This window comes from Nocardia sp. A7, from assembly GCF_046549215.1.
Classification (GTDB): Bacteria; Actinomycetota; Actinomycetes; order Mycobacteriales; family Mycobacteriaceae; genus Nocardia.
This window is the reverse complement of sequence record NZ_JAJPWE010000001.1, coordinates 1,717,619-1,772,941: the sequence shown is the minus strand read 5'-3', so window position 1 is coordinate 1,772,941 and position 55,323 is coordinate 1,717,619. Positions and strand designations below refer to the sequence as shown.

Genomic DNA, 55,323 nt, shown 5'->3' with positions numbered 1-55,323 from the left:
ACCGCCATCGCCAAGGGACTCACCGCGGGCACCTGGACCATCGACCCCGCCCACTCCACCGTCGGCTTCTCCGTTCGCCACCTGATGGTGAGCAAGGTCCGCGGCCGCTTCACCGACTTCGACGGCGCCCTCGTGATCGCCGAGGACGGCACCGCCACCGCGCACGCCGAGATCCGCGTCGACTCCCTCACCACCGACAACGCCCAGCGCGACGGCCACCTGCGCACCGCCGACTTCTTCCACGCCGAGCAGTTCCCGGTGATGACCTTCAAGTCCACCGGATTCCGCGGTGAGGGCAGCGATTTCGTCGTCGACGGCGAGTTCACCGTGCGCGGCAACACCAAGCCGGTCACCCTCGAGGTCGAGTTCGTCGGCGTCAGCCCGGGCATGGGTAACGGTGCCGTCGCCGGCTTCGAAGCCAAGACCGTGGTCTCGCGCCGCGACTTCGGCCTCGACATCGACATGCCGCTGCCCGACGGCGGCGCCGTGATCGGCGACAAGATCACCCTCACCCTCGAGATCGAGGCCGTGCTCCAGAGCTGAGCCTCGCACCGATTCGACGCCCCCATCACCGCATCCGGTGGTGGGGGCGTTTCGCGGTCAGTCGTCCTCGGTGATGGTGGCGAGGGCCGTGGACAGCCTGGTCAGCGCCGCGACGGTGGCCACGAACTCCTGCTGGCCCAGTTCCTCGGCGAGTCGATGGGCGATCGCCGCGTGCTGCGGATCGATGCGCTGCACGGCCTCGCGACCGGACTCCGTGGCGACCACCAGTTTGGCGCGGCGATGCGCCGGATTCGGCCGGTATGCACAGAGGCCGTCCCCGACCAGCAGGTCGGCGATGCGCTGCACGCTCTGGCGAGTGATGCCCATCGCCCGGGCGATTCCCGCGACCGGCAGCGGTTCGGTGAGTACCGCGCCGAGCACTTGCCAGCGGGCCGCCGTCAACCCGGCCGGGGCGGCCAATTCCTCGGCGATGGCGAGGAATTGGCCGTTGAGACGGAACGAGGTGATCGCCACGGTGGAGAACAGTTCCTGTTCGCCTGCCGTCATGTGGTCGCCTCGTAGCCGGCGAGCACCGCGTACCCGGCCGGATCCCTCTGCGCGAACAGTGCGTACCACGCTTCGAGAACGTGCGGTTCGTAGAGATCGAGGCGGGCGAAGATCTCTCTGGCGAATTCGAAGGGGGACATGGAGTCCGCGGTGATCACGTCGCGATCGGTGACGGCAGGCGCCTCGACGTAGTGTTGCGCGCCCGCGTAGCCGCTGTAGGCGAGGTATTCCGCGACATTGCTGGTGTGCGCACGGTCGTCGAGCAGGCCTTCCTTGGCGAGACCGAAGGTGGCGCCGCATATGCCGGCAACCGGTACTCCGGCCTCGACGAACTGTGTCGCCTTGTGCGCGAACGCGTTCAGATCATCGCCGTCCCACAGCTCCGCGCCGGGCAGGATCAGCATGGCGCTGTCGGCGGGGTCGAGATCGGCGAGTGCCATGTCCGGGGTGATGCGCATTCGGCCGATCGTGGTGATCGGATCGGCGGTCAGGCCGACCGTCCTGACCTCGAACGTTCCCGGCTCCCGATGCCAGGCGCCGTTGGCGATATGCGCGGTGGCGGCACCGACCTCCCAGTCGGCGAGGGTGTTGTAGACGGCCACATGAACTGTTTTCGTAGTCATGACAGTATCCTGTCATATTTGACAGGATACTGTCAATAAGAATTTTGCTACCCGCTTGTAGCCGAGCCTCCGTACGCTGACGGCATCCGGTGCGAGACAAGGAGGTTCACCCTCGATGACCGACCCTGTACACGGCATGACGGGCACCATCACGTCACCGATTCGGGAGGCGGGCGCGCTGGGTGAGGTGCTGGTCTCGATTCGTGGGGGCACCGAGCTCTACCTCGCCCGAGCCGACGAGCCGATCGCCGCCTTGACCACCGTGTTGATCGTCGCGGTCCATCCGGGGCGCGTCGTCGACGTGGTCACCTGGATTCCACTTCCCACTGAATGAAAGGCCCCATGATGCTGGGCTATCACGTTCCCGATCCCGACGAGGCCATGCTGGTCAGCGGCGCCAAGACCAAGGACGACACCCCGTTCAAGGTGGTCATCGGGCGCGGCACCTGGGTGGTGCCACTGTTCCGTAAGGTCCGCTACCTGTCGCTGGCCATGTTCGAATCCGAGATCCGCGAGCGCTGCGTCACCAAGCAGGCCATCCAGCTCGATGTGCGTGCGGTGATCGCGTTCAAGGTCGCCAACGACACGCAGTCGATCGTCAATGCGGCACAGCGCTTTCTGTCCGAACAGGAGCAGGAGATGTCGGTGCTGACCGGCCGTATCTTCTCCGGCCACCTGCGTTCGATCATCGGCTCGATGACTGTCGAGGAGATCATCCGCGAACGTCAGAAGCTGGCCGACGAGGTGCTCATCGCGTCCAAGGTGGAGATGGGCAATATCGGCCTGTGGGTCGACTCGTTCCAGATCCAGTCCATCGACGACGGCAATCTCGGCTACATCAATGCCCTTGCCGCCCCGCACAATGCGGCGGTCCAGCGCGATGCCCAGATCGCCCAGGCGCAAGCCGCCCAGCGCTCCGCCGAAGCCGAACAGGAGTCGTTGCGCCGTCGCGCCGAATACGAACGCGAGACCGCGCTCCTCAGGGCCCAGTATCAGCGTGACATCGACAAGGCCAATGCCGAAGCGGCACAGGCGGGCCCGCTCGCCGACGCCATCGCCAGGCAGGCGGTCCTGCAGGCGCAGGCCGAGCAGGCCCGCAAGAACGCCGAACTCCGCGAACAGCAGCTCCAAGCCGAAGTGGTGAAACCCGCTGAGGCGGAGGCGGAACGAGTCCGCATCCTCGCGGTGGCCGAAGCCGACCGCACCCGCATCCAGGCCGAAGCGGCGGCATCCAACAACCGCATCGCGTTGGACCAGATGCTGATCGAGCAACTCCCCGAAATCGTCAAGCAGGCCTCGCACGGCCTGGCCGGCGCCAACCTCACCGTCCTCAACGGCCCCGACGGTGTCGGCGAGCTGCTCAACGGCATGGTCGGCCAGGGCTTGACGGTCTTCAACTCCCTGCAGAAGGCGCTGTCGAACGGCGAGGTCGACAAGGTCTGACAGTCGACTCAGTCCTGCCGGCCAACCACGGCGGTCACACGGATCTCGACGCGCATGCCGGGCGCACCGAGGGCGGCGACACCGATCTGGGTCCAGATCGGTGCTCGGTCACCCATCCGCTTGCGGAACTGGTCGGCCATGACGCGGGTCTGCTCGTCGCCGATCGTGTCGTCGGCCGTGGGGATGTGGTAGCTGTCCACGGCGATGACGTCGGTCCAGGTCGCGCCGACGGTGGCGAGGGTCCGCTCGACATTCTCGAACGCCTGGACGATCTCCTCCTCGAGGGATTCGGGGAAGGTGATGTCGTCGTCCCAGCCGCCCTGGCCCGAGATGTCGACCCGGTCGCCGACGCGGACTGCCTGTCGGTAGTGGAGCAGGTCGAACAGCTTCTGGCCGTATCCGGGGGTGCTGGTGAAGGTGGCGGTGCTCATCGGTGCGAACCTTTCGTTTGACTTCATGTTTGAAGTCAACCTAGCACGGAATGACTTCACGTGTGAACCTGATAGGGCTCGCTATGATTGCCCGATGAGTGCGGCGACCCCAGGATCCGACGGCGCGGAGGCCCCGGCATGGCTGAACGCGGAAGAAAAGGAAGCCTGGACCGGGCTGGTCTCGCTCATCCTGCTGCTGCCGGGCCGGTTGGAGGCGCCGCTGCAAGCCGAGGCCGGACTGACACTCTTCGAGTACCTCGTGCTCAGCCACCTGTCCGAGGCCCCAGAGCGTCGGATCCGGATGAGTGAGCTCGCCTTCCTGGCGAATGGATCGCTGTCGCGGCTCTCGAACGTCGTCAAGCGCTTCGAGCAGCGCGGCTGGGTAACCAGGGCACCCGATCCCGAGGACGGGCGCTACACCGTCGCCTCGCTCACCGACTCCGGGTACGCGGTGGTCGTGGCGGCGGCGCCGACGCACGTGCGCGCGGTCCGCGAGTGCTTTCTCGACCAGGTGAGTGCCGCCGACGGGCGAGCGCTGGCCCGGGTCGCCGCGAAGCTGCGCGTGCGCCCGGCCGACCTTGCCTGAAACCTGTTACGCCCGGCGCAACGCGAACATGCGCAGGTCGCGGGTGGTGCGGTCGCGGTAGGCCGCGTAGGCGCCGGTGATCTCGATGAAGCGGGCGAAGATCGCGTCCTTGTCCGCGTCGGGGACGGTGGTCGCGGTGACCGGGATGCGTTCGCCCGCGATAGCCACGGTGGCCGACGGGTCGGCCAGCAGGTTGCCGGTCCATGCCGGGTGGTGCTCCTGGCCGAAGTTGGAACCGACCACGTACAGGGTGTCGCCGTCGTGGACGTAGAGCAGCGGCTGGGTGCGGGCGAGGCCGGACTTGCGGCCGGTGGTGGTGAGCAGGATCACCGGGGCGCCGATCGGGCCGAGCACGGTGTACTTGGCGTCGGTGCGCTCGAGCAGGGCGCGGTCCAGCGGGGTGATCGTGCGGATCAGCCAGGATCCCGGCTTGGTCGCGGCGAAACGGTTGGCTGCGCGCGAGAGCGGATTGGTGCGCGAACCCCACTGCCGGTCCGGGAACTGCGATGTCATGGGGCGGACTATATCGGCGGGATTCACTAAGCTCGCGAACATGGTCGAACAAGCGCCGTCCACCGTGTACATCGCCTCACCCGAGGGGGACACCGGAAAATCGACGGTGGCCTTGGGGGTTCTCGGCATGCTGTGCGCCACCACCGCACGTGTCGGTGTGTTCCGGCCGATCACCCGCTCCGCTGACGAACCCGACTACATCCTCGAACTGCTGCTCGAGCACAGCACCGCCGATATCAGCTATGAGCAGGCCGTCGGCGTCACCTACGAGGACGTGCACCGCGACCCCACCGCCGCGATCAGCGACATCGTGATGCGGTTCCACGACGTCGCCAAGGCGTGCGACGCGGTGGTGATCGTCGGCAGTGACTACACCGACGTCGCCAGCCCGAGCGAGCTTCGTTTCAATGCCCGCATCGCGGTGAACCTGGGTGCGCCGGTGTTACTGGTCGTTCGCGGCGCGGATCGCACGCCCGGCGAGGTCAAGCAACTGGTCGAACTGTGCACTACCGAGCTCACCGCCGAGCACGCTCATCTGGTGGCGATCGTGGCCAATCGCTGCGCTCCCGACGAACTCGACGAGGTCGCCACCGCGCTGGAAAGTTTCGAGGTCCCGTCCTGGACGTTGCCGGAGGTGCCGCTGCTGATGGCGCCGACCATGGGCGAACTGTGCGAGGCGATCGACGGCGAAATCTACAGCGGTGACCCGGAATTGCTGCAGCGTGAAGCCCTGCGCATCATGGTCGGTGGCATGACCGCCGAACACATTCTGGAGCGCCTCTCCGACGGTGTGGTGGTGATCGCACCCGGCGACCGTTCCGATGTGCTGCTCAGTCTGGTGAATGCCCATGAGGCGGCGGGCTTTCCGTCGCTGGCCGGGGTCATCATGAACGGGGGCCTTCGCCCGCATCCGGCGATCGCGCGCCTGATGGAGGGCCTGCATCTCAAGCTGCCGATCCTCACCACCGAGCTGGGCACCTACGACACCGCCAGTGCCGTGCACGGCGCCCGCGGTCGCATGTGGGCGGGCAGCCCGGGCAAGGTCGATACCGCGCTCGCGCTGATGGAACAGCGGGTCGACGCACCGGAACTGCTTCGGCGCGTTCAGGTTCAGTCCTCGACTGTGGTGACACCGCAGATGTTCGAATACCGCTTGATCGAACGCGCCCGTGCCGATCGCAAGCGCATCGTGCTGCCCGAGGGCGACGACGACCGCATCCTGCGCGCCGCCGGGCGGGTGCTGCAGCGCAAGATCGCCGACCTCACCATCCTCGGCGACGAGACCTCGATCCGCGCGCGTGCCGCCGAACTCGGGGTCGACATCGCCGCTGCCCAGGTGATGGACCCACGCACCTCGGGCCACCTCGACGAATTCGCCGCCGAATACACCGAATTACGCAAGCACAAGGGCATGACGCTCGAGCGTGCGCGTGAAACCATGGCCGACATCTCGTATTTCGGCACCATGATGGTCTACAAGGGAATCGCCGACGGCATGGTCTCCGGTGCCGCGCACACCACCGCGCACACGATCCGGCCCTCGTTCGAGATCATCAAGACGGTGCCCGGCGTCTCAACGGTGTCGAGCGTTTTCCTGATGTGCCTGGCCGATCGTGTTCTCGCCTATGGCGATTGCGCGGTGGTGCCCGATCCCACCTCGGAGCAGCTGGCCGACATCGCGGTGTCCTCGGCGGGCACGGCGGCGCGGTTCGGGATCGAACCGCGGGTGGCGATGCTGTCGTACTCGACCGGCGCGTCCGGCACCGGCGCCGATGTCGACAAGGTGCGCGCGGCCACCGAACTCGTGCGTGAACGGGCGCCGGAGCTGCCGGTGGAAGGACCGATCCAGTACGACGCGGCGATCGAGCCAACCGTCGCCAGCACCAAACTCCCCGATTCCGAAGTGGCTGGCAAGGCAACGGTTTTCGTCTTCCCCGACCTCAACACCGGCAACAACACCTACAAGGCGGTGCAGCGGAGTGCGGGCGCGGTCGCGATCGGTCCGGTGCTACAGGGCCTGCGCAAGCCGGTGAACGATCTTTCGCGCGGCGCGCTGGTCGCCGACATCGTCAACACGGTGGCGATCACCGCCATCCAGGCGCAGGGAGACGACAAGTGAGCGACCTCGTCCTGGTCCTGAACAGCGGCTCCTCGTCGATCAAATACCAACTGCTACACCCGGTCTCGGGCGAAGTACTGGCCTCGGGTCTGGTCGAGAAGATCGGCGAGACGCACGGCGGCCGGATCGTGCACGAGGCGGGCCCGGCCGAACTCGAGTACGACGGGGCGATCCCGGACCACAAGGCCGGTCTGCTGCGGGCATTCGAGATGTTCCGCGAGACCGGCCTCGATCTGACCACGATCGGGATCGGCGCGGTCGGACACCGGGTGGTCCACGGCGGCGAGGTGTTCTGGGAACCGACCCTGATCACCGACGACGTGCTGCACGCGATCGACCGACTGTCAGTGCTCGCGCCGCTGCACAATCCCGCGAATGTGGTCGGCATCGAGTCGACGCGAGAGCTGCTGCCCGATGTTCCCGAGGTCGCGGTCTTCGACACGGCGTTCTTCCACACCATGCCCGATGCCGCCAAGACCTACGCGATCGACGCGAAACTGGCTGCGGCCCACGGTATTCGCAAGTACGGCTTCCACGGCACCTCGCACCAGTACGTGTCGGAGAAGGCCGCGGAGTACCTGGGCAGGCCGAACGACGAGCTGAACCAGATCGTCTTCCACCTGGGCAACGGCGCGTCCGCTTCGTCGATCCAGGGTGGGATCGCGATCGACACCACCATGGGCATGACCCCGCTGGAAGGTCTCGTGATGGGCACCAGGCCGGGCGATCTCGACCCCGGTGTCACGCCGTATCTCATGCGGGCGGCCGAGCTGGACGGGAGCCAGGTGGAGCAACTGCTCAACCGCAGCTCCGGTCTCAAAGGCATGAGCGGGGTCAACGACTTCCGCGAATTGCAGCAGCTCATCGATGGCGGCGACACGCAGGCCAAGCTCGCGTATGACGTCTACATCCACCGCCTGCGCCGCTACCTCGGCGCCTACCTGGTGCAACTCGGCACCGTCGACACCGTCATCTTCACCGCGGGTGTGGGGGAGAACAGCCCGGCGGTGCGCGCCGACGCGCTGGCGGGGTTGCAGAATCTGGGCATCGAGATCGACCCGGCCCGCAACGAGACAAGAACCTCCGGCATCCGCCGCATCTCCCCGGACTTCGCCCCGGTGACGGTGCTGGTCGTGCCGACCAACGAGGAACTCGCCATCGCCCGAGCGGCCCACAAGCTGGTCGGCGCGACCTAGAACCAGGACTTGGGCCGCAGGGAGTTGGCGAGGTCGACCAAGGCGTAGCGGTGGTCGCGGTCAGGGGCGTTGCGGGCCAGTGCGCGCAGGCCGGATTCGGTGCCGTCGCGCAGGTCGCGTTCGGTGAATCCGCGGCCGAACAGCTTGGCGTCCTTGCGTTTCGGGGTGTTGCCTGCCTGCAGCCAGGCCAATGCGGTGCCCTGCACCAGGGTGCGCATGAGGGTGGCGCGGTGCTCGCCCGGTGGAATGGACTGGGCACGCGAGGCGGCCAGCCGCAGGACCTGTTCGTCGAGTTCGGCGACAGGGGAGCTGGTGAGCAGCAGCAGGATCGCCGTGGTCTGGGCGGTCGTGAAGTGGCGTGACGCGGCGGGTACGTCGTCGAGGGCGTGCACCGCTTCGCCCACTCGCCCCGCCACCGCCAGCTGCCTGGCGAGGCCGAATGCCGCGCTCACCACGGCGCGGTCGGTGCGCCAGACGGTGTCGTAATAGCGTTCGGCGAAGCTGCGCCACTGTTCGGGGGCGTCGGAATCCCAGTGCTGCAGAATGAGTTCCGCGGTGGCGGCGAGCGCCAGTTTGGGGGCGATCTCACCCGGCAGTACCCGCAGCACCGCCTCGAACGAGGCGAAGGCGGCCTCGTAGTCGAGCTCGAGCAGATACGCCTGACCGGTGAACCAGTCCGTGCGCCAATCGGATTCGTTGGGCACCCGATCGAGCAGATGCAGTACCGCCGCCGACTCGCCCAGCTCGAGCCGGGCCCGCGCCTCGGCGAAGAGCAGTTCACCCGCCAGGGTCTGTGGCGCGTTGTCGGGGTCGGCCTCGGCCCGTTCGCGGGAATCGTGCAACGCCTCGAGCACCCGCTCCGGCTCCGGGTTGGTGGTCGCGGCCAGCAGCGGCGCCGACGGGTCGGCGGGGTCGATCAGCGGAATCGGCAGTGCGCCGACCACATCGCGGGAATCGAGCAGTGGGGAGCGACCGACGCCGTCGAGATAGGCGTCGGTCTGACTGATCAGTTCCTCGGTGCCGAAGCTGGTGCGCTGTGGACTGAACACTGTGGACAGCTGGGGATGTTCGGTGCCGGTGTCATAGGCGAGGATCTCGCGCAGCACACCGGCCAGCTGCGCCATCATCGCGCGCGCCGAGGGAAACCGCTGTGCCGGATCGGGATCGGTGGCCGTGAGCAGGAAGCGGTGGAAGAACTCGTAGCGAGCCAGCAGCGGTTCGTCGGCCGGATCGGGGATGCCGTCGAGGTAGCGGCCGTGCTCGCTGGGCAGTGCCAGGGTGAGCGCGGCGAGGGTGCGGCCGACGGTGTAGACATCGGAGGCGGGAGTCGGTCCGGTTCGAGCGATCTCGGGTGCCTGGAAACCCTTGGTGCCGTACAGGTTTCCGTAGGCGTCGATGGTGGCGACCGCGCCGAGGTCGATCAGCTTCACCTGGTCCTCGGTGACCATCACGTTGTCGGGCTTGAGATCGTTGTAGGTGAGGCCGATCGAATGCAGATGTTCCAGCGCGGGCAGGATCTCCAGCACATACGCGATGGCCTCGGCCAGTGGCATCCGCTCGCCATGGGGCCTGGCGTCGAGGATGTCACGCAGCGAATGGCCGCCCACGTACTCCATCACGATGTAGCCGATGGACCCGTCACCCGCGGTGTGCTCGACGAAGTTGTGGATCTTGACGATGCTCGGGTGGGCCACTTCGGCCAGGAACTGCCGCTCGGCCACCGCCACGGCCTGCGCCTCGGCGTCACCGGTGTGCAGCAGTCCCTTGAGCACCACCCACCGATCGCTCACATTGCGGTCGATGGCCAGATAGATCCAGCCGAGCCCACCGTGCGCGATGCAACCCTGGATCTCGTACTGCCCGGCGACCATATCGCCTTCGTGCAACGACGGCCGGAAATCATAAGCGGCCCCGCAGGTTTCGCATTCACCGCTCGATGACGCGGCCTGCGCGGGCGTCGAACGCCCGACCGGGTTGCCACAGCGCCAGCAGAACCGCCGCCCTTCCGACACCATCGGATCCGCCAGTACGGCGTCGCGCGGGTCGGCGGGGGTGACCGTCGGAATCGGCACCAGCCCGGCCCCGAGCCTGCGCGTCGGCCGCGACCGCGCCGTGCGCACACTGCGCCCCGACCGCGAGGTACTCACCCCACCGGTCTGCGGCGCGGAAGGCCAGGATTCGGAATTCGACTGTGCGTCGGGTTCGGAGCGCGGGGCTGCCTCTGTCGCCGCGTGCGGTGCGTTGGCCGGAAACCGTTGTGCTGCTTCGGTCGCGGCGTAGGGCGCGGTTCCAGAGGGTCGCTGTGCAGCCTCGGTCGCTGCGTAGGGCGCGGATTCGGGGGGACGCTGTGCCGCTTCGGTCGCGGCGTAGGGAGCGGATTCGGGGGTGTGCTGTTCAGCCACGTCCGGGGCGATCTCGAAGATGCGTTGTGCGGCTTCGGTCGGCGCATACGTCGCGGGCTCGTTCGCAGTCGGCGCGGGACGGCTCGCTCGCTGCGTAGCGAGGGGATCATCCGCGTGCTGCGAGGTTCCCGAGTCGGCCGCGGAACCGCCGCTCGATCGTTGGACGCCGCCGGACTCTTCGGTGCGCTTGGTGGCGTCGGTCGCCGGGGTCAGGTCGCGGCTGGTCGCCTGTTTCCGGGCGAACTCCGCGGCCGCCTCGGCGGTGAGCTTCGGCAGCGGCCGGGTCTCGTCGTCTTCGGGCAGTGTCCACCCGCCGGGCAGTGTGCCGGGCCGCTCACGCTGGATCAGCTGGGTGGGCTCGCGCCGTTCCGGGTCGTCCTGTGCTGGGTTGGGGGGTGTTGGCGGTGGGGTGTGTGGCGCTGGCGGTGGGCTGTGGAGCGCCGATTCTGGGGCGTGGGGTGTCGAGTCGGAGCGCGCCTGATCCTCCGGGTCTGAGCCACGTTGCCCCGGTTCGTCATTGGCCGATTTCGTGCTCATGGCCGTCAGTCCTGGTACTTCGGCGCGGGTGGGCTCGGTGTCTCGCCGAGGGTCGCGAGCCAGCGGCGGTGGATGCGAGTCCAGGTGCCGTCGTTGCGGATGCGGTCCAGGGTGGCGTTGACGAAACGCACCAGGTCGTCGTCGCCCTTGGGGATGCCGATGCCGTACGGTTCCGGGCTGATGCTGTCGCCGACCACCTCGGTATAGGGGTCCTGGGCGGCCAGGCCGGCCAGGATCGAGTCGTCGGTGCTCACCGCGTCGACCTGGCGCTGTTGCAGGACCACCAGGCAGTCGGCCCAGGTCGGCACCGTCAGAATCGTGGCGGCCGGTTGGTCGCGGCGGATGTGATCGAGCGAGGTGGTGCCGCGCACCACGCACACCCGCTTGCCCGCCAGATCGGCGATGCCGTCGATGCCGGAACCCTTCACCGCGAGCACCCGCTGATCGGCGCGCAGATACACCGTCGAGAACGCCACCCGCTGACGTCGCTCGCAGGTGATCGTCATTGTCTTCGCGATCAGATCGACGGTGTGATCCTGCAGCGCCCGCTCGCGCTCTTCCGAAGCGAGACTGCGGTATTCGATCAAGTCGGGGTTACCGAGCAGGTCGCGGGCGATCTCGCGGGCGATGTCGGCGTCGAAGCCGACGATGCGACCGGAGAGCGGATCGCGGAAGCTGAACAGGTTGCTGCCCGCGTCGAGGCCGACGACCAGCCTGCCGCGTGCGCGAATAGCCTCGATCGTCGGGCCGGATGCGGTGCTCGGTCGCAGGCTCGCGGTCGGATCGCCGCATTGCTCGCCACCGGTGGCGGGCACCGGGGTGTCGGTGCCGATCGGAATCGCCTTGGCGGGCAACGGCGGTTCGGAATAGACGCCGCGTTGGTCGGGCGCGGGTGTGCTGTCGGAACAACCGGCGAGCAGCCCGACCAGCATCAGCGCCGCGAGGACGCGCCCGCGCCTCACCGGTACTCCCGCAGCCGTGGCCACAACCCCAGCGCTACACACGCCGCCGCCGCGATCCCGAGCACGAACGCACCAGGGGCCAGGAAGGACAGCACGTCGATCGCTTGGGAAACCTTGGCGCGCAATGTCTCCCGTGTCGCGGCACCGGCCTTGTCCAGCGCTCGGTCGAGCGCCTCGACCTGCGCGGCCGAATCGGCGGCGCTCGGACCGGTCGCGACGGCGGCCGCGCCGAGGAAATCGCCCCGCTCGAGGGTGTCGTTCATTCGCTGGTGGGCCGACTGCCAGCGGGTCAGCGCGGCCTGTGCGTGCGCCACTTCGTCGCGGGCGGGCGCGTTGTCGGGATAGCCGGCGAGCAGCTCGGTGAGTCGCGCGGCATTGGCATCGAAGGTGCGGTCGTAGTCGCCGGTCGCGTCGCGGCGAACCAGCTTCACCATTTCCGCTGATCTGGCCTGCTGCACCAGGATTCGGCTCTCGGCCAACCGCGCCGACGGCACCGCGCCTTCGTCCCGGCAGCGAATCATCGCCACCGCGGAGACCGAGCCCGCCGCCACCGTCCACAGCAGCGTCAGCGCCAGCGCGCCGGTGCCGATCAGCAGACCCATATTGAAGAACCGGCGCGAGCGCCGCGCCAGCTCGACCTGCACCCAGACGAGGGCGCCGAGCGCCACCACCAGCACCGTGATCGCCGTCCACGGTGGCTGCACATGCCGGTGCTGGGCGGCGGTCACCGCGTCGAACCGGTGGTCCTCCAGCTCCTCGGCCATCGGCAGCAGGCCGGTCTGCATCTGATGCGAGGCCTCGCTCAGATACGCGGCGCCGACGGGGTAGCCGTTGCGGTTGTTCACCCGCGCGGTCTCGATCAGCCCGCTGTAAACGGGCAGCCCGGTCGCGATGCCGGTGCGCAGGCGGCGATCGGCGCCCGACGGGTCGGCCGCCTCCTCGTCGGAGACGTGCCCGGCCTGGGTCACCAGCTCGGCGGCGGCTTCACCGACGGCCTGGGTGTAGCGGTCGCGGACCGCTTGCGGTTCGAGTCCGCCCGCGATGAAGGCGGTGCCCGCGGCGGCGTCGGCGATCGAGAGCGAGGTGTAGAGGTGGTTGGCCGAATGCGCGTCGGGTTCGGTGTCGTCGAGCAGCACGCCGAGAGCTTGCTGGCGCTCACTCACGGTCGTCGAAGTCACCGCCCCCGCGGTCACACACAGCACCATCAGGACCAGTCCGGCGGCGACCAGCCGACCCGGCGACGAATGCGCGAAACTGCGCAATCGGGCGGGCTGGAACTGTGCGCGCAACGCTCGGACATCGGGTGCGCGCGGTCGGTCGACGGGCACAGTCGGTCGGCGCATCGGCGCCCAGCGCGGTGTCACCGGCGCCGCCGCAGCCGTCTCGGTGTGCGTCACACCGGCCTTGGCCTGCGGCGATGGGGGCAGACGGACGGCCGCCACCTCCGTCGAGGCATTGCGATCCCCCGGTTCGACCATCGTTCACCTCCCGGCGATGTCCGTGCACCACTACTGATGCGGAGTTTATTGTTGTCGTACGGGTAGCGCAGCCCCTCACACACCCCCGAAGCGGTTGCTGTTCGGCTGCTCAGAGGAAAGAGTATGGGATGCGCGGCGACGGAGACGGCTGGTACAAGAGCACCGACGGGATCAAGCACTGGGGCAAGTTCGGTGCGGCGGGACTGCTGCTGCGTGCGCCGCTGCCCGGTGGCGGGTCGGCGGTGCTGTTGCAGCACCGGGCGCCGTGGAGTCATCAGGGCGGCACCTGGGCGTTGCCCGGTGGGGCGCGCGATTCGCACGAGTCACCCGAGCACGCCGCCGTCAGGGAGGCGGAGGAAGAAGCGGGGATCACCGCCGATGACCTCCGGGTTCGGGCCGAGCGTCTGACGATGACCGCCCCGAGCGGCTGGACCTACATCACGGTCATCGCCGACGCCGACAAACCGCTGCCAACGGTCGCCAACAGGGAAAGCGCCGAACTGGCCTGGGTCCCCGAGGCCGAGGTCGCCGACCTGCCGTTGCACCCTGGGTTCGCCACCGCCTGGACCGAACTGCGCGCGGTGCCGTTGCGCGTGCGCGTCGAGTCCGACGCCGAACTCACCGATGCGCTACCCCGCACGATCGAACTGCCTGAACAGGGCTTCTTCTGGCTGCACGCGTGTGTCGACGGCCCCGGCATCGAGATCGTTCTCGACGTGAACGCTCCCGACGGCCCCGTCCTCACCAGAGCCGACATCCTCACCTGATCGCAGCGGGGGGCTTTGCTCAGTTCGCGGTGAGCAGGGCCTGCTTGAGCTCCCGGGCGGCGGCCTCGGGGTCGGCGGCTTCGGTGATCGCGCGCACAACCACAACGCGCCGCGCACCGCCCGCGAGCACCTCGGGGAGTCGCTGCGCGTCGATCCCACCGATCGCGAACCAAGGGAGCGTCGGGTGCGAGTCGGCGGTCGTGCGAAGGAAATCGACGCCCGCGGCCTGGCGGCCGGGCTTGGTCGGGGTGGTCCAGATCGGGCCGGTGCAGAAGTAGTCGAGGTGGCCGTCGATGGCGGCCAGGCCCGCCTGGTTGCGATTGTGGGTGGAGCGGCCGATCACCACATCCGGTCCGACGACACGTCGCGCGTACGCGGGCGGCAGATCCCCCTGACCGAGGTGCAGCACATCGGCGCCCGCGGCCAGCGCGATATCGGCACGGTCGTTCACCGCGAGCAAGGCGCCGTGTCGGCGGGCCGCGGCCTTGATCTCGGCGAGCGCGCCCAGCTCGGCCTTCGCCTCGAGCGGCCCGAATTCGGCCTCGCCCGGCGACCCCTTGTCCCGCAGCTGCACGATGTCGACGCCGCCCGCGAGCGCCGCGTCGACGAACCGGGCAAGATCGCCCTTCTCCCGGCGTGCGTCGGTGCACAGATACAGCAGCGCACTCGACAGGCGCTCCCTGGGCGGGACAGAACGGTTCGGATGGGAGGGCTGCACGTTAGCGACGGTAGTCGCGCTACCGTTGAGACGCGAGCACGGTGCGGAGAACTCCGGTGCACCGCGCTCGGTGGATTCTGGTTTCGGCCGCCTTGATCTGGACCGACCGAAGGGTGCGACGAAGGAGTAGGAACGTGATGCGAACACTGGCGGTCGTCGGCGGCGGCGCCGTCGGACTCGCTGTCGCATGGCGGGCCGCGGCGGCCGGTTGGACGGTCACCGTCTTCGATCCGGAACCCGCGCGTGGCGCCTCCTACGTGGCCGGTGGAATGCTCGCGCCGCTGTCGGAAGGGTGGCCCGGTGAGGATCGCGTGCTCGCCTTCGGGGCGTTCGCACTGTCCGAGTGGACAGCCTTCGCCGCGAGCCTGCGGGAAATCTCGGGTGAATCGATGTTCGTCGCCGACGAGACGCTGACCGTCGCACTCGACGGTGCCGACGCCACCGACTTGCGCACCGTCTCGGACTGGCTGACGGATTTCGGCCATGACCTGCCGGTACTGGATCGCGCCGGAGTCCGTGCACTCGAACCCGCACTCGCGCGCACGGTCCGAGCGGGACTGCACTCGAAAACCGAACCGGCCATCGACAACCGGCGCGTGCTGCGGGCGCTGCGAAAGGCGTGCGCGGGCATCGAGATCCGCACGGAAGCTGTTGTCGCACTCGATGATCTACCGCACGACCGCGTCGTCCTCGCGGCAGGTGCCCGTTCCGCCGAGCTGTGGCCCGGCCTGCCGGTGCGCCCGGTGAAAGGCGAAATCCTCCGGTTGCGTCGCAGGCCCGGCGTCAGCCCGCCACCGACCAGGGTGATCCGCGCCCGCGTCCACGGACGACAGGTCTACCTCGTTCCGCGCGAAGACGGAATCGTCGTCGGCGCGACACAATACGAGGCGGGTTTCGACACCACTGTCACCGTCGGTGGGGTCCGTGACCTGATCGCCGACGCCGAAACCATCCTGCCCGGCATCGCGGAATACGAACTGGCCGAAGCGAATGCGGGATCACGGCCGGGAACCCCCGACAACCTGCCGTTACTCGGCCACCTCGACGACCGGGTCGTCGCCGCCACCGGGCACGGCCGCAACGGCATGCTCACCCTCGCGCTCACCGCGGCGGTCGTGCCTGCCCTGCTCGACGGTGAGACCCCTGAGGCCGCCGAAGTCGCCGCACCCCAACGTTTTCCAGCACTGTCGCAAGGAGGAGTTCGATGACCTCGACCATCCCGATCGGTGTCACCGTCAATGGTGTCGACCACGAGTTCGCCGAGCCGCTCAGCGTCCGCGAACTCCTGGCAAAGCTCGAATTGCCCTGCCAGGGTGTGGCATTGGCGGTCGACGGTGCGGTCTTCTCGAAATCTCGCTGGGACGAACCGGTCGGCCGCGGCTGGACGATCGAGGTGCTCACGGCGGTGCAGGGTGGCTGAGCCGCTGCGCATCGCCGACAAAGAATTCGGTTCGCGCCTGATCATGGGCACCGGCGGCGCCGAGAACCTCGCCGTGCTCGAGCAGGCACTGATCGCGTCCGGCACCGAGCTCACCACCGTCGCGATGCGCCGCGTCGACGCCGCGGGCGGCACCGGCGTCCTCGACCTCCTCAAACGCCTCGACATCACCCTGCTGCCCAACACCGCGGGCTGTCGCACCGCCGCCGAAGCCGTACTCACCGCCCAACTGGCCCGCGAGGCCCTCGACACCAATTGGGTCAAGCTCGAGGTGGTCGCCGACGACCGCACCCTCCTGCCCGACCCCTTCGAACTCCTCGACGCCGCCGAAAAGCTGGTCGACGACGGTTTCGTAGTCCTGCCGTACACCACCGACGACCCCATCCTCGCCCGCCGCCTCGAGGAAGCGGGCTGTGCCGCCGTGATGCCGCTCGGCTCGCCGATCGGCACCGGTTTGGGCATCGGTAACCCCCACAACATCGAGATGATCGTCGCCGCCGCGGGGGTTCCCGTCATCCTCGACGCGGGCATCGGCACCGCCAGCGACGCCGCCCTCGCCATGGAACTCGGCTGCTCGGCAGTCCTGCTCGCCACCGCCGTGACCAGGGCACGAGAGCCCGAACTCATGGCATCGGCCATGTCGGCCGCCGTCCAGGCCGGCTACCTGGCCAGGCGGGCGGGCCGCATCCCCAAGCGTTTCTGGGCTCAGGCTTCTTCCCCATCCGTCTAAGGGTCGAAGATCATCCTCGAGGATGACCCGACTCGCTACTTCTCGGCGACGCGTGGCACGGGTTCATCGGGCAAGCTGGGGCACATGATCGAGCTGAAGGGCCTGACGAAGCAATTCGGCCAGACCGTCGCGGTGCAGGACCTCACGTTCACCGTCCAACCAGGACTGGTGACCGGGTTCCTCGGACCCAACGGCGCTGGCAAATCGACGACCATGCGGATGATCCTCGGGCTGGACAAGCCCACCTCGGGGACCGCGCTCATCAACGGCAAGCTCTACCAGGAGCTGGAACGCCCGCTCACGCAGGTCGGCGCGCTGCTCGATGCCAAGTGGGTGCATCCGAACCGCTCGGCGCGCGCTCACCTGGAGTGGCTGGCCGCCTCCAACGACATCCCGAAGTCGCGGGTCGAGGAGGTACTGCGGCTGGTCGGCCTCTCCGAGGTGGCGAGCAAGAACGCGGGCGGCTTCTCACTCGGCATGTCCCAGCGCCTCGGCCTGGCGGGCGCGCTGCTCGGTGACCCGAAGGTGCTGCTGTTCGACGAGCCGGTCAACGGCCTCGACCCGGAGGGCATCCTGTGGATCCGCCGGTTCATGCAGCGACTGGCCGGCGAAGGACGCACGGTGCTCGTCTCGAGCCACCTGCTCTCGGAGATGGCCCAGACCGCCGAGCAACTCGTCGTGATCGGCCGTGGTCAGCTGATGTTCGACGGCTCCACCAAGGAGTTCATCGACCGCGCCTCCGAGCAGTCGGTGCGCGTGCGCAGCCCCCAACTGGATCAGCTGCGCAGCCTGCTCACCTCGCACGGCATGACTGTGAAGGAAGACGGCGACGCCGCGCTGATCGTCGCGGGCGTCACCTCCGACGAGGTCGGCAAGCTGGCCGGCACGAACAACGTCACGCTCTACGAGTTGGCGCCCAAGCAGGCCTCGCTCGAGGAAGCGTTCATGCGGATGACCGGTGGCGCCGTGGAGTACCACGGTGAAAGCTTCGACCAGGCGATGGGAGGTGCGCTCTGATGGGCGTGCTCGCAGCGGAACGAATCAAACTCACCTCTACCCGTTCACCCTGGTGGTGCTCGGCGGCCGTGGTGGTCCTCGGCATCGGCCTCGCTTTGCTGATCGCGCTGGTCACCAATGCCGACAGCACGGGCAACGCGAGCGAGGGCCCGCCGTTGCTCACCCCCACTGTCGCGGTGTCGGGCGTCTCGAGCTTCGGCGTCATGGTGCTGATGATCATGGCCGCGTTGACGGTGACCAGCGAATATCGCTTCGGCGTGATCCGCTCCAGCTTCCTCGCGGTCCCGAACCGATCCAAGGTCGTGCTGTCGAAGACCGCGCTGGTCGGTATGTACTCGGCCGTGCTGACCGGTGTGCTCGCGCTCATCGCGTTCGTCGTGGCAAAACTGATCACCGGTGACGAGGCTCCCGGTCTCGTGCTCGACGGCAACTGGCGGGCCATCTACAGCGTCCCGATCTACGCGTTCCTGTGCGTGATGCTCGCCGTCGGTGTCGGTGTGCTGGTGCGCCAGTCCGCCGCGGCGATCTCGCTGATCGTGCTGTGGTCGCTGCTGCTGGAGAACCTGCTCGGCGCGTTCGGCAGCTTCGGCCGCACCGTCAAACCGTTCCTGCCGTTCCAGAACGCGAACCGTTTCCTGAGCGTGGAGGAGTACGCGGGCGACTGGCACTGGGGCGTGTGGGGCAGCCTGATCTACTTCGCCGTCTTCACGGCGATCGTGTTCGCCGGTGCGCTCGTGGTGGTCAACCGCCGCGACGCCTGACAAGCCAACCCGGGCCGCCCTCGTAATGGCCCGGGTCGCGAGGGCCGCGACCTTGTCGGGAGGTCGTGCGACCCGACCTTCGGGCTTCCGCTGCCCGGTAGCTCGAAGGTAGGACCGCCGGTCCGCTGCACACAAGCAGCGGACCGGCGGTCGTCGTCGGGTGAGATAGCCTTTGGGGCGTGAGTGAAACGCCTTCTGGCGGGGTGAATCCGCGGCGCGAGGCCGCCGCGGATATCTCCATTCCGTTGGAGCCGATCGTGAATGAATCCGGCGAACCCGACAGCGCTGCGCGCGCACGCCGCAAGCGCGCCCAGCTCTCGTCGAAGCTGCAGGCCGCCAACCGTCGGGCCGACTTCATCGGTGCCGTGCGCAGGGCGCGTCAACAGCTGCCCGGTGACCCCGCGTTCGGCGATCCGCTGTCGGTGACGGGTCCAGGAGGTGCGCGCGCGGTGGCGCGGGCGGCGGACAAGATCGTCGGCGGCGCGCCGACCGCGGCCAGGGAGATCGGTTTCGGCGCCCTTCAGGTGTGGCAGGCCGGACTCGAGCGGATCGGCCGTGGACGCGGAAGCGAGGAGGTGACCATCGTGTTCACCGACCTGGTCGGGTTCTCGAGTTGGTCACTGTCGGTGGGCGACGAGCGTGCCCTCGACCTGCTGCGCAAGGTCGCCAGGGCCATCGAGCCGCCGATCGTCGAGCGTGGCGGCCAGGTGGTCAAGCCCGATGGGCGACGGCCTGATGGGGGTGTTCTCCTCACCCGATCGCGCGGTGCGTGCCGCACTGGCGGCGCGCCGCAACCTCGCCGAGGTCGAGGTCGATGGCTACACCCCGCGCATGCGAGTCGGCCTGCACACCGGTTCCCCCCGTGAGATCGGTGGCGACTGGCTCGGCGTCGACGTCAATATCGCCGCCCGCATGATGGAGGCAGGCGGCAACGGCAACACGATGATTTCCAGCGTCACCTTGGCCGCCCTGCGCCCGGAAACACTCGATGAGCTGGGCGTTGTCGCCAAGCCGTACAAGCGCAACTTCTGGGCCGCCCCACTGACCGGCGTCCCCGAAGACGTCAGGATCTTCAAGCTGCACACGGCGCGCTGAGCGCCGTGCCGGCCCGGCTACTCGAGCCAGAGGGCGGCGCCGAGGACCGCGAGGGCGGCGGCGACGATCAAACCGATCGACGTCGCGCGGTTGTTCTTCCAGGTCGTGTACGCGCCGCCGAGGAGGAATCCGGCGAGGGCGAAGAGCAGGACGGACAGCATGGGCTCCATCTTGCCTGGTCGATTGCCCGCGATTAACAAGCACGCGTGCTTGCTTTTTTTCTGAACCGCTGCGATCCTGGGTGCCATGAGTGCTCTCTCCGCTGACCCGGACCTGATCCGGATCGGGAATTGTTCCGGGTTCTACGGTGACCGGCTCAGCGCCATGCGCGAGATGCTGGAGGGCGGTCAGCTCGACGTGCTGACCGGCGACTACCTCGCCGAGCTCACCATGCTGATCCTGGGCCGGGACCGGATGAAGGATCCGAGCCTCGGCTACGCCAAGACCTTCGTCAAGCAGATCAAGGACTGCCTCGGGCTCGCGCTCGAGCGCAACGTCCAGATCGTCACCAATGCCGGCGGGTTGAATCCGGCCGGATTGGCCGAGCAATTGCGCAAGGTCGCCGCCGAACTCGGCCTGGATGCCAAGATCGCGCACGTCGAAGGCGATGACCTGGTGGCGCGCGCCGCCGAACTCGACCTCGGTCAGCCGCTCACAGCCAACGCCTACCTCGGCGCGTGGGGAATCGTCGAGTGTCTGAACTCCGGCGCCGACATCGTCGTCACCGGCCGGGTCACCGACGCCTCGGTGATCGTCGGCCCGGCCGCGGCCCACTTCGGTTGGCGCCGAACCGATTACGACGCGCTGGCTGGTGCCGTGGTGGCCGGGCACGTGATCGAATGCAGCACCCAGGCCACCGGCGGCAACTTCGCCTTCTTCACCGAACTCGGTGACCTCGGCCGCCCCGGCTTCCCGATCGCCGAGATCCGTCGCGACGGATCCTGTGTGATCACCAAGCACGACGGCACCGGTGGCGCGGTCACCGTCGACACCGTCGAAGCCCAGCTCATGTACGAGATCCAGAGCGCGCGCTACGCCGGACCCGACGTCACCACCCGCCTGGACAGCATCGCGCTCAGCCAGGAGGGCAAGGATCGCGTGCTGATCAGCGGCGTCACCGGTGAGGCTCCGCCGCCGCAGCTCAAGGTTTCGCTGAACACCCTCGGCGGCTTCCGCAACGAGATGTCGTTCATCCTCACCGGCCTCGACATCGAAGCCAAAGCCGAACTGGCGCAACGGCAGCTGGAATCCTGGCTGCCGGACAAGCCCGCCGAGCTCACCTGGACGCTGGCCCGCCTCGACCGCCCCGATGCCGACACCGAGGAGCAGGCCAGCGCGCTGCTGCGCTGTGTGGTGCGCGATCCCGATCCGAACAAGGTCGGGCGCGGGTTCTCCAGTGTCGCGGTCGAATTGGCGCTGGCCAGCTACCCGGGCGCCAGCTTCACCGCGCTGCCGGGAAACGGGTCGCCCTACGGTGTGTTCACGCCCGGCTTCGTCGACGCGCACGAGGTGCCGCACGTCGCGGTGCTGGCCGATGGCACCCGGGTCGATATCGCTCCCGCCACGGAAAACGCTGTCCTCGAACCTGTTTCCGAACCAGAGCTGCCCGCACCGCTGCCGCCCGACGAGACCAGCCGCGTGCCGCTCGGCACGATCGCCCTCGCCCGCAGCGGCGACAAGGGTGGCGACGCCAATATCGGCGTGTGGGTCCGCAGTGACGACCAGTGGCGCTGGCTCGTGCACACCCTCACCGTCGAGAAGCTGCAGGAACTACTGCCCGAGACGGCCGAACTGACCGTCACCCGCCACGTGCTGCCCAATCTGCGCGCGGTCAACTTCATCATCTCCGGCCTGCTCGGCAAGGGCGTCGCCTACCAGGCACGTTTCGACCCGCAGGCCAAGGGGCTCGGCGAATGGCTGCGCTCCCGCCACATCGATATGCCGACGGAGCTGCTCGCATGACGTCTGTTTGGGAAACGCCGGAGCGAAAAGAGCTGCGCGCCACCGTGCGTGGGTTCGTCGAGCGGGACATCCTGCCCGACCTCGACGCCTGGGAGCGCGCCGGTGAGCTGCCGCGTGAATTGCACAAGAAGGCCGGTGAACTCGGCCTGCTCGGTATCGAGTACCCGGAATCGGCGGGCGGCGAGGGCGGCAGTGCCATCGACTCGGTGATCGTGGGCGAGGAGATCCATGTCGCCGGTGCTTCCGGTGGGCTGTGGGCGTCGCTGCTGACCTGCGGAATCGCGTTGCCGCACATGATCGCCTCGGGCAACCAGGCACAGATCGACCAGTGGGCCAAGCCGACACTGGCCGGTGACCTGATCGGTTCGCTGGCCATCACCGAGCCCGGCGGCGGTTCCGATGTCGGCCACCTCACCACCACCGCCGTGCGCGACGGTGAGGACTTCATCATCAACGGCGCCAAGACGTTCATCACCTCGGGTTGTCGCGCCGACTTCGTCGTCACCGCGGTCCGCACGGGAGGCCCTGGCGCCGCCGGTGTTTCGCTGATTCTGGTGCCCAAGGACACTCCCGGCTTCACCGTGAGCCGCAAGCTGGAGAAGATGGGCTGGCTGGCTTCGGACACCGCCGAGCTGTCCTACGTGGATGTGCGGGTGCCCGCGACGAATCTGGTCGGCGCCGAGAACAGTGGCTTCGCCCAGATCGCCGCCGCGTTCGTCAGCGAGCGGGTCGGCCTCGCGGTCCAGGCGTATTCGCTGGCCCAGCGCGCACTCGATCTCACCGTGCAGTGGTGCCGTGATCGCGAGACCTTCGGTCGTCCGCTGATCAGCCGTCAGAAGGTGCAGATGACGCTGACGGATATGGCTCAGCGCGTCGACATCTCGCGCACCTACACCCGCGCGCTGGTCGAACGCTATGTGGCAGGTGATCAGAACCTGATCGCGCAGGTCTGCTTCGCCAAGAACAACGCCGTCGAGACCGCCGAATGGGTGGCCAACCAGGCCGTGCAGCTGCACGGCGGGATGGGCTACATGCGCGAGGCCGAGGTCGAGCGCATCTACCGCGATGTGCGCATCATCGGCATCGGTGGCGGCACCAACGAGATCCTGACCATGCTGGCGTCGAAAGTATTGGGGTACCAGGCATGACGACATTCCGTTCCATTCTCGACAACACCTCACCCGAGTACACTGCGGCCGCCGAGGCGATGTCGACCAAGCTCACCGAGGTCGAGGCGGAGTTCGCCAAGGCCATCGCCGGTGGCGGCGTCGACAAGGTGGCCCGCCATCACAAGCGCGGCAAGCTGACGGCGCGTGAGCGCATCGAACTGCTGCTCGACGAGGACTCGCCGTTCCTCGAGCTGTGCCCACTCGCGGCCTGGGGCAGCGACTTCCAGGTCGGTGCGTCGACGATCGCCGGGATCGGTCTCGTCGAGGGTGTCGAGTGCATGATCGTGGCGCCCGACCCGACCGTGCGCGGTGGCGCCTCGAATCCGTGGACGCTGCGCAAGCAGTTCCGGATCAACGAGATCATCAGGGAGAACCGGCTGCCGGTGATCTCGCTGGTGGAGTCCGCCGGTGCGGACCTGCCGACGCAGAAGGAAGTCTTCATCCCCGGCGGCGCGATGTTCCGCGACCTCACCCAGGCCTCGGCCGCCGGAATCCCCACCATCTCACTGGTGTTCGGCAACTCGACCGCCGGTGGCGCCTACATCCCCGGCATGTCCGACTACGTCGTGATGGTCAAGGAGGGGGCGAAGGTCTTCCTCGCGGGCCCGCCGCTGGTGAAGATGGCGACCGGTGAGGACTCCGACGACGAGACACTCGGCGGCGCCGAAATGCACGCCCGCACCTCCGGTCTGGCCGATTACCTGGCCGCCGACGAACAGGACGCGATCCGTCTGGGCCGCAATATCGTTCGTCGCCTGAACTGGAAGAAGCAGGGCCCCGAGCCGCGCGCCGAGGTCATCTCGCCGCTCTACGATCCCGAGGAACTGCTCGGCATCGTGCCCTCGGACCTGAAGATCCCGTTCGACCCACGCGAGATCATCGCCCGCGTAGTCGACGGTTCCGATTTCGACGAGTTCAAGCCGCTCTACGGTTCCTCGCTGGTCACCGGCTGGGCCGAGATCAACGGCTATCCGATCGGCATCCTCGCCAACGCGCGCGGCGTGCTGTTCTCCGAGGAATCGCAGAAGGCCACCCAGTTCATCCAGCTGGCGAACAAGAAGAACACCCCACTGTTGTTCCTGCACAACACCACCGGCTACATGGTCGGCAAGGAGTACGAGCACGGCGGCATCATCAAGCACGGCGCGATGATGATCAACGCGGTCGCCAACTCCACCGTGCCGCACATCTCGCTGCTGGTCGGCGCCTCCTACGGTGCCGGGCACTACGGCATGTGCGGGCGCGCGTTCAATCCGCGTTTCCTGTTCGCCTGGCCGAGCGCGAAGTCCGCCGTCATGGGTGGCGCGCAGCTGGGCGGCGTGCTCACCATCGTGCAGCGCGGCGCGGCCGAGTCCAAGGGCCTGCCGTTCGACGAGGAGGCCGCCGCCGGTCTCGCCGCGATGGTCGAGGCGCAGATCGAGGCCGAGGCCATGCCGATGTTCCTGTCGGGCAGGCTTTTCGACGACGGCATCATCGACCCCCGCGACACCCGCACCGTGCTGGGAATGGCTCTGTCGGCCATTCACACAGCCCCGATCAAGGGCGCCGATGGCTTCGGCGTCTTCCGAATGTGAGATGCGCTGTGGCCATTACTAACGTTCTCGTTGCCAACCGTGGTGAGATCGCGCGCCGCGTGTTCGCCACTTGCCGTCGGATGGGTATCGGTACCACCGCGGTCTATTCCGATGCTGATGCCGCGTCGCCGCACGTGTCCGAGGCCGACGCCGCCGTCCTGCTGCCCGGGAACACGCCGGCCGAGACCTACCTGCGGGGTGAGCTGATCATCGAAGCCGCACTGTCGGCCGGTGCCGATGCGATCCACCCGGGCTACGGATTCCTGTCCGAGAACGCCGAATTCGCACGGGCGGTGCTCGACGCGGGTCTGGTGTGGATCGGCCCGCCGGTCGCGGCGATCGAGCAGATGGGCTCCAAGGTCGAGTCCAAGAAGATGATGGACGCCGCCGGTGTTCCGGTCCTGGCCGAGCTGGACCCGGCCGAGGTCACCGACGCGCACCTGCCCGTGCTGATCAAGGCATCCGCCGGTGGTGGTGGTCGCGGTATGCGTGTGGTGCGCGATCTCGCCGAGTTGCGGGATCAGATCGCCGCCGCCCAGCGTGAGGCCGAGTCGGCCTTCGGTGATCCGACGGTGTTCTGCGAGCGCTATCTGGAAACCGGGCGTCACATCGAAGTGCAGATCATGTCGGACACTTTCGGCAAGACCTGGGCGGTGGGCGAGCGTGAGTGCTCGATCCAGCGTCGTCATCAGAAGGTCGTCGAGGAAGCCCCGTCGCCGCTGGTCGAGAAGATCGACGGCATGCGTGAGCGGCTGTTCGAGGCGGCGCGGCTGGCTGCCGAGGCGATCGGGTACGAGGGTGCGGGCACCGTCGAGTTCCTGGCCGACGAGAAGGGCGACTTCTTCTTCCTGGAGATGAATACCCGTCTGCAGGTGGAACATCCGGTCACCGAGCAGACAACCGGGCTCGACCTGGTCCGCCTGCAGTTGCAGGTGGCCTCGGGTCTGCCGCTGCCCGCGACCCAGCCCGCCCTGCGGGGTCACTCGATCGAGGTCCGCCTCTACGCCGAGGATCCCGCGCAAGACTGGCAGCCGCAGAGCGGTCCGGTGCACAAGATCGAGATCCCCTTCACCGCTGGTGAATTCACCGTTCTCGATCAGCCCGGCGTGCGCCTTGACACCGGCGTCGTCGACGACTCGGTGGTCGGCGTGCACTACGACCCGATGCTGGCCAAGGTGATCTCCTACGCCGAAACCCGCGCGGAGGCGGCGCATCTGCTCGCGACCGCGTTGCAGCGCGCCAAGATCCACGGCCTGGTCACCAACCGCGATCTGCTCGTGCGCGTGCTGCGACACCCGGCGTTCCTCGCCGGTGACACCGACACGGCCTTCTTCACCACCCACGATTTGGCCGTGCTCTCGGCGCCGCTGGTGTCGGAGGCGGATGAGGAGCTGTCGATCGTGGCTGCGGCGCTTGCTGATTCGGCCGCGAACCGAGCCACCTCACGCCTGGCCGGACTCACCCCGAGTGGCTGGCGCAACCTGGCTTCGCAGCCGCAGACCAAGTCCTACGAGAGCCGCACCACCGGAATCCACGAGGTGCGCTACCGCTTCACCCGCACCGGTGTCGCGGTGGATGGCCACGAAGGCCTCGAGCTGATCTCGGTGGCCGCCGATCGCGTCGTCCTCGGTGTTCCCGGCGAACGTGGCTCGGTGCGTAGACAGTTCGAGATCGCCCGCTACGGCGACCTCGTCGCGATCGACTCCCCGCTCGGCCCGGTGGCCGTGCGCAGGCTGCCGCGCTTCACCGACCCGTCCGAGCAAGTCGCGGCCGGTTCGCTGCTCGCGCCGATGCCAGGCAGCGTGATCCGCCTCGGCGCCGCCGAAGGTGACCTCGTCAAGCAGGGGCAGCCGATCCTGTGGCTGGAGGCGATGAAGATGGAACACACCATCGCCGCGCCCGCCACCGGCATTCTCAGCGCACTTAATGTGACCGTCGGCCAGCAGGTCGAGGTCGGAACCGTCCTCGCCGTCGTCGAGGAAGAAGAGCAGGAGCAGGTACAGGCATGAGCTTCATCGAAACCGAAGAGCAGACCGCGCTGCGGGCGGCGGTCGCGTCGCTCGCGTCGAAGTACAACTACCGCGACTATGTGCTGCCGCTCTCGCGCAAGAACGAGCCGCTCACCGAACTGTGGGACGAGGCGGGCAAGCTCGGCTTCCTCGGCGTGAACCTGCCGGAGGAGTACGGCGGCGGTGGCGCGGGCATGTACGAACTGGCGCTGGTGCAGGAAGAGCTCTCGGCGCAGGGTGCTGGCCTGCTGCTGATGGTCGTGTCCCCGGCCATCTGCGGCACCATCATCACCAAGTACGGCACCGACGCGCAGAAGCAGAACTGGCTGCCCAAGCTCGCCGACGGCACCTCGAAGATGGTCTTCGCGATCACCGAGCCCGACGCGGGCTCCAACTCGCACCAGATCACCACCACGGCCCGCCGCGACGGCGACGACTGGATCCTCAACGGCCGCAAGATCTTCATCTCCGGTGTCGATCAGGCCGAGGCCATTCTGGTGGTCTCGCGTACCTCCGACCACAAGACCGGCAAGCTCAAGCCCGCGCTGTTCATCGTGCCGGTCGACGCGCCCGGCCTGGTGAAGAACGTCCAGGAGATGGACGTCATCGAGCCGGACCACCAGTACACGCTGTTCTTCGACGACGTGCGCCTGCCCGCCGACGCGCTGGTCGGCTCCGAGGACGCGGCCTTGGCGCAGCTGTTCGCCGGGCTGAACCCCGAGCGCATCATGGGCTCGGCCATGGCGATCGGCCTCGGTCGCTACGCCATCGACCGCGCGGTGGAATACGCCAAGGAGCGCACGGTCTGGAAGACCCCGATCGGGGCGCACCAGGGCATTGCGCATCCACTCGCGCAGATCAAGATCGAGTTGGAACTGGCCAAGCTGATGATGCAGAAGGCCGCGACCCTCTACGACTCCGGCGACGAGTTCGGTGCCGCCGAGGCCGCCAATATGGCCAAGTACGCGGCGGCCGAGGCCAGCATCAAGGCGCTCGATCAGTCGATCCAGACGCACGGTGGTTCGGGTCTGACTCGTGAGGTCGGGCTGGCGGCCATGCTCCAGGCGGCGCGGATCATGCGCATCGCTCCGGTGAGCCGCGAGATGATCCTCAACTTCGTCTCCCAGCACTCGCTCGGCCTGCCGCGCTCGTATTAGGACATTCGGTGGTCGCCTCGACGGTGGGGCGACCACCCTCTACCGGATGAACAGGAGTCCCGATGAGTGACGCGACGGAAGCACCGTTCGTCCGCTACGAGGTTGTCGACGGGTTCGCCACGTTGACCTTCGACTCGCCGCACAACCGGAACGCGCTCTCGTCCAAGCTCGTTCGTGAGTTGCTCGCCGGATTCGACGCCGCGGCAACCGATCCCGCGGTGCGCGGCATCGTCCTGGCCCACACCGGCGACACCTTCTGTGCGGGCGCCGACCTCAAGGAGGCGAGTACCGCCGATCCCGCGGTGGCCGCCGACGAGCGCACCCGCGTGATGATCGACGTGCTGCGCGGCATCCTCGCCTCGCCCAAGCCGGTGATCGCGCAGATCGAGGGCAATGTCCGCGCTGGTGGCATGGGCATCATCGGGGCCTGCGATCTCGTCGTCGCGGGGCCGGGCAGCAGCTTCGCGCTCACCGAGGTGCGCATCGGGATGGCGCCGTTCATGATCTCGCTCACCCTGGTGCCGCGGCTGGACCAGCGGGCCGCGAGCCGCTACTTCCTGACCGGCGAGAAGTTCGACGCCGCGACCGCGCAGGAGATCGGCCTGGTCACCGTGGCCGCGGAGGACGCCGCCGCCGAGGTGAAACGGCTGTCCGGGGAGCTGCGCAAGGGTTCACCGCAGGGACTGGCCGAGTCCAAGAAACTGGTCAACGCAGCCCTGCTGGCAACCTTCGACGTTGAGGCGCAAGCGCTGGCCGAGCGGTCGGCGAGTTTCTTCGGCACCCCCGAAGTGATCGAGGGTATGACAGCCTTCTTCCAGAAGCGCCCGCCCAGCTGGGCACAATAGTCCGATGGCGACACCCCACGAACCCAAGCAGGACCGCAGCCGGGCCACCCGGCAGCGGCTGCTCGAGGCGACCATCGACTGCCTGGCCGAAACCGGCTGGGCAGCCGCCACCGTGTCGGTGGTCGCCGAGCGGGCCGGTGTGTCGCGCGGCGCCGCCCAGCACCATTTCCCCACCCGCGAGGACCTGATCACCGCTGCGCTCGAGTTCATGTTCGAGTTCCGGATGGACAAGGCCAAGGCCGAAGCCGAGATGGTGAACGCGGTTGCCCAGGGCGAAGGCCGTACGCGCGCAGTCGTTTCCGCGCTCGTGGAGTCCTACACCACCCCGTTCTTCAAGGCCGCGCTGCAGGTTTGGACCCACGCTGCCGCCGACCCGGCCCTGCGCGAACGCATCCTGCCCCTCGAAGCCCGCTTCGGCCGCACCTCCCACCGCCGCGCCGTCGAAGCGCTCGGCGTAGACGACTCCGACCCGGTGGCCCACCACCTGGTCCAGGCGACCCTCGATCTGGCCCGCGGCCTCGGCCTCGCCGACGTCCTCACCGACGACTCCGCCCGCCGCAAACTCATCGTCGACCAATGGGCCGCCACCCTCCACACCGCCCTCAACCTGTCCCACTAACCCCTTGTGACCTGGCCGTTTCTGGGTATATAGTTCGGCCATGGGGGAATATATATCGAGGGATTGTGCGATGACCAAGCGACTGATCGAGATCGACGACGAGCTACTCGAGTCCGCGCAAGACGCGCTCGGGACGGCTGGTGTCTCCGATACCGTTCGCGCGGCATTGAACTCGGCAGTGGTGGCGCATGCGCGCGCCAGTGAAGTCGAGTGGTTGGTCAACGGCGGCATGGCCGAGATGGCAGACAAGGATCGGCGCGACGACGTATGGCGATAACGGCGCGCTATCTCCTCGACACCAGCGCGGCGGCTCGAATGCGCCATCCGGACGTGGCGGCCGCTCTCGGGCCGCTGCTCGAGGCCGGATTGATCGCCACGTGCGCGCCGCTCGATTCCGAGGCGCTCTACAGCGCCCGAAGCCCTGCTGAATACGAGCAGATCCGCTTTCGGCGCCTGGCGGCCTACGAGTATCTGCCCACAAATGACGAACACTGGGCCAGCGCTTTCACGATCCAGCGCGAACTCGCACGGTCGGGCCGCCACCGAGCGGTCGGCATCCACGACCTCCTCGCCTCGGTTCTCGCGGTAGAACATCGTCTCGTCCTGTTCCACTACGACGCCGATTTCGAAACCGTCGCGTCCGTAGTCGACCTCAACCATCGCTGGGTCGCACCGCGGGGAAGTCTCGAGACGTCCTGACCAGCCGATGTCACACTCCGGTTGCCCACTTCGTCGACTCTGTGAACGCGAAAGAAGCGACGAAGGAGTGGCTCATGGTGGTGCAGAAGAAGATCGCGGTGGCTGGGGCGACCGGGCGGTTGGGTCGGCACGTGGTGGATGTATTGGTCGAGCGGGGGCAGCGAGTCGTGGCCTTCTCACGGGCCGACGGGGTGGATATCGAGACGGGCACCGGGCTGGACGAGGCGCTGACCGGCGTCGACATTGTGATCGACGCATCCAGCACGCCCTCGGCGGATCAGCAGGTGGCGACCGAGTTCTTCAGCTCCTCCGCACGCAACCTGCATGCGGCGGGGGAGCGGGCGGGAGTCGAGCGGCTCGTCGTGGTGTCGATCATCGGGATCGATGGGTCGCTCGCCGGGTACAACGCGGCCAAGCTCGCCCATGAGCAGGAGTTGCTGAAAGGTGCACTGCCCGTGCAGATTTTGCGTGCCGCACAGTTCCACGAGCTTGTCGAGGTGATGGTCGGCTGGGGCACCGAGGGCTCGGTGGCCTACGTCGCTGGAATGCGCACCCAACTCGTCGCGGCCCGAACTGTCGCCGAGGCGCTGGTGGACATGGCATTGAATCCGGTTCCCGCACAAGACATCCCGTTTGCGGAAATCGCGGGCCCGCAGCCCGAGACCATGGCCGGTGCCGCCGCTGCGCTCGTCGCGGCACGCGGCACCGACCTCCAGATCGTCGAGACCTCCGACACCGCCGACCCGGACCGGGAACAGTTCGAAAACGGCAGCTTGCTCCCCTCCTCGCACGCGGTCCTGGCAGGCCCGACCTTCGCCGAATGGATCAACGCCACCGTGCTCGCAGACCGGTGACCCGGATTGGCCGGCGGCTACGACTTCGGTTGGGTGAGGTCGTAGAGGGTGACGCCGTCGACCGTGGTCGCGGTGTAGTTCGCCGTCACCCAGGCGGCGATCGCCGAGCTGGTCGACTCGCCGCTCCCGCCGGGACCTCCGCGCCCACCGGCGACGAAGTAGTGGATCTCGCCGTCGGCCACGTACTGCTGGAACTGTTCGAGCGTGGGGGACGGGTCGCTGCCGTTGAAACCGCCGATCGGCATCACGGGCAGTTCGGTGGCGAGCTGATATCCGGCGGCGCTGTTGGAACCGACCGCCGCCGCGACCCAGGTGTAATCCGTGCCGTTCGCCTCGAGCAGGGTGACGATCTGATCGCTCGGCCGTGATCCGCCGAGCAACCCACCGGCTCCGCCCATCCCCTGGTCACCCATCGCCATGCCACCCTGTGCGCCCGCACCGGGCCGCGCCGCGGCACCGTCCGGCGCCGTGCCGGTCCTGCCGCCATCTCCGCCCGGACGCATTCCGGGTCCACCCATTCCACGCATCCCACCGGCACTCGGTCCAGCGGATGGAATCGCGCCGGAGTGCGCGGATGCGAGGGTGTCGACGGAGTAGGCGATCGGCCCGGCGAGTCCGATGAAGGCGGCGGCGAGCGCGGCGATCACCGACTGCTTGCGCGCCAGCGGGAAGACGAAGGCAACCGTGGCGATCACGCCGACGGCCAGGATCGCCCATCGCAACCAGGGCTGGAAGGAAGCACTGCGCGACAACAACATCCATGCCGTCGCCGTGGTGAGTCCTACAGTGACAGCGCCGGCGCACCGCACCCATAGTCGATCACGCGCACCCCACATCTGCACGGCCCCGATCCCGACCAGCGCCGCGACAGCGGGCGCGAGCGCCACCGTGTAGTACTGGTGGAAGATCCCCGCCATGAAGCTGAACACGAGGCCGGTGACGAGAAGCCAACCGCCCCAGAGGATCAGCGCGGCACGACGGCGATCGGTACGTGGCGCGCGCCCGCGCAGCGCGAGGCCGACCACCAGCGCGACCAGCGCGGCCGGAATCAACCAGGCGATCTGACCGCCCTGCGCCGACTCGAACATCCGGGTGATGCCGGTGCTTCCCCACATTCCGTTTCCGCCAGGGGGAAGCTCGCCGCCGGGCCCGACACTGCCGGTCTCGTTGCCGTTCAACCGTCCGAGTCCGTTGTATCCGAGGGTGAGCTCGATGATCGAATTGTTCTGCGAGCCACCGATCCACGGCCGGGAATCCGACGGCCACAGCTCCACCGCCAGCAACCACCAGCCCGCCGCGACAACCATCCCCGCACCGGCGGCGAACAACTGCGCGATCCGCTTTCCCAGCTTCGGGGGCCCGGCGAACAGATACATCAGTGCCAACGGCGGCACTACCAACAGCACCTGCAACTGCTTGGCGAGGAACCCGAATCCGATGAACCCGCCGGTGAGCAGCAGCCATCGCCACCGCCCGTCCGCGACGGCCCGCGTCATCGCCCACGTTGCCGCGATCATCAGCAGGACGAGCAGCGCCTCCGGATTGTTGAACCGGAACATCAGCACCGCGACCGGAGTCACCGCAAGCACCGTGCCCGCGATCAACCCCGCCGCGGGCCCGAACGACCTGCGCACCGTCGCCCACAACAGCGCGACACTCGCCACGCCGAGCAGGACCTGCGGTACCAGCATGCTCCAGCTGTTGAGCCCGAACAGCCGTACCGAAAGTTCCATCACCCACAGCGAAGCGGGTGGTTTGTCCACGGTGATCGAGTTCGCGGCATCGGAGGACCCGAAGAAGAATGCCTCCCAGGATTGCGAACCCGCCTGTACCGCAGCGGCATAGAAGTCGTTGGCCCAGCCGTTGGCGCTCAGGTTGATGAGGTAGGCGATGAGGGTGCCGAGTAGCAGCAGGCCCAATGCCGGTAGTTCCCAGCGCTTTCGGGTCGGTGCGGTGTCGACGATGTCGACGGGTGACGAGGGGGTGATGGTCGTGGTCATCGACGGACCCCCGGTCCACCCGGACGCTGTGCCGAATCCGAGCCACTCGCGGTGGCGCCGACGGTCGAATGCGCGAGGGCAGGTGCGGCCCGGTCGGTGCCTGCGTGCCGGAACACCCAGCGCAGACCGACGAACCGGGCAAGTGTCGCAACGAGATTCGCCCCGATCAGCACGGTGAGTTCCACCGCGACGGGAGCGTCGGGAGCCCAGCGATGCAGGGCGAACAGCGAGCCGCTGGTAATCGCCAGCCCGAACGCGAAGATCGCCAAACCCTGGAACTGATGCGAGAAGGCGTCGTCGCGTCCGCGCACACCGAAGGTGAAGGTCCGGTTGGCCGCGGTATTGCCCACCGCGGTGATCAGCAGCGACACCAGGTTGGCGCCCTGGCCGCCGACCAGCGGTTGCAACAGCAGATACAACCCGATGTAGGCGAGCGTCGAACTCACCCCGACGATCGCGAACCGCACCAACTGCCCGACCATCCCGAGCGGAACACCGGCGACGAGCGGCTCACGCCCGACGGCGGCCCGCAACTGGTCCAGCGGGAGGGTGCCGGTGGCCAGTGCCCTGGTCAACCGCCAGATCCCGCGCAGATCCTTGCGCGCGGTGTCGACGATGTCGACCCGGCTGTCGGGATCGTCGATCCAGTCGACGGGCACCTCGTGAATCCGCAGTCCTGCCCGCTCGGCCAACACCAGCAGCTCGGTGTCGAAGAACCATTCACCGTCGCGCACCAGCGGCAGCAGCTCGCGAGCGACATCGGTGCGCACGGCTTTGAATCCGCATTGCGCGTCCGAGAACCGGGCCCGGAGGGTGGTTTTCAACAGCAGGTTGTAGCAGCGGGAGATGATCTCGCGCTTGGGGCCGCGTACCACCCTGGCCGACGCGTCGAGCCTGGTGCCGATCGCGAGATCGGAATGCCCGGACACCAGCGGCGCGATCAGCGGCAGCAGCGCGTTCAGATCGGTCGACAGGTCGACGTCCATGTACGCGACCACCGCCGCATCCGAGCTCTCCCACGCCGCCCGCAATGCTCGCCCACGTCCCTTGGCGTCCAGGTGCAGCACGGCCACACCGTCGAGTTCCGCCGCCAGCAGCCGCGCCACCGCGAGCGTGGCGTCGGTGCTGGCATTGTCGGCGATGGTGATGCGGGCCGTGAACGGGAATCCGGCCCGCAGATAGGCGTGCAATCTACGCACGCACAGGCCGAGATCGACCTCCTCGTTGTAGACGGGTATCACTACGTCGAGCACCGGCGCGCGGCTGCTCCGCATGGCCTTCTGCTCGGCCTCGGTCTGAGTCATGACTCCCAGACTCGATGGCCGCGCTGCCACCGAGCTGGGACGGAGCTGGGAGGTTGCTGGGGATCGTGATCAGCCGCGACGCACGCGCAACACGCTGTCGACGCGCTGCCCGAGCACGCCGTCGGGGCTGGTCGAGGGGGTGTGGACCAATTCGGCGGTCTCGACCTGCCACTCGGGCCCGAGCTCGAGCTGCTCGAGAACCTGCTCGATGGTCGGGAACACATGGGCGTGCATCTCGCTGGCGGCCCAGCTCGGCGCGGCCGCGTGCGCGCCGATCACCAGCACACCACCCGGCGTGACGGCGGCCGCGGCACTGCGCAGAATCGCGGCCCGCTCGTCCGGCCGCTCCACCGGCGAGTGCAGGAACTGCGCGGACACCAGGTCGAAGGTGCCTGCCGGGAAGCTCGCCTGCAGGTCGTGGCGTTCCCACACGATCGTGACGCCGACTTCGGCGGCCCGCTGCGCACCGCGCTCCATCGCCGTCGCGGAGATGTCGACCGCGGTGACCTGCCAGCCGCGCTGCGCCAGCCAGATCGCGTCGGCGCCCTCGCCGCAGCCCAGATCGAGGGCCGATCCCGGGGCCAGCTCGGAGACCTCACGCACCAGCAGTGGGTTCGGGTTGCCGGTCCAGATCTGCGTCCGTTCGCGGTAGAAATCTTCCCAGAACTCTTCGGCGTTCGCCACGGTGTCGGTCATCGATGCTCCTGGTCAGTCAGGGTAAAAGGATCATTCGATAGTGCACCGGCACCCATGATATTGGCCAGAAAGCTTGCTGTTTCGGCAAAAGTGTTCCCGCTCTCGGTGGGGTGCGTAACTCCGGGTACGGCCCGCCTTAGTATTACTACCGTGACGCGCGGTTACCCCAAGACGAACGAGGTGCCACGTCGTCGTGTCGACGCGCGGACCGAACGCTGGCGCGAGCATCGCGTGCAGGTGCGTATCGAATTCGTCGACGCGGCTTTCCGGGCACTCGATCTGCTCGGGCCCGAGGTGAGCATGGGCGATATCGCCAAGGAGGCCGGCGCGGCCAAACCGAAGCTGTATCGCCATTTCGAGGACAAGTCCGACCTCTACAACGCGATCGTCGACCGCGTGCGCGACATGCTGTGGGAGCGGGTGCTCTCCAGTGTGAATCTCACCGGCGATTCGATCGCCGAACTCGTCCACACCGCGGCCGCCGAATATGTGGCGGTGGTGTCGGCGCACCCGAATATCTTCCGGTTCATGCTGCACAGCCATTTCAGCCAGCAGGCCAAGGAAACCGAACGCGCTCTGGTCGCGGCCCGTCAATCGGCAAGGCGCGCAGCGGAATTCTTCGCGGATCTGTTGCCGACGGAATCGATCGACGTGACCGGGATCGAATTGGTGAACTATTCGATTTTCGGCGCGGTCGCCTCGGCCACGGACTGGTGGCTCGGTGCGAATCAGCGCGAAGTATCGGCGATGCCGGTCGAGCGCTTCGTCGATTATCTGGCCGAGAGCATCTCGGCGCTGGCGCAGGCGCATGCCCGCTTCAACGGTGTCGTCATCGACCCCTCGAAACCGCTGCACGAAGCCTTCGGTCTCGACTGAATCCGTCGCGCCCGGCACGAACTCCGTTGTTCTCGTCGATCACGTCGTTGGGGTCGACGGGGGGTGCGATGGGTTCAGTATGAACCCGGGCACCGACAAGTTCGCGACGCCACGCTACACGTTGGTGGAGAGTCTCCAGAGTGGTGAGACGGGGCCGTGACCTGCGCCGAGGTCGTAGGAGGCGGCCAGGCAGCGGTAGGTCCATTCCTTGGCGAACTCGACCGCGTCGGGCACCGAGTAGCCGTTGGCGAGTGCGCTGGCGATCGCCGCGGCCAGGGTGTCGCCGCCGCCGTGATCGTTGCCGGTGGCGATGCGCGGTGCGGTGAACTCGCGGAAGGTGTCGCCGTCGTAGAGCAGATCGGTGCTGAACTCCGACGTGCGAAGGTGCCCGCCCTTCACGATCGCCCACTGCGCACCCAGTGCGTGCAATGCCTCGGCGGCCTTGCGTGCGGTGGGGTCGTCGACCACCTCGATGCCGGTGATCAGGCGCACCTCGTCGAGATTGGGGGTGACGACGGTGGCGAGCGGAATCAGCGTGGTGCGCACGGCCTCGAGTGCTTCCGCGTGGAGCAGCGGGTCGCCGTGCATGGAGGCCGCGACCGGATCGACCACCAGTGGGATGGTGCCGTCGCGCCCGATGCCCAGCTCGCGACTGACCCCGGCGACCGCCTCGATGATCGCGGTGGAGGCGAGCATGCCGGTCTTGGCAGCGCCGATGCCGATATCGCGCACGACCACCCGCACCTGATCGGCCACGACCTGTGCCGGTATCTCGTGAAAACCGCTGACGCCCACCGTGTTCTGCACGGTCACGGCGGCGACTGCAACGCACGCGTGCACCCCGCACAGTGCCATGGTGCGCGAATCGGCCTGGATACCCGCGCCGCCGCCGGAGTCGGTGCCCGCGATGGTGAGCGCGCGAACGGGGGTCTGGCCATCGAGGGGCAGCGGCAACATCTTCACGCCCCAACCCTACGACCGCTGATGCCGCCGTGAGACCCCACCTGCACGTTGCAAATGAAAACCATTATCATTAATTCTCGTGACCGATTCCCTGACACATCTGCCCGTCACCGTCCTGTCCGGCTTCCTCGGCGCGGGCAAGACCACGCTGCTCAACCACATCCTCGCCAACCGCGACGGCCGCCGGGTCGCGGTGATCGTCAACGACATGAGCGAGGTCAATATCGACGCGGCGCTGGTCGCGGGCCAGGGGCACCTCGATCGCACCGAGGAGAAGCTGGTCGAGCTCACCAACGGCTGCATCTGCTGCACGCTGCGCGAAGACCTGATCGAAGCCGTCGCCCGCTTGGCGCGCGAGGGCCGCTTCGACCAACTGGTGATCGAGTCGACCGGCATCTCCGAACCGATGCCGGTGGCGGCCACCTTCGATTGGGAGTTCGAGGACGGGTTCCGCCTCGGCGACATCGCCCGGCTCGACACCATGGTCACCGTCGTCGACGCCTCGACCTTCCTGGCCGAACTGGTCCGCGGACAGGCGCTGGCGGAACGCGATCTCGAAGCGGGCGAGGGTGATTCGCGCTCGATCGCGGATCTGCTTGTCGACCAGGTGGAGTTCGCCGATGTGCTACTGATCAACAAGACCGACCTGGTCAGCGCGAACGCCGCCGCCACTGTCGAGGCGACCGTGCGCAGGCTCAACCCGCGAGCGCACGTGCTGTGGACCGAAAAGGGTGTCGTCGATCTGAACGAAGTGCTCGCCACGGGGCGCTACAACCCGGTGGTCGCGGCCGAATCCGATGGCTGGGCCGAGGAATTGGCGGGCGGACACACCCCCGAAACCGAGGAATACGGGATCAGCAGCTGCACCTTCCTCGCCGACCGGCCGTTCCATCCGCAACGCCTCGCCGATGCGCTGGAGCGGCTGCGGGGAATGTTGCGCAGTAAGGGCTTCTGCTGGATCGCGAGCCGTCCCGAGCTGGCGGCCATCTGGTCGCAGGCAGGCCCGAATCTGACCTTCGAACCCGGCGCGTGGTGGTCGGAGCTGGAAGTGCCTGCGGGACAAGAACTCGTGTTCATCGGGGTGCGCCTCGACGCGCCCGCCCTCCGGCGCGACCTCGAGGCCGCGCTGCTCACGGACGCGGAGTTCGCGGCGGGTGCGAGCACGTGGACCGGCTACCCCGATCCGTTCCCGGCCTGGGCCGAGCTGCACGAGCATCACTGATTGGCATCTTTGGCGCACGGATCACTCTGCGCTGGTGCATGATTCGAAAGGGCCGCGACCCACGCACCGATGAGGGGAGCGTGGGCCGCGGCACCTGAGCGAATCAGGCGAGGCCGGCGAAGAATTCGCGGATGTCGCCGACCAGCACCTCGGGTGCCTCGTGCGCGGCATAGTGCCCGGCCGCGTCGTTCGCGCCACCCGCGCCCGTGTCGGTGCCGTAGGAATTCCAGCTCACGATCTTGCTGTGATCGCGCTCTGCGAACCGGCGGATCGACTGGAAATCGCCGGCGAACATGGCCAGTCCGGTCGGGACGGTGGTGGGCTCGGTCGGCTGCTCGCCCGCGTGCGCGTCCTCGTAGTAGAAGCGCAGTGACGAACCGGCCGTCCCGGTGAGCCAGTACAGCGCCACATTCGCGATCACGAACCGCGCGTCGAGTGACTCGCCGAACAGCTGCGCGTTCCAGCCGAGCAGGCCCACCGGGGAATCGGCCAGCGCGTAGGCCAGGGTCTGCGGCTGCTGGCTGTGCAGGGTGTTGAAGGCCATCTTGTTCTCGTGGAACCACTGCAGGTGCTGCAGCGCGGCCATATCCGCCTCCGACAGGCCTTCGAACTCGGCCGGGTCGCCGGAGGGGAACGAGTACAGCTGGGTGACGTGCACGCCGATCACGTTCTCGGGCGCGATCCGGCCGATCTCGGGGGAGACCATCGAGCCGCCGTCGTTGCCGATGGCGCCGTAGCGCTGGTAGCCGAGGCGCGCCATCAGCTCGGCCCAGGCGCGGGCGGTGCGGTAGCGGTTCCAGCCGGTGCTGCGGGTGGGGCCGGAGAAGCCGAAACCGGGCAGCGAGGGGATGACCAGGTGGAAGGCGGGTTGATCGGCCGATTCGGGCTCGGTGAGCGGGGTGATCACGTCGAGGTATTCGAGGATCGAACCGGGCCAGCCGTGGGTGAGGATCACCGGCGTCGCGTCGGGACGCGAAGAGCGGATGTGCAGGAAGTGGATGTCCTCCCCGTCGATCTCGGTGGTGAACTGCGGGTAGGCGTTGAGCTCGGATTCCAGTGCGCGCCAGTCGAATTCCTCCAGCCAGTACTCGGCGAGTTCCTGGACGCGGCCGACCGGAACGCCGTAGGCGTCGCCCACGCCGGGCAGCTCGTCCGGGTAGAGGGCGCTGCGCAGGCGGTTGGCGAGATCGTCGAGCCGGGCCTGCGGAACTTCGATGGTGAAGGGGGTGATGGCGGTCATGACGGCTCCTCTTCGTGAAACGGAATGTTTCGTTCTGTTCCAAACGTAGCAGAACGGAGCATTCCGTTTCAAGTGGTAGGCTGATATTCATGGCGAAGCAGACCGAAATCGCAGATCAGCCCCGCTTGCCCGGCCGCAAGGCGCAGGCGGCGCGCAACGACGGACTGATCCTCGATGCCGCGCGGGCGGTGTTCCTCGACGATCCGAACGCACCGATCGCCGCCGTCGCCGAGCGGGCGGGGGTGGGGATCAGTGCGCTCTACCGCCGCTATCCGAGCAAAGAGGTGCTGCTGCGCACGCTGTGCCACGACGGGCTACGGCGGTTCAACGCGGAAGGTGATGCCGCGCTGGCGGATTCGGATGGCTGGCGGGGGTTTGTCGGATTTCTGGAACGGGTTGTGGAGGCCGACGTGCACTCGCTCACTGTTCGCCTCGCCGGCACGTTCACGCCCGATGAATCGATGTTGCCCGACGTGGTGCATTCGGGGGAGGTCGGTGCGGAGTTGGTGCGCCGGGCACATGCGAGTGGGCGACTGCGGGCCGATGTCGATGCTCTCGATGTCGGGCTGATTCTCGAGGCTTGCTCGGCTGTCGCCATGCCTGATCCGGTTCGGACCGCTCAACTGCGCCAACGGGTACTCGCGCTGATGGTGGCCGGGTTGACCGCGGAGGGGGAGCTTCCAGGTCCGCCTCCTGCCGCGGGTGAGTTCGCTTGGCGGTGGGAGCGTCGGTCCTGACGGGATGTTCGGTAGGGACACCTCGGGATTACTCGACCGGGCGATGTTCGTGGTGGCAGACTCGGTGACTCAGCTGGACTACCACGCGGAGGCGCGTAGTGAACTGGACACTCGAAGTTGTGATCGTCCCGGTTTCCGATATCGACCGGGCCAAGGATTTCTACTCCCGTCAGCTCGGCTTCGTCGTCGACCACGACTCCGTCATCTCCGATGACGTGCGCATCGTGCAACTCACCCCACCCGGCTCGGGCTGCTCCATCGTCATCGGCAAGGGGGCGGTGCCGCACATGCCGCCCGGCTCGCTGAAGGGCCTGCAGCTCGTGGTGCCCGATATCAAGCAGGCGCATGCCGAACTCGTGGCGCGTGGCGTCGAGGTCACCGAGGTGCAGGAGCTCGGCGAGAACCCGCGGCCGGTTCCGCATCCGCTCGACAACGTCGGCTTCGTCTTCTTCAGCGATCCCGACGGCAACAGCTGGGGCGTCCAGCAGATCTCGAGCCGTGCGGGCTAGCGCGGAGTAACCCTCGAGCTGATTTGAACCCTGTCGGCGCGGGCCGCTGGGCGGGCACCATGCTCGCATGCTGTTGGACAGGCCCACCGAAACCGACGAGCGACGGATCCCGCTGTACCGCCGCCCGGGCTTTCTGCGTGCGCTGTCGCCGCTCGTGCTGTTGCTCGTCTGGCAGGTCGGCAGCACCAGTGGGTGGATTCCGCCCAAGAAACTGCCCGCGCCGTCGGCGGTATTCGACGCGGGTCTGGAAACCTACCGGTCCGGCCAGCTCGGCGAGGCGCTGTTGGTTTCCGGCCAGCGCGCGCTGTACGGTTTCGCGCTCGGCGCGGTGTTGGCGCTGGTGCTCGGGGTGCTCGCGGGCCTGAGCAGGATCGGCGAGTACGCGGTCGATCCGCCGTTGCAGATGATCCGCACCATTCCGCTGTTCGGCCTGATCCCGCTGTTCATCATCTGGTTCGGGATCGGCGAGGAACCCAAGGTCTACCTGATCGCGCTCGGTGTGTTCTTCCCGCTGTACCTCAATACCTTCTCGGGCATCCGCCAACTCGACCCGAAGCTGCTCGAACTCGGCAGCGCCCTGCACCTCGGCCTCGCCGAACGCCTGCGGCTGCTCATCCTCCCCGGTGCCCTCCCACAGATCCTGGTCGGCGCCCGGCAGAGCCTCGGCATCGCCTGGCTTTCGCTCATCGTCGCCGAACAGATCAACGCCAGTGCGGGTCTCGGCTTCGTCGTCAACAACGCGCGCGAATTCCTGCGCACCGACATCGTGGTGTTCGGCCTGGTGGTCTACAGCCTGCTCGGCCTGCTCACCGATTCGATCGTGCGACTGTTCGAACGTCGTGCACTGCGCTGGCGCCCGGCGGTGCACCGCTGATGGATGTTGCTTCCGCCACCCGCCGCCGTTCGATCGCGAGGTTCCCATCATGACGACTGTCACCCCCATCTCCCCGCCATCGGCCCGTGTGGCCGCCGCGCGAATCACCGGTCTCAGCAAGCGATTCGGTGATCGCACCGTGCTCGATGGGATCGATCTCGAGATCGGCGCGGGCGAGATCGTCGCGCTGGTCGGCCGCAGCGGATCGGGCAAGTCCACGCTGTTGCGGATCCTCAGTGGGCTCGACACCGCCACTCGCGGTGAGGTTTCCGTCGATGACAGGCCGACGATCGTCTTCCAGGAACCACGGTTGATTCCGTGGCAGCCGGTGGTCCGCAATGTCGCGCTCGGCAGGTCCAAGCCGCGCGATCGCCGTGCCGACGAGAAGGCCGCGCGTGAGCTGCTCGCCGAGGTCGGCCTGGCCGGTCGCGCCGATGCGTGGCCGCTGACGCTGTCCGGCGGCGAGTCCCAACGTGCCGCACTGGCACGGGCTTTGGTGGCCGCGCCGACCCTGCTGCTGCTCGACGAACCCTTCGGCGCCCTCGACGCCCTGACCCGACTGACCATGCACGACCTGCTGCTCGGCCTGCACGCCCAGCGCGAATTCGGCGTACTCCTCGTGACCCACGATGTGCTGGAAGCGATCACCCTGGCCGACCGCGTGCTGGTACTCGACGAGGGCCGCATCGCCGCCGAGGTGCCCATCGACCTGCCGCGCCCACGCACCGGCGCCGCACCGGAAGTCGCCGAGTACGCGACCCGCCTGCTCGCCCTGCTCGGTGTCACGAATTGACGCTCGTTCCTGGAACCTGTCGGTCCTGCGCTGCGCGACCGAACTCCGTCCTCACCCACGCACGAAAGTTGTTCCCGTGAAACGCACTCCGAAATCTCGTCTGACCGGTCTGGCCCTCGCCGTCGTCGCCGCGCTCTCCCTGAGTGCCTGCGGCGACGACGCGGCGACCGAGGCCGCGCCGTCGGGGCCGGTCGACCTCAGCACTGTCACGCTGAAAGTCGGTGACCAGAAAGCGATTTCGATCGAGGTATTGCTGAAGGCGTCGGGTCAGCTGGAGAACTTGCCCTACAAGATCGAATTCTCCACTTTCACCGCCGGTCTGCCGCTGGTCGAAGCCGCCAGTGCGGGCGGCATCGATATCGCTCAAACAGGCAATACCCCAGTCATTTTCGGCGCGGCGGCCGATGCCGATATCAAGATCGTCGGCGCACTCTCGGCGACCGGTAAGGGCGATGCCATCCTGGTCGGCAAGGACTCGACCATCGGGTCCGTCGCGGCACTCAAAGGCAAGAAAGTCGCTGTCTACAAGGGCAGTTCGGCCAACGCGAACCTGCTCCTGCAACTGCAGAAGGCGGGCCTGTCGCTGAGCGATATCGAGCCGGTCTACCTCGCCCCCGGCGACGGCTACACCGCGCTCACCCGAGGTGACGTCGACGCCTGGGCCACCTGGGACCCCTACACCGCGATCGCCGAAAAGGAGTCCGGCGCCAAGTCGATCGCCACCGCCGACCAGGCCGCCAACGGCTACAACTTCTGGGTAGCCGGCAACAAAACCATCGCCGACGCGGGCAAATCCGCCGCCCTGACCGACTTCTTCCAGCGCTACGCCGCCGCAACCAAATGGTCATCGGACAACCTCGACACCTGGTCGACCAAGTACGCCGAACTGACCCAGATCAGCGTCGACGCCTCCCGCACCACCTGGACCCGCTCGATCAAGGAGCCGATCAAGCTTTCCGACCAGGTCATCGCCTCCGAGCAGGAGATCGCCGACGCCTTCACCAAGGCCAAGGCAATTCCCGGCAAGGTCGACTTCAAGTCCTACGTCGACACCCGGTTCGACAAGGGGTAGGTGCCGGGGGCGGGACACATCAGGGTTACCCGGCCCGGGCGGGGTGTTTGGGTAGGTTCAGGGGTGGATCGCGTGCTACTGATCCGGATACCGGTTATGACCAGGAATCGGACGGTGAGGTGGCGCGGTGGGTGAGACGACGCAGACGTACGGCGCGATCAGGTGGGCCATGCTCGGGGTCCTGTGCGCCAGTCTGTTGCTGGTGGCGATGGACGCCACGATTCTCAATGTGGCGTTGCCGTCGCTGATCGACGATCTCCAGGTCGGGCCGCTGGAACAGCTGTGGATCATCGACATCTACGGGCTCGTGCTCGGCGGGTTGCTCATCACCACCGGTGCGCTCGGTGACCGGGTGGGGCGAAAGTTGTTGTTCCTCGGCGCGGTCGCGCTCGGCTTCCTGCTGCTGGCGGTGAGCCCGGAACCCACCACCTATCCGGTGGTCGCGCTGGTTCTGGTGTCCTCGAGCCACGCCTTCGATGTCGCGCTCACCACCACGTCCTACATCTCGGCCGTGGTGGTCGCGGTGGTGGCCGTCGGAACGGTCTGGCTGGTCCCCAGGGGGTTCCGCGTCACCGGCGGCCATTGATCCTTGACGCAACCCGAAGGTTGCAATACTCTGAATGGCAACCAATCGGTTGCAAAATAGAGGAGGCGTCATGGGATTCCCTGATCAGATCGTGCGGACTGTCGAGCTCGCGCACCCGCCGGAGAAGGTGTGGGCGGCGCTGACGACGGCCGAGGGGCTCGGGAGTTGGTTCGGAAATGCCGCCACTATCGATCTGCGGCCCGGGGGCGCGGCGCGGATGACGTGGAACGAGGGCGAGCAAGTCGCGAATATGCGGGTGGAGCGGGTCGAAGAGCCGACGGTGTTCGGCTATACCTGGCCGATCAACGGGCTGCCCGACGAGGATCCGCGACGCACCTATGTGGAGTTCACGCTCGAGCCGGTCGGCGCTGGGACGCGGCTGACCGTGGTCGAGACCGGTTTCGCGCAGCTGTCCGAAGACGCCTACAAGGAGGCGTTCGAGGGCAATATCGGTGGCTGGAAGAGCGAACTGGGTGAGCTGGTCGAGTACCTCGATGCGGCCTGAGTTAGAGGCTACAGCCGAACGGGTCTTCGTCGCGCTGGCTGATCCGAGCAGGCGAGCGGTGCTGGCCGCCCTCGCCGCCGACGGGCCCGCCACCGCGACAGACCTCGCCGATCGCCTGCCCATCACCCGACAGGCGATCGCGAAACACCTTGTCCTGCTGTCAGATGCGGGTCTGGTGATCGCGGAACCGGGGGAGCGGCGCAGAGTGCGCTACCGCCTCGACTCCGCCCCCATGCAAGTGGCCCAGCAGTTCCTGGCCGCCATGGCCCGCGACTGGGACGGTCCATTCGACGCCCTCCGAAGACATCTGGATGGCTGAACCGAAGGAAAAGCAATGAGCGACAACAACTTCACCGCGACCACCAACGTCGACGCCACGCCCGCGGAGGCGTTCGCGGCGATCAACAATGTTCGCGGCTGGTGGAACGAAACGATCGAAGGCACCACGGGCACCGTGGGCGACAGCTACCGCTTCGAGGTCCCTGGCGCGCATCGCTGCACGATGACCACCACCGAGTCGATCCCCGGCAAGCGTCTGGTCTGGCACGTCACCGACAGCCACATCTCCTTCATCGAAGACACCGCCGAATGGGAGGACACCGACGTGGTTTTCGACATCGTCGAACGCGACGGTGGCACCGAAATCCGTTTCACCCATGTGGGTTTGCGCCCGGCCGACGAATGCTACGAGGTGTGCGCCAATGCCTGGGGCGGCTACATCACCAAGAGCCTGCACGATCTGATCACCACCGGCACCGGTGACCCGTTCCGCACCGACAGCACCTTCGATTCCGAACTGCTCAAGCACGGCAACACCGACCTGGTGAAGCCGCGTCCCTAGCGCGGTGCCAGCAGCAGCGTCTGGGTGCTGCGGCCCAGTGGCCCGGTCTCGTCGAAGAGCGCCGATTCGGCGAGGCCGATGCCGTGCGGTTGCGGATGGGTGACCGCGTCCAGGCACACCCATTCGCCGACCGGCTGTCGGTGCAGGGTGACAGTCAGGTCGGTATTGATGAACAGGTATTTCGACCAATCTAGGACGGCACTCACACCGTTGCCGGAATCAGCGGCGGCGAGTGCGCGCTCGAGCGGGCTCGGGGTGGTGCCTGCCACGATCGGATACTTCAACCGAATCCAGCAGACCGCGGGACCCGGCTCACCGAAAGACCCGGTAGCGAAGCGATATTCGATGCCGGTGTGGAATCCGATCTCGTGATCGGTCGGGAACGACGACGGCTCCGACGCGGTGGGCAGCGGCCGATTACCGGTGGGCAGGAACTCCGTTGGCAGGTCGAGCGCGGGCTCGGCCAGCTTGAGCCGCCACGCCGTGGCCTGCATCACCGGCCCACGCTCCGACGACAACGTCGCCTCGACCAGTTCGACACTGCGCCCTGACCGCACCACCTTCGCCCGCGCGGTCAGCGGAGCCAGCGGCACCGGCCCCAGAATCTCGACGGCGACCCGCCCGACCTGAAATCCCGGCCGCGGCTCGCACCGCTCGATCACGTGCCCGAGCAGCGCCGAGGGCGGTCCCGCGTGTTGGGCGTCCGGCGACCACGGGCCGCGCGTCAGCTCGGTCGAGATGTACCGATTCGGGTCGGCGGGGTCGGTGAGATAGAAGGCATCGGACACCTCGCCGACGTTACCCCGACCTGCTCGCTGCCCGCCCGGTCGGCCCGGGCGGGCAGCACCGGGTCAGACGACCGGCAGATATACCTTGTTGCCCTGGTCGGCGAACTCGGCGGACTTCGCCGCCATGCCGGCCTCGATGGCGGCCACATCGGTCAGGCCCTGTTTCTCCGCGTACTCGCGGACATCGGCGGAGATGCGCATCGAGCAGAACTTCGGACCGCACATCGAGCAGAAGTGGGCGGTCTTGGCGGGTTCGGCGGGCATGGTTTCGTCGTGGTACTCGCGGGCCGTGTCCGGGTCGAGCGAGAGCGCGAACTGGTCGTGCCAGCGGAATTCGAAACGGGCCTTGGACAATTCGTTGTCGCGGTCCTGGGCGTGCGGGTGTCCCTTGGCGAGGTCGGCGGCGTGGGCGGCGATCTTGTAGGTGATCACGCCGACCTTGACGTCGTCGCGGTTGGGCAAGCCGAGGTGCTCCTTGGGGGTGACGTAGCAGAGCATCGCGGTGCCCGCCTTGGCGATGATCGCGGCGCCGATGGCCGAGGTGATGTGGTCGTAGGCGGGCGCGATATCGGTGGCCAACGGCCCGAGGGTGTAGAACGGCGCCTCGTCGCACAGCTCTTCCTCGAGACGCACGTTCTCGACGATCTTGTGCATCGGCACGTGACCGGGGCCTTCGATCATCACCTGCACGCCATAGGATTTCGCGATCTTGGTGAGCTCGCCCAGGGTTCGGAGTTCGGCGAACTGGGCCTCGTCGTTGGCGTCGGCGATGGACCCGGGACGCAGGCCGTCGCCGAGGGAGAAGGTCACGTCGTACTTCGCGAGAATCTCGCACAGTTCCCGGAAGTGCGTGTACAGGAACGATTCCTGGTGATGCGCCAAACACCAAGCGGCCATGATGGATCCGCCGCGCGAGACGATGCCGGTGACGCGCTTGGCGGTGAGCGGGATATAGCGCAGCAGCACGCCCGCGTGCACGGTCATGTAGTCGACACCCTGCTCGCACTGCTCGATCACGGTGTCGCGGTACATCTCCCAGGTGAGCTGGGTGGGATCACCGTTCACCTTCTCGAGCGCCTGGTAGATCGGGACGGTGCCGATCGGGACCGGCGAATTGCGCAGAATCCACTCACGGGTCTCGTGGATGTTCTTGCCGGTGGACAGGTCCATGATGGTGTCGGCACCCCAGCGGGCCGCCCACACCATCTTCTCGACCTCTTCGGCGATCGACGACGACACCGCCGAGTTGCCGATATTGGCATTGATCTTGACCAGGAACTTCTTGCCGATGATGGTCGGCTCGAGCTCCGGGTGGTGGTGGTTGGCCGGAATCACCGCACGACCGAGCGCGACCTCGTCGCGCACCAGCTCGGGCGAGACACCCTCGCGGGCGGCGATGAATCGCATCTCGGGGGTGATGATGCCCTGGCGAGCCCAGTGCAGTTGAGTACGCGGGCCTTCGACGGTGGGCCTGTCCCATTCGTCGCGCAGTTTCGGCAGGCCGGTTTCGAGGTCGATCACCGCGTTGTCGTCGGTGTACGGGCCGCTGGTGTCGAAGACATCGAAGTGGTCGCCGTTGGTGAGATTGATGCGGCGAACCGGGATGCGCAGGCCGTCAACCTCCTGGTAGTGCTTGACGCTGCCCCGGATCGGACCGGTGGTGACGGTGTCGACCGTCCCGTCAGAAGACGTGCTCGAGCCCATGATTGTTTCTCCCTACGCCGGCATTACCCGGTCAGGTTCATACGGTCGACGGCCCTGACGCCCGATTGGGCTAGCCGTCCTCTCAGCCCGCTGGTGCGAGCCCCCGTTCGTGTGAATTGCCCCGCCGACGTTACCCGCAGGTGTTCGCGACCCGCCCGGGGATGGACCGGACGGATCGCGCGCCAGGCTCGTTACACCGACGCCGAGTCGAGCTGTTTCGGCGCGTCATGGGTGGTGTCCTCGGCTTCATCGAGCCCGAACTTGTTGTGCAGCATCGCGAGTGGCTTCGGTGCCCACCAGTTCCAGGTGCCCATCATCCGCATGAGCGCCGGTGCGAGCAGGCCGCGGATGACCGTCGCGTCGCTGATCACCGCGAGTGCGCACCCGAGGCCGAACAGCTTCATCATCGACACACCGGAGGTGGCGACGCCGAGGAACACGATGCTCATCAGCAAGGCGGCGGCGGTGAAGATGCGCCCGGTGCGGGCCACGCCCATCGCGACGGCCTCGGTATTGCCCTCGGTGGTCTTCGGCCCGGCCAGCCATTCCTCGCGGATCCGGGAGAGCAGGAAGACCTCGTAGTCCATGGACGCACCGAAGGCCAGGCTGAACATCAGGATCGGCATGGCCAGGTTGAGGGTGCCGGTGGCGGTGAAGCCGAGCAGCCCCGACAGGTGGCCTTCCTGGAAGATCCACACCATCGCGCCGAACGTCGCCGCCAGCGACAGGATGTTGAGGATCAGTGCCTTGATCGGCAACACCACGCTGCCGGTGAACAGGAACAGCAGCACCAGCGTGGTGAGCGCGATCAGCGCGCCCGCCAGTGGCAGTTTGCCGGTGATCGCGTTCACCGAGTCCTGGTTGAGTGCGGCCGGGCCGGTGATCAGGGCTTTCGATGGGGCGGCAACGGCGCGCAAGGTGTCGAGTTGGGTGCCGCCCGCGTCGGAGTAGGGGTCGAGTGAGGTGGCGACCGACAGGTAGGCGCCGTGCTGCGCGTCCGTCATCTCGGGCACGCCCGCGGCCACCCGCATCCCGTTGCGGTACACCGCCGCGCTGCTGAGCACGGCAGGCACGTCGGGCACCTTGGACAGATCGCGCGCGTAGGTATCGAGCTCTGCTGCGCTGCCACGGAATTCGGGCAGCACAATGGTCGCGCTCGAGGCGAGGTCGGCGTCGAACTCGGTACGCAGGATGTCGCCGACTTCGCGACTGGCGACGCCGGTGGGCAGCGACCGGTCGTCGGGGTAGCCGAACTGGACCCCGAGGAACGGCGAACCGAGCAGCAGCAGGAACGCGGTGGTGGCCAGCGCGATCGACATCGGCCGTTTCATCACCGCGACGACGAGGCGGTACCAGAACGTCTGGCGCGGTTGTTTTTCCGTCCGCGGAGCCAGCCGGAACAGTCGCCGCATCGGTGCGCGCAGGTCGCCCGCGTCGATGCGGTGGCCGACCAGGATGAGCAGCGCGGGCAGCACGATCACCGCGGCGGCCGCGGCGGCGGCGACCACGGCGATGCCCGCGTAGGCGAACGACTTGAAGAAGTACTGCGGGAACACCAGCAGCGCCGACAGCGAGAGCGCGACGACAAGTGCCGAGTACACGACCGTGCGACCGGCGGTCTGGATCGCGCGGGTCACCGCGGCCGTCGGCGTGGCGCCCCCGGTCAATTCCTCGCGATACCGGCTGACGATGAACAGGCTGTAGTCGATCGCCAACGCCAGTCCGAGTGCCGTGGTCATGTTCAGCGCGAAGATCGACACATCGGTCAGGGCGGTGAGCACGCGCAGAATGCCCAGCGACGCCGCGATGGCGAACAGCCCGATCGCGATCGGCAGCGCGGCGGCCATGAGACTGCCGAACACCAGGGCGAGCAACAGACCGGTGATCGGGATCGCGATCGCCTCGGCGATGATCAGATCCTTGCTGATCTGGGTGTTGATATCGGCGAACGAAGCGGCCAGCCCGCCGGCCTTGACAGTGACCGGACCGCTCTCGACCTGCAGTTCCTCGCTCAGCATCGCCGCCCGAACGGGCAGCTCGGCATCGTCGCCCTCGATACTGGCCAGGATCAGCGCGTGCTTGCCGTCCTTGCTGAGCATCGCCTGTTTGAGGTCGGGCCGCGCGGTCCAGTACGACTGCACGCCGCTGACGATCTCGGGATGTGCGTCGAGGACGGCGATCGCATGGTCGGCCGCCGAGCGCGCGGCACCGGAGTCGGCCACGTCCTCGGTGGAGATCGTCAGGATGTAATTGGGCTCGCTGCCAGGGAAATGGTCGCTGAGATATTGGCTGGCCTGCACCGAATCGAGATCATCGGTGACGAATCCGCCCGATTTCATGTGCGAGTTCACCGTGGCGCCGATCGCGCCACACAGGACCATCAGTAACAGCGCGACCGCGACCACCCACCGTGGTCGGGCAACGGCGGTGCGGGCGATTCTCGTCAACATCGTCGGGCCTTTTGTCGGGAACTGCTGGAAACGTTCGAACCGTCACCGTATCCCGCGCCCGAATCTGCCCGATACCGCCTCGGGGCGGAGATGGATCGAGTACCATTTCCGCCCCTGGGTGGACGCTACCGCGGACCCGCTGTGGTTGACCCGTGCGCGGGCAGGATTCGTCCGCTGACCCTCCCGAGGCCGATCGGTCTCCCGTCCGTACCGGGGGCGGTGGCCGTGATCGTCACCTCGTCGCCGTCGGCAAGGAATGTGCGCTGCTGATCGTCCACGGTGATGGGTTGCGTTCCACCCCAGGACAGTTCGATGAAGGAGCCGCGTTGAGTCGGCTCGGGGCCGGAGATGGTGCCGGAGGCGTAGAGGTCGCCGGGGCGGATCGAGGCGCCGTTCGCGGTGAGGTGGGCCAACATCTGAGCGGGGGACCAGTACATCCGTGCGTAGGGCGGGCGGGCGACGACCTCGCCGTTCCAGGCGACGGACAGGTCGATGTCGAGGCCGAAGTCGCCGACGCCGCGCAGGTACGGGAGGGGTTCGGGGTCCTGTGTCGGCAGCGGTACGCGGGCCTCGGTCAGCGCGGCAAGCGGCGTGATCCAGGCCGAGATCGAGGTGGCGAAGGACTTACCGAGGAACGGGCCGAGTGGTTGGTACTCCCACGCTTGGATATCGCGCGCCGACCAGTCGTTGACCAGGGCGACACCGAAAACATGCTCGGTGAATTCGTCGATGGTGACCGGTGCGCCGAGGACGGACCCGGTGCCGATGACGAAGCCCAGTTCGGCCTCGATATCCAGCCGCTCGGACGGACCGAAATCTGTTGTGCCGGAACCTGTTCGGCGTTGTCCTCGGGGCCGGATGATCGGCGTATCCGACACGACGACGGTGCCTGCCCGGCCGTGATAACCCACCGGCAGATGCCGCCAATTCGGCAGCAGCGGTGCACTGTCCGGACGGAAGAGTCTGCCGAGATTGGTGGCGTGGTCGATGCTGGCGTAGAAATCGACGTAGTCGCCGATCCGCACCGGCAGCGCCATGCGCACCGAAGACACGGGATACACGGCATCGACCGGCAGCGCGGTATCGGCGAACGCGCGCAATCTTTCGCGGACCTCGCGCCAACGGCTGGGACCCTGCGCGAGAAAGGCATTCATCTCGGGTCGCGCGAACACCGAATCATTCAGTAGCGCAGCCAGATCGAGCACCGTATCGCCCAACCGGCAACCGACTCGGAAATCGCCGTCGGGCGGTGCGAAAACACCGTAGGGCATATTCTCCGGCCCGAACAGCGAGTCCGCGGGTACCTCGACGCGCAACCGCTCCGCGTCGCTCATGCCACTCATCCGAGCCCCGGCCCACGACCTGACCACGTCCACGCATAGGCGGGATCCTCACAGGCCAGCGCCCCTTCGCCGAGCTGTAGCGGCCGGAACGTATCCACCATCACGGCCAGTTCGTCGAAGAAGTCCGCCCCGATGCTGCGTTCGTAAGCGCCCGGCTGTGGGCCGTGCGCATAACCACCAGGGTGCACCGACACCGAACCCTGGGTGATGCCGGACCCCCTGCGCGCCTCATAGTTTCCGCCGCAATAGAACATGATCTCGTCGGAATCCACATTCGAGTGGTAGTACGGCACGGGAATCGACAGTGGGTGATAGTCGACCTTGCGCGGCACGAAATTGCAGATGACGAAATTGGTGGCCTCGAAGGCCTGATGCACCGGCGGTGGCTGATGCACGCGGCCGGTGATCGGTTCGAAATCGGCGATATTGAAGGTGTACGGGTACAGGCAGCCGTCCCAGCCGACGACATCGAACGGATGCGTCGCGTACGTCATCCTGGTGCCGATCACCTCGTTGCCCGCGCGATGCTTGACCAGCACCTCCACGTCGGTCTCCTCGACGAGCAGCAATTCGAGTGGGCCGTACAGATCTCGCTCGCAGTACGGCGAATTCTCCAGCAGCTGACCGAATTTCGACAGATAGCGCTTCGGCGGGGTGATGTGACTCGACGCCTCGATCACATACGCGCGCAACGGTTCCTCGCCCATCGGCAGCCAGCGGTGGGTCGTCGCCCGCGGCATGAGAACCTGGTCGCCTCGGCGTACCGGCAGGATCCCGAAGACGCTTTCCACCACGGCCGCACCGGATTCCACGTACACCAGTTCGTCGCCGATGGCATTGCGGTACAGCGGGGACGCGCCCTTGGCGACCACGTACGAGATCCGCACATCGGCATTGGCCAGCAGCAGCCTGCGCCCGGTGACCGGGTCGGTCGCCACCGCCGTATCGCCGGGGAACAGCAGGGGCAGCCGCAGATGCCGGTGGTGCAGTGGATGATTCGGCGTCAAGGTCTGGTCGGGCAGCTCCCAGACGGTCGCGTCGACGATCGCAGGCGGCAGGGCGCGGTGATAGAGCAGCGAGGAGTCCCCGGAGAAGCCCTCCTCGCCCATCAGCTCTTCGTAACAGAGGTTGCCCCGCTCATCCCGATGCTGCGTATGCCGCTTCGGCGGCACCGCACCAACCCGGCGATAGAACATCGGCTGAACCTCCCGCTACGTCGCAGGCTGAAATTTCTCCCTCCAACGTAACCGAGAACGCGCGGAAAATCCGTCAGAATTCCGCGATCACCGGAGCATGATCGCTGGCGCCCTTGCCCTTGCGTTCCTCGCGGTCCACCGACGCGTCCTTGATCTGGTCGGCGAGGGCGGGGGAGGCGAGGATGAAGTCGATGCGCATGCCCTCCTTGCGGGGGAAACGCAGCTGGGTGTAGTCCCAATAGGTGTAGACGCCGGGGCCGGGGGCGAACGGGCGCATCACATCGCGGAAGCCGAGGTCGAGCACGGCCTGGAAGGCCTCGCGTTCGGGCGCTGAGGTGTGGGTCTTGCCGATGAACAGTTCCGGCGCCCAGACATCGTCGTCGGTGGGGGCGATATTCCAGTCGCCGACCAGCGCGATCTTCGCCTCGGGGTCCTCGGCCAGCCAGCCAGCCGCCTTCGCGTGCAAGGTTGAGAGCCAGTTCAGTTTGTAGGTGTAGTGCGGGTCGGCGAGCGCGCGCCCGTTGGGGACGTAGAGGCTCCACACCCGCACCCCGCCGCAGGTCGCGCCGAGCGCGCGCGCTTCGACCACCGGCGATTCGATCAGCGAATCGCCGGCGTCCTTGTCGAAGCCGGGCTGATCGGGAAACGCGAACTCGACATCGGTGAGCCCGACCCGCGACACGATCGCGACCCCGTTCCACTGATTGAGCCCCACATGCGCCACCTCGTACCCCGCGGCCTCGAACTGTTCGAAGGGGAACTGATCGTCACGGCACTTGGTCTCCTGCAACGCCAGCACATCGATGTCGTGGCGGTCCAGAAACGCGATCGCCCGATCGACGCGGGACCGGATCGAGTTGACGTTCCAGGTGGCGAGACGCACGGTGGCGGTTGTCCTTTCGAAGCTAATGATTCTGCGGGGCGGCGTAGCGGTAGGCGTGGTGTTCGATGAAGCCGAGTTCGCGGTAGAGGGCCAGTGCGCCGGCGTTGCCCACCTCCACCTGGACGTAAGCGTGGCTGGCGCCCTGCTCGGCGCCCCAGCGGATCAGTTCGGCGCACAGCAGCGCGCCGAGGCCTTTGCGGCGGTGCGCGGTCGCCACGGCCACACAGGTCAGGCCGACCCAGCGTCGGCCGTCGGGGGCGGTGGTCACCGCGCCGCGGCCGATGGACAGGGGTTCGGGCAGGCCGAGTGAGGCGAAACCGAGGGTGCCGTCCAAGACCGAGGTGAGCACCGCGAAATCCGGTTCGCGCACGGACGGGTCGAGGGGGATCTCGCCACGGTAGCGATGAGTGCGCAGCCAGCCGTCCTCAGGCTCGCCGGCGATGCGTACCATCGACGGTCCTTGCGGCAGCACGAAATTCGCGATGTCGAGCCCGAGGACAACGGTCTCGCTCCAGGTGTTCCAGGTCGGCGGGACGGGCGCGAGCCGGTCGGGCAGCTGTAGCAGCAGCGGCAACCCCTGACTCGTGTACCAGTCCGCGATCTCGCGCATGGTGTCGATCGACAACACCGCTGGCACACCCGACTCACCCAGCGGCACCGCCGAATTCGCGCGCCCGGTGTAACCGTTACCCGCCCGGACGAGCCAACCGTCGATCCACAGATGCGCGCTGCCTGGCCAGGCCATCGCCGCCGCGGTCTCCAGCGACCGGATCTCCTTGGTGCGAATAGGCCTCGGCCCCAGCGCTTTCAGCGCGACAACGCGATCAGCCGACACCGAGACCAACTCGCCCTCGGCGGTCCGCACCGACGGCGGCGTCAGTGACACCAGTTCGCCGATCACATCGGTGAGCGGCTGGGGATAACCCGCGGGCAGCTGGTACCGCATCACCACGCGCCGCCCGAGTGGAATGTCAGTCGTCATGGCCGAAGGGGTCGGGGACGGTGCCCGGGATCCAGCTCAAACCCGGTGTGCCCCAGCCGTTTCGCTTGATGGCCTTCTTGGCGGCCCGAGCATTGCGGCCGATCAGCACGTCGACGTAGAGGAAGCCGTCGAGGTGGCCCACCTCGTGCTGGAGCATGCGCGCGAAGAAGCCGGTGCCCTCGAGTTCCACGGGCTCGCCGTTCTCGTCGGTCCCGGTGACCTTCGCCCAGTCCGCGCGACCGGTCGGGAACTGCTCGCCGGGCACCGACAGGCAGCCTTCCTCGTCGTCATCGGGGTCGGGCATGGTCTCGGGGATCGCGGAGGTCTCGAGCACCGGGTTCACGATCACGCCCTTGCGGCGGATCGGGTTGCCGGTGGCGTCGAAGTCGGGGCAGTCGTAGACGAACAGTCGCTTGCCGACGCCGACCTGATTGGCGGCGAGGCCGACACCCTTCGACTCTTCGAGCGTGTCGTACATATCCGCGATCAGCTCGGCCAGTTCCGCTGGGGTCTCCGTCACCTTCGCGGTGGGGGTGTGGAGAACGGGGTCACCGACGATCACGATCGGGAGAATTGCCATGGTCGCCATTATCGCCGCTGGCGCGGGCGCGTGATCGGCGGACCCCTGTGGCCCGCGACACCCCTACTGGCCTTCAGTCAACACGCCGTGACATGGGTCGAAGGATCGGGGGCACCCATGGTTGAATGACGACGGTATTCACCCATCTCGTGATACTCGGCGAGGGAGCAAGATGGACGGCGCAGCAGCTCGGCACATCTCCGACGGCCACACTGCGGGCGAACAGGATTCGGCGGCCGACGAGAGCACCGGTCTGAGCCGCCGCGAGCTCGACATCCTGGATTTCGAACGCAAATGGTGGAAATACGCGGGCGCCAAGGAAGACGCGATCCGCGAACTCTTCGCCATGTCGGCCACCCGGTACTACCAGGTCCTCAACGCGATCGTCGACTCCGACGCCGCGCTGGCCGCCGACCCGATGCTGG

At 67.4% G+C, this 55,323-nt stretch carries 56 protein-coding genes, 1 pseudogene and 1 riboswitch (2 of these 58 only partly in view); of the genes and pseudogenes, 35 read left to right on the top strand and 22 right to left on the bottom strand.

Annotated elements, in window-relative coordinates; genetic code table 11:
* Positions 1 to 543, top strand: the 3' portion of a protein-coding gene (locus ACLJPD_RS08015; RefSeq protein WP_410871189.1) for a YceI family protein. 6 nt of this gene lie to the left of the window's left edge; 543 of the gene's 549 nt are visible here — the last part of the coding sequence; its start codon lies off the left edge, out of view; the stop codon is at positions 541 to 543.
* 57 nt (positions 544 to 600) lie between these two features.
* Here ACLJPD_RS08015 and ACLJPD_RS08010 read toward each other — a convergent pair whose 3' ends face one another.
* Together ACLJPD_RS08010 and ACLJPD_RS08005 are read right to left on the bottom strand one after the other, a co-directional pair.
* Positions 601 to 1,050: a MarR family winged helix-turn-helix transcriptional regulator gene (locus ACLJPD_RS08010; protein ID WP_410871188.1), complete on the bottom strand. Its 450-nt coding sequence runs from the start codon at positions 1,048 to 1,050 to the stop codon at positions 601 to 603.
* The gene (locus ACLJPD_RS08005; RefSeq protein ID WP_410871187.1) at positions 1,047 to 1,673 is read right to left on the bottom strand and encodes a DJ-1/PfpI family protein; all 627 of its coding nucleotides are present in this window, start codon (positions 1,671 to 1,673) and stop codon (positions 1,047 to 1,049) included. Before ACLJPD_RS08005 ends, ACLJPD_RS08010 begins: the two co-directional genes overlap by 4 nt.
* 115 nt (positions 1,674 to 1,788) lie before the next feature.
* Between ACLJPD_RS08005 and ACLJPD_RS08000 the strand changes: the two genes are divergently transcribed.
* The gene (locus ACLJPD_RS08000; protein WP_410871186.1) at positions 1,789 to 2,007 is read left to right on the top strand and encodes a hypothetical protein; all 219 of its coding nucleotides are present in this window, start codon (positions 1,789 to 1,791) and stop codon (positions 2,005 to 2,007) included.
* 11 nt (positions 2,008 to 2,018) lie between these two features.
* Positions 2,019 to 3,116, top strand: a complete 1,098-nt coding sequence (locus tag ACLJPD_RS07995; protein WP_410871964.1) for an SPFH domain-containing protein — start codon at positions 2,019 to 2,021, stop codon at positions 3,114 to 3,116.
* An 8-nt stretch (positions 3,117 to 3,124) separates the two neighbouring features.
* Here the strand turns inward: ACLJPD_RS07995 and ACLJPD_RS07990 are convergent, their stop codons facing one another.
* Positions 3,125 to 3,547: a Rid family hydrolase gene (locus ACLJPD_RS07990; RefSeq protein ID WP_410871185.1), complete on the bottom strand. Its 423-nt coding sequence runs from the start codon at positions 3,545 to 3,547 to the stop codon at positions 3,125 to 3,127.
* 94 nt (positions 3,548 to 3,641) lie between these two features.
* Here ACLJPD_RS07990 and ACLJPD_RS07985 point away from each other — a divergent pair, with 94 nt between their 5' ends.
* Positions 3,642 to 4,133, top strand: a complete 492-nt coding sequence (locus tag ACLJPD_RS07985; RefSeq protein WP_410871184.1) for a MarR family winged helix-turn-helix transcriptional regulator — start codon at positions 3,642 to 3,644, stop codon at positions 4,131 to 4,133.
* 6 nt (positions 4,134 to 4,139) lie between these two features.
* Here the strand turns inward: ACLJPD_RS07985 and ACLJPD_RS07980 are convergent, their stop codons facing one another.
* Positions 4,140 to 4,646 carry a nitroreductase family deazaflavin-dependent oxidoreductase gene (locus ACLJPD_RS07980; RefSeq protein ID WP_410871182.1) on the bottom strand — a complete coding sequence of 169 codons (507 nt, stop codon included), beginning with the start codon at positions 4,644 to 4,646 and terminating at the stop codon, positions 4,140 to 4,142.
* Positions 4,647 to 4,686: 40 nt separating this feature from the next.
* On the opposite strand from ACLJPD_RS07980, the gene pta reads away from it, so the two are divergent.
* Both pta and ACLJPD_RS07970 read left to right on the top strand, forming a co-directional pair.
* On the top strand, positions 4,687 to 6,765 hold the full coding sequence (gene pta / locus ACLJPD_RS07975) for a phosphate acetyltransferase (RefSeq protein ID WP_410871963.1): 2,079 nt from the start codon (positions 4,687 to 4,689) through the stop codon (positions 6,763 to 6,765).
* Entirely contained in the window at positions 6,762 to 7,961 is a 1,200-nt protein-coding gene (locus tag ACLJPD_RS07970) for an acetate kinase (protein ID WP_410871181.1), read from the top strand. The genes pta and ACLJPD_RS07970 overlap by 4 nt, the downstream gene beginning before the upstream one ends.
* Here ACLJPD_RS07970 and ACLJPD_RS07965 read toward each other — a convergent pair.
* The 3 genes from ACLJPD_RS07965 to ACLJPD_RS07955 all read right to left on the bottom strand — a co-directional run bounded on the left by ACLJPD_RS07965 (position 7,958) and on the right by ACLJPD_RS07955 (position 13,340).
* Positions 7,958 to 10,375: a serine/threonine-protein kinase PknG gene (locus tag ACLJPD_RS07965; RefSeq protein ID WP_410871962.1), complete on the bottom strand. Its 2,418-nt coding sequence runs from the start codon at positions 10,373 to 10,375 to the stop codon at positions 7,958 to 7,960. The genes ACLJPD_RS07970 and ACLJPD_RS07965 overlap by 4 nt on opposite strands.
* Before the next feature lie 530 nt (positions 10,376 to 10,905).
* On the bottom strand, positions 10,906 to 11,862 hold the full coding sequence (locus ACLJPD_RS07960) for a glutamate ABC transporter substrate-binding protein (protein WP_410871180.1): 957 nt from the start codon (positions 11,860 to 11,862) through the stop codon (positions 10,906 to 10,908).
* On the bottom strand, positions 11,859 to 13,340 hold the full coding sequence (locus tag ACLJPD_RS07955) for a hypothetical protein (protein WP_410871178.1): 1,482 nt from the start codon (positions 13,338 to 13,340) through the stop codon (positions 11,859 to 11,861). Before ACLJPD_RS07955 ends, ACLJPD_RS07960 begins: the two co-directional genes overlap by 4 nt.
* Positions 13,341 to 13,468: 128 nt before the next feature.
* Here ACLJPD_RS07955 and ACLJPD_RS07950 point away from each other — a divergent pair, with 128 nt between their 5' ends.
* Positions 13,469 to 14,107, top strand: coding sequence for an NUDIX domain-containing protein (locus tag ACLJPD_RS07950; protein WP_410871177.1), 639 nt, complete (start codon positions 13,469 to 13,471; stop codon positions 14,105 to 14,107).
* 19 nt (positions 14,108 to 14,126) lie between these two features.
* Here the strand turns inward: ACLJPD_RS07950 and thiE are convergent, their stop codons facing one another.
* Positions 14,127 to 14,825, bottom strand: a complete 699-nt coding sequence (gene thiE, locus ACLJPD_RS07945) for a thiamine phosphate synthase (protein WP_410871176.1) — start codon at positions 14,823 to 14,825, stop codon at positions 14,127 to 14,129.
* A 137-nt stretch (positions 14,826 to 14,962) separates the two neighbouring features.
* Between thiE and thiO the strand changes: the two genes are divergently transcribed.
* From thiO to ACLJPD_RS07915, 6 genes and pseudogenes are all read left to right on the top strand, one after another.
* Positions 14,963 to 16,033, top strand: coding sequence for a glycine oxidase ThiO (gene thiO / locus ACLJPD_RS07940; protein ID WP_410871961.1), 1,071 nt, complete (start codon positions 14,963 to 14,965; stop codon positions 16,031 to 16,033).
* Positions 16,030 to 16,245, top strand: a complete 216-nt coding sequence (gene thiS / locus ACLJPD_RS07935) for a sulfur carrier protein ThiS (RefSeq protein ID WP_410871175.1) — start codon at positions 16,030 to 16,032, stop codon at positions 16,243 to 16,245. Before thiO ends, thiS begins: the two co-directional genes overlap by 4 nt.
* On the top strand, positions 16,238 to 16,993 hold the full coding sequence (locus tag ACLJPD_RS07930; protein ID WP_410871174.1) for a thiazole synthase: 756 nt from the start codon (positions 16,238 to 16,240) through the stop codon (positions 16,991 to 16,993). Before thiS ends, ACLJPD_RS07930 begins: the two co-directional genes overlap by 8 nt.
* Positions 16,994 to 17,077: 84 nt before the next feature.
* Positions 17,078 to 18,010 (top strand): ATP-binding cassette domain-containing protein, encoded by a 933-nt coding sequence (locus ACLJPD_RS07925; RefSeq protein WP_410871172.1) that lies wholly within the window; start codon positions 17,078 to 17,080, stop codon positions 18,008 to 18,010.
* The gene (locus tag ACLJPD_RS07920) at positions 18,010 to 18,771 is read left to right on the top strand and encodes an ABC transporter permease (RefSeq protein ID WP_410871170.1); all 762 of its coding nucleotides are present in this window, start codon (positions 18,010 to 18,012) and stop codon (positions 18,769 to 18,771) included. The genes ACLJPD_RS07925 and ACLJPD_RS07920 overlap by 1 nt, the downstream gene beginning before the upstream one ends.
* A gap of 254 nt (positions 18,772 to 19,025) precedes the next feature.
* A pseudogene (locus tag ACLJPD_RS07915) lies at positions 19,026 to 19,866 on the top strand (adenylate/guanylate cyclase domain-containing protein).
* 17 nt (positions 19,867 to 19,883) lie between these two features.
* Here the strand turns inward: ACLJPD_RS07915 and ACLJPD_RS07910 are convergent.
* Positions 19,884 to 20,027 carry a hypothetical protein gene (locus tag ACLJPD_RS07910; protein ID WP_410871169.1) on the bottom strand — a complete coding sequence of 48 codons (144 nt, stop codon included), beginning with the start codon at positions 20,025 to 20,027 and terminating at the stop codon, positions 19,884 to 19,886.
* A gap of 85 nt (positions 20,028 to 20,112) precedes the next feature.
* On the opposite strand from ACLJPD_RS07910, the gene ACLJPD_RS07905 reads away from it, so the two are divergent.
* The 10 genes from ACLJPD_RS07905 to ACLJPD_RS07860 all read left to right on the top strand — a co-directional run bounded on the left by ACLJPD_RS07905 (position 20,113) and on the right by ACLJPD_RS07860 (position 30,754).
* Positions 20,113 to 21,828 carry an acyclic terpene utilization AtuA family protein gene (locus ACLJPD_RS07905; RefSeq protein ID WP_410871167.1) on the top strand — a complete coding sequence of 572 codons (1,716 nt, stop codon included), beginning with the start codon at positions 20,113 to 20,115 and terminating at the stop codon, positions 21,826 to 21,828.
* Positions 21,825 to 22,976, top strand: a complete 1,152-nt coding sequence (locus tag ACLJPD_RS07900) for an acyl-CoA dehydrogenase family protein (RefSeq protein ID WP_410871165.1) — start codon at positions 21,825 to 21,827, stop codon at positions 22,974 to 22,976. Before ACLJPD_RS07905 ends, ACLJPD_RS07900 begins: the two co-directional genes overlap by 4 nt.
* Entirely contained in the window at positions 22,973 to 24,571 is a 1,599-nt protein-coding gene (locus tag ACLJPD_RS07895; RefSeq protein ID WP_410871164.1) for an acyl-CoA carboxylase subunit beta, read from the top strand. Before ACLJPD_RS07900 ends, ACLJPD_RS07895 begins: the two co-directional genes overlap by 4 nt.
* 8 nt (positions 24,572 to 24,579) lie before the next feature.
* The gene (locus ACLJPD_RS07890; RefSeq protein WP_410871163.1) at positions 24,580 to 26,580 is read left to right on the top strand and encodes an acetyl/propionyl/methylcrotonyl-CoA carboxylase subunit alpha; all 2,001 of its coding nucleotides are present in this window, start codon (positions 24,580 to 24,582) and stop codon (positions 26,578 to 26,580) included.
* Positions 26,577 to 27,737, top strand: coding sequence for an acyl-CoA dehydrogenase family protein (locus tag ACLJPD_RS07885; RefSeq protein ID WP_410871161.1), 1,161 nt, complete (start codon positions 26,577 to 26,579; stop codon positions 27,735 to 27,737). Before ACLJPD_RS07890 ends, ACLJPD_RS07885 begins: the two co-directional genes overlap by 4 nt.
* A 62-nt stretch (positions 27,738 to 27,799) precedes the next feature.
* Positions 27,800 to 28,582, top strand: coding sequence for an enoyl-CoA hydratase family protein (locus ACLJPD_RS07880; RefSeq protein WP_410871160.1), 783 nt, complete (start codon positions 27,800 to 27,802; stop codon positions 28,580 to 28,582).
* 4 nt (positions 28,583 to 28,586) lie between these two features.
* Positions 28,587 to 29,201: a TetR/AcrR family transcriptional regulator gene (locus ACLJPD_RS07875; RefSeq protein WP_410871159.1), complete on the top strand. Its 615-nt coding sequence runs from the start codon at positions 28,587 to 28,589 to the stop codon at positions 29,199 to 29,201.
* A 70-nt stretch (positions 29,202 to 29,271) separates the two neighbouring features.
* Complete coding sequence (locus ACLJPD_RS07870) at positions 29,272 to 29,478, top strand: hypothetical protein (RefSeq protein ID WP_056814932.1); 207 nt, start codon at positions 29,272 to 29,274, stop codon at positions 29,476 to 29,478.
* Positions 29,469 to 29,900: a PIN domain-containing protein gene (locus tag ACLJPD_RS07865; protein WP_410871158.1), complete on the top strand. Its 432-nt coding sequence runs from the start codon at positions 29,469 to 29,471 to the stop codon at positions 29,898 to 29,900. The genes ACLJPD_RS07870 and ACLJPD_RS07865 overlap by 10 nt, the downstream gene beginning before the upstream one ends.
* Positions 29,901 to 29,974: 74 nt before the next feature.
* On the top strand, positions 29,975 to 30,754 hold the full coding sequence (locus ACLJPD_RS07860) for an SDR family oxidoreductase (protein WP_410871157.1): 780 nt from the start codon (positions 29,975 to 29,977) through the stop codon (positions 30,752 to 30,754).
* Between the two features lie 17 nt (positions 30,755 to 30,771).
* Here ACLJPD_RS07860 and ACLJPD_RS07855 read toward each other — a convergent pair whose 3' ends face one another.
* The 3 genes from ACLJPD_RS07855 to ACLJPD_RS07845 all read right to left on the bottom strand — a co-directional run bounded on the left by ACLJPD_RS07855 (position 30,772) and on the right by ACLJPD_RS07845 (position 34,754).
* Positions 30,772 to 32,754 carry a glycosyltransferase family 39 protein gene (locus ACLJPD_RS07855; protein ID WP_410871156.1) on the bottom strand — a complete coding sequence of 661 codons (1,983 nt, stop codon included), beginning with the start codon at positions 32,752 to 32,754 and terminating at the stop codon, positions 30,772 to 30,774.
* A complete protein-coding gene (locus ACLJPD_RS07850) occupies positions 32,751 to 34,058 on the bottom strand; it encodes a glycosyltransferase (protein ID WP_410871155.1) in 1,308 nt (435 codons plus the stop codon). Before ACLJPD_RS07850 ends, ACLJPD_RS07855 begins: the two co-directional genes overlap by 4 nt.
* Positions 34,059 to 34,127: 69 nt before the next feature.
* The gene (locus ACLJPD_RS07845; protein WP_410871154.1) at positions 34,128 to 34,754 is read right to left on the bottom strand and encodes a class I SAM-dependent methyltransferase; all 627 of its coding nucleotides are present in this window, start codon (positions 34,752 to 34,754) and stop codon (positions 34,128 to 34,130) included.
* Between the two features lie 54 nt (positions 34,755 to 34,808).
* Between ACLJPD_RS07845 and ACLJPD_RS07840 the strand changes: the two genes are divergently transcribed.
* On the top strand, positions 34,809 to 35,630 hold the full coding sequence (locus tag ACLJPD_RS07840) for a TetR/AcrR family transcriptional regulator (RefSeq protein WP_410871153.1): 822 nt from the start codon (positions 34,809 to 34,811) through the stop codon (positions 35,628 to 35,630).
* Positions 35,631 to 35,744: 114 nt separating this feature from the next.
* Here the strand turns inward: ACLJPD_RS07840 and thiD are convergent, their stop codons facing one another.
* The gene (gene thiD / locus ACLJPD_RS07835; protein ID WP_410871152.1) at positions 35,745 to 36,593 is read right to left on the bottom strand and encodes a bifunctional hydroxymethylpyrimidine kinase/phosphomethylpyrimidine kinase; all 849 of its coding nucleotides are present in this window, start codon (positions 36,591 to 36,593) and stop codon (positions 35,745 to 35,747) included.
* A gap of 79 nt (positions 36,594 to 36,672) precedes the next feature.
* Here thiD and ACLJPD_RS07830 point away from each other — a divergent pair, with 79 nt between their 5' ends.
* A complete protein-coding gene (locus ACLJPD_RS07830; protein ID WP_410871151.1) occupies positions 36,673 to 37,815 on the top strand; it encodes a GTP-binding protein in 1,143 nt (380 codons plus the stop codon).
* Positions 37,816 to 37,918: 103 nt separating this feature from the next.
* On the opposite strand, the gene ACLJPD_RS07825 is transcribed toward ACLJPD_RS07830, so the two are convergent.
* A complete protein-coding gene (locus ACLJPD_RS07825) occupies positions 37,919 to 39,055 on the bottom strand; it encodes an epoxide hydrolase family protein (RefSeq protein ID WP_410871150.1) in 1,137 nt (378 codons plus the stop codon).
* Positions 39,056 to 39,144: 89 nt separating this feature from the next.
* Here ACLJPD_RS07825 and ACLJPD_RS07820 point away from each other — a divergent pair, with 89 nt between their 5' ends.
* From ACLJPD_RS07820 to ACLJPD_RS07780, 9 genes are all read left to right on the top strand, one after another.
* A complete protein-coding gene (locus ACLJPD_RS07820; protein WP_410871149.1) occupies positions 39,145 to 39,792 on the top strand; it encodes a TetR/AcrR family transcriptional regulator in 648 nt (215 codons plus the stop codon).
* A gap of 98 nt (positions 39,793 to 39,890) precedes the next feature.
* Entirely contained in the window at positions 39,891 to 40,301 is a 411-nt protein-coding gene (locus tag ACLJPD_RS07815; RefSeq protein WP_410871148.1) for a VOC family protein, read from the top strand.
* Positions 40,302 to 40,368: 67 nt separating this feature from the next.
* Positions 40,369 to 41,175: an ABC transporter permease gene (locus ACLJPD_RS07810; RefSeq protein ID WP_410871146.1), complete on the top strand. Its 807-nt coding sequence runs from the start codon at positions 40,369 to 40,371 to the stop codon at positions 41,173 to 41,175.
* 49 nt (positions 41,176 to 41,224) lie between these two features.
* Positions 41,225 to 41,968, top strand: coding sequence for an ABC transporter ATP-binding protein (locus ACLJPD_RS07805; RefSeq protein ID WP_410871144.1), 744 nt, complete (start codon positions 41,225 to 41,227; stop codon positions 41,966 to 41,968).
* 76 nt (positions 41,969 to 42,044) lie between these two features.
* A complete protein-coding gene (locus ACLJPD_RS07800; RefSeq protein ID WP_410871142.1) occupies positions 42,045 to 43,040 on the top strand; it encodes an ABC transporter substrate-binding protein in 996 nt (331 codons plus the stop codon).
* A 127-nt stretch (positions 43,041 to 43,167) separates the two neighbouring features.
* A complete protein-coding gene (locus tag ACLJPD_RS07795; RefSeq protein ID WP_410871140.1) occupies positions 43,168 to 43,626 on the top strand; it encodes an MFS transporter in 459 nt (152 codons plus the stop codon).
* Between the two features lie 70 nt (positions 43,627 to 43,696).
* Complete coding sequence (locus ACLJPD_RS07790; protein WP_410871138.1) at positions 43,697 to 44,131, top strand: SRPBCC domain-containing protein; 435 nt, start codon at positions 43,697 to 43,699, stop codon at positions 44,129 to 44,131.
* Positions 44,121 to 44,450 (top strand): ArsR/SmtB family transcription factor, encoded by a 330-nt coding sequence (locus ACLJPD_RS07785; protein ID WP_410871136.1) that lies wholly within the window; start codon positions 44,121 to 44,123, stop codon positions 44,448 to 44,450. Before ACLJPD_RS07790 ends, ACLJPD_RS07785 begins: the two co-directional genes overlap by 11 nt.
* A gap of 15 nt (positions 44,451 to 44,465) precedes the next feature.
* Entirely contained in the window at positions 44,466 to 44,972 is a 507-nt protein-coding gene (locus ACLJPD_RS07780; protein ID WP_410871134.1) for an SRPBCC family protein, read from the top strand.
* On the opposite strand, the gene ACLJPD_RS07775 is transcribed toward ACLJPD_RS07780, so the two are convergent.
* The 8 genes from ACLJPD_RS07775 to ACLJPD_RS07740 form a co-directional block, all read right to left on the bottom strand.
* Positions 44,969 to 45,760 carry a thioesterase family protein gene (locus ACLJPD_RS07775; protein ID WP_410871132.1) on the bottom strand — a complete coding sequence of 264 codons (792 nt, stop codon included), beginning with the start codon at positions 45,758 to 45,760 and terminating at the stop codon, positions 44,969 to 44,971. The genes ACLJPD_RS07780 and ACLJPD_RS07775 overlap by 4 nt on opposite strands.
* A 63-nt stretch (positions 45,761 to 45,823) precedes the next feature.
* Positions 45,824 to 47,464 (bottom strand): phosphomethylpyrimidine synthase ThiC, encoded by a 1,641-nt coding sequence (gene thiC / locus ACLJPD_RS07770; protein ID WP_410871130.1) that lies wholly within the window; start codon positions 47,462 to 47,464, stop codon positions 45,824 to 45,826.
* Positions 47,461 to 47,581: riboswitch (TPP riboswitch) on the bottom strand. Its footprint overlaps the gene before it by 4 nt.
* 74 nt (positions 47,582 to 47,655) lie before the next feature.
* The gene (locus tag ACLJPD_RS07765; protein WP_410871128.1) at positions 47,656 to 49,914 is read right to left on the bottom strand and encodes an MMPL family transporter; all 2,259 of its coding nucleotides are present in this window, start codon (positions 49,912 to 49,914) and stop codon (positions 47,656 to 47,658) included.
* Positions 49,915 to 50,039: 125 nt separating this feature from the next.
* A complete protein-coding gene (gene fahA / locus ACLJPD_RS07760; protein WP_410871126.1) occupies positions 50,040 to 51,248 on the bottom strand; it encodes a fumarylacetoacetase in 1,209 nt (402 codons plus the stop codon).
* Between the two features lie 5 nt (positions 51,249 to 51,253).
* Entirely contained in the window at positions 51,254 to 52,453 is a 1,200-nt protein-coding gene (locus tag ACLJPD_RS07755; protein WP_410871124.1) for a homogentisate 1,2-dioxygenase, read from the bottom strand.
* Between the two features lie 73 nt (positions 52,454 to 52,526).
* Positions 52,527 to 53,336: an exodeoxyribonuclease III gene (locus tag ACLJPD_RS07750; RefSeq protein ID WP_410871123.1), complete on the bottom strand. Its 810-nt coding sequence runs from the start codon at positions 53,334 to 53,336 to the stop codon at positions 52,527 to 52,529.
* A 22-nt stretch (positions 53,337 to 53,358) separates the two neighbouring features.
* The gene (locus ACLJPD_RS07745) at positions 53,359 to 54,318 is read right to left on the bottom strand and encodes a GNAT family N-acetyltransferase (RefSeq protein ID WP_410871121.1); all 960 of its coding nucleotides are present in this window, start codon (positions 54,316 to 54,318) and stop codon (positions 53,359 to 53,361) included.
* Positions 54,308 to 54,898 (bottom strand): peptide deformylase, encoded by a 591-nt coding sequence (locus ACLJPD_RS07740; protein WP_410871119.1) that lies wholly within the window; start codon positions 54,896 to 54,898, stop codon positions 54,308 to 54,310. The genes ACLJPD_RS07745 and ACLJPD_RS07740 overlap by 11 nt, the downstream gene beginning before the upstream one ends.
* Before the next feature lie 172 nt (positions 54,899 to 55,070).
* On the opposite strand from ACLJPD_RS07740, the gene ACLJPD_RS07735 reads away from it, so the two are divergent.
* A protein-coding gene (locus ACLJPD_RS07735; protein ID WP_410871117.1) for a DUF3263 domain-containing protein crosses the window boundary here: on the top strand, positions 55,071 to 55,323 show its 5' portion. 74 nt of this gene lie beyond the right edge of the window; the window shows 253 of its 327 coding nt (coding positions 1-253); its start codon is at positions 55,071 to 55,073; its stop codon lies off the right edge, out of view.

Bases quoted from the DNA above. Each gene is read 5' to 3' on its own strand.
- ACLJPD_RS08000 (WP_410871186.1), top strand. From the start codon at position 1,789: ATGACCGACCCTGTACACGGCATGACGGGCACCATCACGTCACCGATT.
- ACLJPD_RS08010 (WP_410871188.1), bottom strand. From the start codon at position 1,050: ATGACGGCAGGCGAACAGGAACTGTTCTCCACCGTGGCGATCACCTCG.
- ACLJPD_RS07955 (WP_410871178.1), bottom strand. From the start codon at position 13,340: ATGGTCGAACCGGGGGATCGCAATGCCTCGACGGAGGTGGCGGCCGTC.
- ACLJPD_RS07780 (WP_410871134.1), top strand. From the start codon at position 44,466: ATGAGCGACAACAACTTCACCGCGACCACCAACGTCGACGCCACGCCC.
- ACLJPD_RS07820 (WP_410871149.1), top strand. From the start codon at position 39,145: ATGGCGAAGCAGACCGAAATCGCAGATCAGCCCCGCTTGCCCGGCCGC.
- ACLJPD_RS07875 (WP_410871159.1), top strand. From the start codon at position 28,587: ATGGCGACACCCCACGAACCCAAGCAGGACCGCAGCCGGGCCACCCGG.
- ACLJPD_RS07840 (WP_410871153.1), top strand. From the start codon at position 34,809: ATGATATTGGCCAGAAAGCTTGCTGTTTCGGCAAAAGTGTTCCCGCTC.
- ACLJPD_RS07810 (WP_410871146.1), top strand. From the start codon at position 40,369: ATGCTGTTGGACAGGCCCACCGAAACCGACGAGCGACGGATCCCGCTG.
- ACLJPD_RS07805 (WP_410871144.1), top strand. From the start codon at position 41,225: ATGACGACTGTCACCCCCATCTCCCCGCCATCGGCCCGTGTGGCCGCC.
- ACLJPD_RS07995 (WP_410871964.1), top strand. From the start codon at position 2,019: ATGCTGGGCTATCACGTTCCCGATCCCGACGAGGCCATGCTGGTCAGC.
- ACLJPD_RS07765 (WP_410871128.1), bottom strand. From the start codon at position 49,914: ATGTTGACGAGAATCGCCCGCACCGCCGTTGCCCGACCACGGTGGGTG.
- ACLJPD_RS08005 (WP_410871187.1), bottom strand. From the start codon at position 1,673: ATGACTACGAAAACAGTTCATGTGGCCGTCTACAACACCCTCGCCGAC.
- ACLJPD_RS07905 (WP_410871167.1), top strand. From the start codon at position 20,113: ATGAGTGCTCTCTCCGCTGACCCGGACCTGATCCGGATCGGGAATTGT.
- ACLJPD_RS07990 (WP_410871185.1), bottom strand. From the start codon at position 3,547: ATGAGCACCGCCACCTTCACCAGCACCCCCGGATACGGCCAGAAGCTG.
- ACLJPD_RS07985 (WP_410871184.1), top strand. From the start codon at position 3,642: ATGAGTGCGGCGACCCCAGGATCCGACGGCGCGGAGGCCCCGGCATGG.
- ACLJPD_RS07865 (WP_410871158.1), top strand. From the start codon at position 29,469: ATGGCGATAACGGCGCGCTATCTCCTCGACACCAGCGCGGCGGCTCGA.
- ACLJPD_RS07880 (WP_410871160.1), top strand. From the start codon at position 27,800: ATGAGTGACGCGACGGAAGCACCGTTCGTCCGCTACGAGGTTGTCGAC.
- ACLJPD_RS07910 (WP_410871169.1), bottom strand. From the start codon at position 20,027: ATGCTGTCCGTCCTGCTCTTCGCCCTCGCCGGATTCCTCCTCGGCGGC.
- ACLJPD_RS07885 (WP_410871161.1), top strand. From the start codon at position 26,577: ATGAGCTTCATCGAAACCGAAGAGCAGACCGCGCTGCGGGCGGCGGTC.
- ACLJPD_RS07850 (WP_410871155.1), bottom strand. From the start codon at position 34,058: ATGACTCAGACCGAGGCCGAGCAGAAGGCCATGCGGAGCAGCCGCGCG.
- ACLJPD_RS07740 (WP_410871119.1), bottom strand. From the start codon at position 54,898: ATGGCAATTCTCCCGATCGTGATCGTCGGTGACCCCGTTCTCCACACC.
- ACLJPD_RS07845 (WP_410871154.1), bottom strand. From the start codon at position 34,754: ATGACCGACACCGTGGCGAACGCCGAAGAGTTCTGGGAAGATTTCTAC.
- ACLJPD_RS07900 (WP_410871165.1), top strand. From the start codon at position 21,825: ATGACGTCTGTTTGGGAAACGCCGGAGCGAAAAGAGCTGCGCGCCACC.
- ACLJPD_RS07755 (WP_410871124.1), bottom strand. From the start codon at position 52,453: ATGTTCTATCGCCGGGTTGGTGCGGTGCCGCCGAAGCGGCATACGCAG.
- ACLJPD_RS07950 (WP_410871177.1), top strand. From the start codon at position 13,469: ATGCGCGGCGACGGAGACGGCTGGTACAAGAGCACCGACGGGATCAAG.
- ACLJPD_RS07785 (WP_410871136.1), top strand. From the start codon at position 44,121: ATGCGGCCTGAGTTAGAGGCTACAGCCGAACGGGTCTTCGTCGCGCTG.
- ACLJPD_RS07925 (WP_410871172.1), top strand. From the start codon at position 17,078: ATGATCGAGCTGAAGGGCCTGACGAAGCAATTCGGCCAGACCGTCGCG.
- ACLJPD_RS07745 (WP_410871121.1), bottom strand. From the start codon at position 54,318: ATGACGACTGACATTCCACTCGGGCGGCGCGTGGTGATGCGGTACCAG.
- thiC (WP_410871130.1), bottom strand. From the start codon at position 47,464: ATGGGCTCGAGCACGTCTTCTGACGGGACGGTCGACACCGTCACCACC.
- ACLJPD_RS07870 (WP_056814932.1), top strand. From the start codon at position 29,272: ATGACCAAGCGACTGATCGAGATCGACGACGAGCTACTCGAGTCCGCG.
- ACLJPD_RS07790 (WP_410871138.1), top strand. From the start codon at position 43,697: ATGGGATTCCCTGATCAGATCGTGCGGACTGTCGAGCTCGCGCACCCG.
- ACLJPD_RS07860 (WP_410871157.1), top strand. From the start codon at position 29,975: ATGGTGGTGCAGAAGAAGATCGCGGTGGCTGGGGCGACCGGGCGGTTG.
- ACLJPD_RS07895 (WP_410871164.1), top strand. From the start codon at position 22,973: ATGACGACATTCCGTTCCATTCTCGACAACACCTCACCCGAGTACACT.
- fahA (WP_410871126.1), bottom strand. From the start codon at position 51,248: ATGAGCGACGCGGAGCGGTTGCGCGTCGAGGTACCCGCGGACTCGCTG.
- thiO (WP_410871961.1), top strand. From the start codon at position 14,963: ATGCGAACACTGGCGGTCGTCGGCGGCGGCGCCGTCGGACTCGCTGTC.
- ACLJPD_RS07980 (WP_410871182.1), bottom strand. From the start codon at position 4,646: ATGACATCGCAGTTCCCGGACCGGCAGTGGGGTTCGCGCACCAATCCG.
- ACLJPD_RS07920 (WP_410871170.1), top strand. From the start codon at position 18,010: ATGGGCGTGCTCGCAGCGGAACGAATCAAACTCACCTCTACCCGTTCA.
- thiS (WP_410871175.1), top strand. From the start codon at position 16,030: ATGACCTCGACCATCCCGATCGGTGTCACCGTCAATGGTGTCGACCAC.
- pta (WP_410871963.1), top strand. From the start codon at position 4,687: ATGGTCGAACAAGCGCCGTCCACCGTGTACATCGCCTCACCCGAGGGG.
- ACLJPD_RS07855 (WP_410871156.1), bottom strand. From the start codon at position 32,754: ATGACCACGACCATCACCCCCTCGTCACCCGTCGACATCGTCGACACC.
- ACLJPD_RS07825 (WP_410871150.1), bottom strand. From the start codon at position 39,055: ATGACCGCCATCACCCCCTTCACCATCGAAGTTCCGCAGGCCCGGCTC.